This is a genomic window from Rhodococcus sp. RS1C4 (assembly GCF_002258225.1).
GTDB classification, from domain to species: Bacteria; Actinomycetota; Actinomycetes; order Mycobacteriales; family Mycobacteriaceae; genus Rhodococcoides; species Rhodococcoides fascians_E.
Genome location: NZ_NOXZ01000004.1, coordinates 115344 through 160930 on the forward strand (window position 1 = coordinate 115344; position 45587 = coordinate 160930).

Annotated in this window: 48 protein-coding genes and 1 pseudogene (1 of these 49 only partly in view); 20 read left to right on the plus strand and 29 right to left on the minus strand. The window is 64.9% G+C overall.

Annotation, left to right across the window (positions count from 1 at the left end; genetic code table 11):
• Together CH289_RS00795 and CH289_RS00800 are read left to right on the plus strand one after the other, a co-directional pair.
• A protein-coding gene (locus tag CH289_RS00795; RefSeq protein ID WP_094627579.1) for an APC family permease crosses the window boundary here: on the plus strand, positions 1-779 show its 3' portion. The gene continues 745 nt to the left of window position 1, outside the view; only the last 779 of its 1524 coding nucleotides appear in the window; its start codon lies beyond the left edge, outside the window; the stop codon is at positions 777-779.
• Entirely contained in the window at positions 779-1525 is a 747-nt protein-coding gene (locus CH289_RS00800; RefSeq protein ID WP_019663507.1) for an IclR family transcriptional regulator, read from the plus strand. The genes CH289_RS00795 and CH289_RS00800 overlap by 1 nt, the downstream gene beginning before the upstream one ends.
• On the opposite strand, the gene mftD (CH289_RS00805) is transcribed toward CH289_RS00800, so the two are convergent.
• From mftD (CH289_RS00805) to mftA, 5 genes are read right to left on the minus strand one after another with little or no spacing between them, the layout of a single operon-like run.
• Positions 1509-2666, minus strand: coding sequence for a pre-mycofactocin synthase MftD (gene mftD / locus CH289_RS00805; RefSeq protein WP_094627578.1), 1158 nt, complete (start codon positions 2664-2666; stop codon positions 1509-1511). The two genes, CH289_RS00800 and mftD (CH289_RS00805), sit on opposite strands and share 17 nt — an antisense overlap.
• A 6-nt stretch (positions 2667-2672) precedes the next feature.
• A complete protein-coding gene (gene mftD, locus CH289_RS00810; RefSeq protein ID WP_094627577.1) occupies positions 2673-3851 on the minus strand; it encodes a pre-mycofactocin synthase MftD in 1179 nt (392 codons plus the stop codon).
• A gap of 13 nt (positions 3852-3864) precedes the next feature.
• Positions 3865-5097 carry a mycofactocin radical SAM maturase gene (gene mftC, locus CH289_RS00815; RefSeq protein WP_026347504.1) on the minus strand — a complete coding sequence of 411 codons (1233 nt, stop codon included), beginning with the start codon at positions 5095-5097 and terminating at the stop codon, positions 3865-3867.
• Between the two features lie 56 nt (positions 5098-5153).
• Positions 5154-5444, minus strand: coding sequence for a mycofactocin biosynthesis chaperone MftB (gene mftB / locus CH289_RS00820; RefSeq protein ID WP_037181672.1), 291 nt, complete (start codon positions 5442-5444; stop codon positions 5154-5156).
• A gap of 1 nt (position 5445) precedes the next feature.
• Positions 5446-5559 carry a mycofactocin precursor MftA gene (gene mftA, locus CH289_RS00825; protein ID WP_019663502.1) on the minus strand — a complete coding sequence of 38 codons (114 nt, stop codon included), beginning with the start codon at positions 5557-5559 and terminating at the stop codon, positions 5446-5448.
• A gap of 115 nt (positions 5560-5674) precedes the next feature.
• On the opposite strand from mftA, the gene mftR reads away from it, so the two are divergent.
• Positions 5675-6304, plus strand: coding sequence for a mycofactocin system transcriptional regulator (gene mftR, locus CH289_RS00830; protein WP_019663501.1), 630 nt, complete (start codon positions 5675-5677; stop codon positions 6302-6304).
• Positions 6305-6316: 12 nt separating this feature from the next.
• Positions 6317-7150 (plus strand): mycofactocin oligosaccharide methyltransferase MftM, encoded by an 834-nt coding sequence (gene mftM, locus CH289_RS00835; protein WP_020111192.1) that lies wholly within the window; start codon positions 6317-6319, stop codon positions 7148-7150.
• Here mftM and CH289_RS00840 read toward each other — a convergent pair.
• From CH289_RS00840 to CH289_RS00855, 4 genes are all read right to left on the minus strand, one after another.
• The gene (locus CH289_RS00840) at positions 7143-7793 is read right to left on the minus strand and encodes a MadR family response regulator transcription factor (protein ID WP_026347503.1); all 651 of its coding nucleotides are present in this window, start codon (positions 7791-7793) and stop codon (positions 7143-7145) included. The genes mftM and CH289_RS00840 overlap by 8 nt on opposite strands.
• Positions 7794-7799: 6 nt before the next feature.
• Positions 7800-9137, minus strand: coding sequence for a MadS family sensor histidine kinase (locus CH289_RS00845; protein ID WP_019663498.1), 1338 nt, complete (start codon positions 9135-9137; stop codon positions 7800-7802).
• On the minus strand, positions 9134-10351 hold the full coding sequence (locus CH289_RS00850; RefSeq protein ID WP_019663497.1) for an iron-containing alcohol dehydrogenase: 1218 nt from the start codon (positions 10349-10351) through the stop codon (positions 9134-9136). Before CH289_RS00850 ends, CH289_RS00845 begins: the two co-directional genes overlap by 4 nt.
• A gap of 178 nt (positions 10352-10529) precedes the next feature.
• Positions 10530-11780, minus strand: coding sequence for an MFS transporter (locus tag CH289_RS00855; protein WP_094627576.1), 1251 nt, complete (start codon positions 11778-11780; stop codon positions 10530-10532).
• Between the two features lie 99 nt (positions 11781-11879).
• Between CH289_RS00855 and CH289_RS00860 the strand changes: the two genes are divergently transcribed.
• Complete coding sequence (locus CH289_RS00860) at positions 11880-12479, plus strand: TetR-like C-terminal domain-containing protein (RefSeq protein ID WP_094627575.1); 600 nt, start codon at positions 11880-11882, stop codon at positions 12477-12479.
• Here CH289_RS00860 and CH289_RS00865 read toward each other — a convergent pair.
• On the minus strand, positions 12411-13181 hold the full coding sequence (locus CH289_RS00865; protein ID WP_033189878.1) for a glutamate racemase: 771 nt from the start codon (positions 13179-13181) through the stop codon (positions 12411-12413). The two genes, CH289_RS00860 and CH289_RS00865, sit on opposite strands and share 69 nt — an antisense overlap.
• 5 nt (positions 13182-13186) lie before the next feature.
• Positions 13187-14359, minus strand: coding sequence for a cystathionine gamma-synthase (locus tag CH289_RS00870; protein WP_019663493.1), 1173 nt, complete (start codon positions 14357-14359; stop codon positions 13187-13189).
• 142 nt (positions 14360-14501) lie between these two features.
• On the opposite strand from CH289_RS00870, the gene CH289_RS00875 reads away from it, so the two are divergent.
• Entirely contained in the window at positions 14502-15674 is a 1173-nt protein-coding gene (locus CH289_RS00875) for an acyl-CoA dehydrogenase family protein (RefSeq protein WP_094727001.1), read from the plus strand.
• Positions 15675-15730: 56 nt separating this feature from the next.
• Here CH289_RS00875 and CH289_RS00880 read toward each other — a convergent pair whose 3' ends face one another.
• Entirely contained in the window at positions 15731-17116 is a 1386-nt protein-coding gene (locus CH289_RS00880; protein ID WP_094727003.1) for a cystathionine beta-synthase, read from the minus strand.
• A gap of 139 nt (positions 17117-17255) precedes the next feature.
• Between CH289_RS00880 and CH289_RS00885 the strand changes: the two genes are divergently transcribed.
• Positions 17256-18236 (plus strand): SGNH/GDSL hydrolase family protein, encoded by a 981-nt coding sequence (locus CH289_RS00885; protein WP_094627573.1) that lies wholly within the window; start codon positions 17256-17258, stop codon positions 18234-18236.
• Positions 18237-18266: 30 nt separating this feature from the next.
• A complete protein-coding gene (locus CH289_RS00890) occupies positions 18267-19487 on the plus strand; it encodes an acetyl-CoA C-acetyltransferase (RefSeq protein ID WP_033189876.1) in 1221 nt (406 codons plus the stop codon).
• A 76-nt stretch (positions 19488-19563) separates the two neighbouring features.
• Here the strand turns inward: CH289_RS00890 and CH289_RS00895 are convergent, their stop codons facing one another.
• Positions 19564-20409, minus strand: a complete 846-nt coding sequence (locus CH289_RS00895; protein ID WP_026347500.1) for a Bax inhibitor-1/YccA family protein — start codon at positions 20407-20409, stop codon at positions 19564-19566.
• A gap of 233 nt (positions 20410-20642) precedes the next feature.
• Here CH289_RS00895 and CH289_RS00900 point away from each other — a divergent pair, with 233 nt between their 5' ends.
• Complete coding sequence (locus CH289_RS00900; protein WP_026347499.1) at positions 20643-21065, plus strand: hypothetical protein; 423 nt, start codon at positions 20643-20645, stop codon at positions 21063-21065.
• Positions 21066-21074: 9 nt separating this feature from the next.
• On the opposite strand, the gene CH289_RS00905 is transcribed toward CH289_RS00900, so the two are convergent.
• The 3 genes from CH289_RS00905 to CH289_RS00915 all read right to left on the minus strand — a co-directional run bounded on the left by CH289_RS00905 (position 21075) and on the right by CH289_RS00915 (position 23793).
• Complete coding sequence (locus tag CH289_RS00905; protein ID WP_094727005.1) at positions 21075-22196, minus strand: class I SAM-dependent methyltransferase; 1122 nt, start codon at positions 22194-22196, stop codon at positions 21075-21077.
• Between the two features lie 242 nt (positions 22197-22438).
• On the minus strand, positions 22439-22963 hold the full coding sequence (locus CH289_RS00910; RefSeq protein WP_094727007.1) for a peroxiredoxin: 525 nt from the start codon (positions 22961-22963) through the stop codon (positions 22439-22441).
• 23 nt (positions 22964-22986) lie between these two features.
• The gene (locus CH289_RS00915; RefSeq protein WP_020111199.1) at positions 22987-23793 is read right to left on the minus strand and encodes a tyrosine-protein phosphatase; all 807 of its coding nucleotides are present in this window, start codon (positions 23791-23793) and stop codon (positions 22987-22989) included.
• Positions 23794-23881: 88 nt separating this feature from the next.
• On the opposite strand from CH289_RS00915, the gene CH289_RS00920 reads away from it, so the two are divergent.
• A complete protein-coding gene (locus tag CH289_RS00920; RefSeq protein WP_019663482.1) occupies positions 23882-24445 on the plus strand; it encodes an Lrp/AsnC family transcriptional regulator in 564 nt (187 codons plus the stop codon).
• Between the two features lie 40 nt (positions 24446-24485).
• On the opposite strand, the gene CH289_RS00925 is transcribed toward CH289_RS00920, so the two are convergent.
• Both CH289_RS00925 and CH289_RS00930 read right to left on the minus strand, forming a co-directional pair.
• Positions 24486-26171, minus strand: a complete 1686-nt coding sequence (locus CH289_RS00925) for a flavin monoamine oxidase family protein (protein WP_094727009.1) — start codon at positions 26169-26171, stop codon at positions 24486-24488.
• Entirely contained in the window at positions 26168-26983 is an 816-nt protein-coding gene (locus tag CH289_RS00930; protein ID WP_094727011.1) for a carbon-nitrogen hydrolase family protein, read from the minus strand. The genes CH289_RS00925 and CH289_RS00930 overlap by 4 nt, the downstream gene beginning before the upstream one ends.
• 107 nt (positions 26984-27090) lie before the next feature.
• On the opposite strand from CH289_RS00930, the gene speB reads away from it, so the two are divergent.
• The 6 genes from speB (at position 27091) to CH289_RS28125 (ending at position 31739) form a co-directional block, all read left to right on the plus strand.
• On the plus strand, positions 27091-28050 hold the full coding sequence (speB, locus tag CH289_RS00935; RefSeq protein WP_094727013.1) for an agmatinase: 960 nt from the start codon (positions 27091-27093) through the stop codon (positions 28048-28050).
• Between the two features lie 60 nt (positions 28051-28110).
• Entirely contained in the window at positions 28111-29295 is a 1185-nt protein-coding gene (locus CH289_RS00940; protein ID WP_019663478.1) for a PucR family transcriptional regulator, read from the plus strand.
• Positions 29296-29471: 176 nt separating this feature from the next.
• On the plus strand, positions 29472-29627 hold the full coding sequence (locus tag CH289_RS28120) for a hypothetical protein (RefSeq protein WP_019663477.1): 156 nt from the start codon (positions 29472-29474) through the stop codon (positions 29625-29627).
• Complete coding sequence (locus CH289_RS00945; protein ID WP_094627571.1) at positions 29624-30694, plus strand: TerC family protein; 1071 nt, start codon at positions 29624-29626, stop codon at positions 30692-30694. The genes CH289_RS28120 and CH289_RS00945 overlap by 4 nt, the downstream gene beginning before the upstream one ends.
• A 60-nt stretch (positions 30695-30754) precedes the next feature.
• Positions 30755-31303 (plus strand): Dps family protein, encoded by a 549-nt coding sequence (locus tag CH289_RS00950; protein ID WP_019663475.1) that lies wholly within the window; start codon positions 30755-30757, stop codon positions 31301-31303.
• Positions 31304-31583: 280 nt separating this feature from the next.
• Positions 31584-31739: a DUF6131 family protein gene (locus CH289_RS28125; protein ID WP_094653298.1), complete on the plus strand. Its 156-nt coding sequence runs from the start codon at positions 31584-31586 to the stop codon at positions 31737-31739.
• Between the two features lie 64 nt (positions 31740-31803).
• Here CH289_RS28125 and CH289_RS00960 read toward each other — a convergent pair whose 3' ends face one another.
• The 4 genes from CH289_RS00960 to CH289_RS00975 form a co-directional block, all read right to left on the minus strand.
• Positions 31804-32238 (minus strand): SRPBCC family protein, encoded by a 435-nt coding sequence (locus CH289_RS00960; RefSeq protein WP_026347496.1) that lies wholly within the window; start codon positions 32236-32238, stop codon positions 31804-31806.
• 77 nt (positions 32239-32315) lie between these two features.
• Positions 32316-33338, minus strand: a complete 1023-nt coding sequence (locus tag CH289_RS00965; RefSeq protein ID WP_094727015.1) for an LLM class flavin-dependent oxidoreductase — start codon at positions 33336-33338, stop codon at positions 32316-32318.
• A 10-nt stretch (positions 33339-33348) separates the two neighbouring features.
• Entirely contained in the window at positions 33349-34371 is a 1023-nt protein-coding gene (locus CH289_RS00970; protein ID WP_094727017.1) for a Gfo/Idh/MocA family protein, read from the minus strand.
• Between the two features lie 39 nt (positions 34372-34410).
• Positions 34411-35130 carry an SDR family oxidoreductase gene (locus CH289_RS00975; RefSeq protein ID WP_179276698.1) on the minus strand — a complete coding sequence of 240 codons (720 nt, stop codon included), beginning with the start codon at positions 35128-35130 and terminating at the stop codon, positions 34411-34413.
• 217 nt (positions 35131-35347) lie between these two features.
• On the opposite strand from CH289_RS00975, the gene CH289_RS00980 reads away from it, so the two are divergent.
• Positions 35348-35932, plus strand: coding sequence for a hypothetical protein (locus CH289_RS00980; protein WP_019663469.1), 585 nt, complete (start codon positions 35348-35350; stop codon positions 35930-35932).
• A gap of 10 nt (positions 35933-35942) precedes the next feature.
• Here CH289_RS00980 and CH289_RS00985 read toward each other — a convergent pair whose 3' ends face one another.
• Positions 35943-36695 carry an SIR2 family NAD-dependent protein deacylase gene (locus tag CH289_RS00985; protein WP_094727021.1) on the minus strand — a complete coding sequence of 251 codons (753 nt, stop codon included), beginning with the start codon at positions 36693-36695 and terminating at the stop codon, positions 35943-35945.
• Positions 36696-36716: 21 nt separating this feature from the next.
• A complete protein-coding gene (locus tag CH289_RS00990; protein WP_094727023.1) occupies positions 36717-37301 on the minus strand; it encodes a DinB family protein in 585 nt (194 codons plus the stop codon).
• Positions 37302-37558: 257 nt separating this feature from the next.
• Between CH289_RS00990 and CH289_RS00995 the strand changes: the two genes are divergently transcribed.
• Together CH289_RS00995 and CH289_RS01000 are read left to right on the plus strand one after the other, a co-directional pair.
• A complete protein-coding gene (locus tag CH289_RS00995; protein WP_094627563.1) occupies positions 37559-37888 on the plus strand; it encodes an STAS domain-containing protein in 330 nt (109 codons plus the stop codon).
• Between the two features lie 34 nt (positions 37889-37922).
• Complete coding sequence (locus CH289_RS01000) at positions 37923-38888, plus strand: DICT sensory domain-containing protein (RefSeq protein WP_244164871.1); 966 nt, start codon at positions 37923-37925, stop codon at positions 38886-38888.
• A 22-nt stretch (positions 38889-38910) separates the two neighbouring features.
• Here CH289_RS01000 and CH289_RS01005 read toward each other — a convergent pair whose 3' ends face one another.
• The 5 genes from CH289_RS01005 to CH289_RS01025 form a co-directional block, all read right to left on the minus strand.
• Positions 38911-40272 (minus strand): lipase family protein, encoded by a 1362-nt coding sequence (locus CH289_RS01005; protein ID WP_170947556.1) that lies wholly within the window; start codon positions 40270-40272, stop codon positions 38911-38913.
• A gap of 124 nt (positions 40273-40396) precedes the next feature.
• The gene (locus tag CH289_RS01010) at positions 40397-41029 is read right to left on the minus strand and encodes a TetR/AcrR family transcriptional regulator (RefSeq protein WP_020111212.1); all 633 of its coding nucleotides are present in this window, start codon (positions 41027-41029) and stop codon (positions 40397-40399) included.
• Between the two features lie 9 nt (positions 41030-41038).
• Entirely contained in the window at positions 41039-43363 is a 2325-nt protein-coding gene (locus CH289_RS01015; protein WP_094727025.1) for an FdhF/YdeP family oxidoreductase, read from the minus strand.
• Between the two features lie 29 nt (positions 43364-43392).
• Entirely contained in the window at positions 43393-44307 is a 915-nt protein-coding gene (locus CH289_RS01020; RefSeq protein WP_094727027.1) for a LysR family transcriptional regulator, read from the minus strand.
• A gap of 4 nt (positions 44308-44311) precedes the next feature.
• Complete coding sequence (locus tag CH289_RS01025; protein ID WP_019663460.1) at positions 44312-45313, minus strand: LacI family DNA-binding transcriptional regulator; 1002 nt, start codon at positions 45311-45313, stop codon at positions 44312-44314.
• A 154-nt stretch (positions 45314-45467) separates the two neighbouring features.
• On the opposite strand from CH289_RS01025, the pseudogene CH289_RS28565 reads away from it, so the two are divergent.
• Positions 45468-45587, plus strand: a pseudogene (locus CH289_RS28565) (Gfo/Idh/MocA family protein); the annotation flags it as partial.

Consider the following 45587-nt stretch of genomic DNA (forward strand, 5'->3'; position numbering starts at 1 on the left):
CCGTCCTTTTCACCCCGATCATCTGCGGTGCGCTGTTCACGTTCGCCGCGTGGGCTGTCTGGTCCGGCCGCGGCGGCGTGCTTGTCGGTGCCTACCAGCACGGGACGTCGACGGGTATCGACGCGTGGCTCGTCGTGGCATTGAATCTCGGCCTGAGTTTCTCGTGGTTGGCCTCGGCCATGGCATCGTCGAATGCGGCGTCGCGCCTGCTGTACACGATGGGCGTCGAGAACGTGGTCACGCGCCGAGTCGCCTGCGTGCACCGAGTGTTCCGAACCCCGCACGTTGCTCTCTGGATCGTCGTCGGACTCGTCGTCGGGCTCGGTTCGCTGCTCGCGATCGCCGCCGGCATCCCGATCTTCGACAACTTCCGGTTCCTGGACGACGTTCGCTTGCTCGCCCGTGCGGCCGTCATCGTCGGATACGCCGTCGCCTCCGTAGCTGCAGTGGCGTTCCTGCGACGCATCGGCGAGCTGACGACACCCGTCGTGTGCGCCGGAGTGCTGGCATGTGCCTCCGGCACGGCGATTCTCGCGAATCTTCTGTTCACGGTCGGTGTGCAGCAGAACATCACGCTGCTCGTCATGCTCGGTCTGCTCGGCGCGTCCGGACTGGCGTGGCGCGCGGTTCTCCACCACAGACGGCCCCGGTCGCTCGACGCCGTCGGCGTCTTCGACAGCGCGGAAAGTCACGACGTACTGCCCGGAGCGGTGACGTACGGTGAGAATTCGCGCGGAGCCGTTGCCCTGGTGAAATCTCCTGCGTCCGAATCGCGCTGATGGCTCTTCGCACCGCACGAACCCACGAGCTCGGAGGACACGAACCCCGCGCAGTCCAGAAGGCACTTGCGCTGCTCGAAGCCGTTGCCCGTCTCGGTTCGGGTGCGACGGCCAAGGAAATCGCCCACGCGACGTCGACGCCGCCGGCAACGGCGTACCGATTGCTCAACATCCTGGTGGCCGACGGCTTTCTCGTACGGATCGACGATCTGTCGGGCTTCGCTCTGGGTCGTCGAACGCGGGAGCTCGCCGGAGCCGCACCGTCGACGGAGGTGGACTATTCACAGGTGATCGACACGGTACGAGGTCGGACCCGCTTCGGGGTCTATCTGGCGACGTACGCCGGCGACCGCATCCGGCTTCTCGATCGGGACCCGGACCACGAGCTCACCGGCGAGACGGCCCTGACGACACACGTGCACGCGTCGGCGATCGGAAAATTGTTGTTGGCCAATCGGGCCGACGGAAACTCGTTGGCGGATCTGCGTAAGTTCACATCCCACACCATCGTCGACCTCGCGGACCTCGCGATCGAGCTCAGTCGAATCCGTGCCACCGACGTCGCCACGGAACGCGACGAGATCAAGATGGGCAGGTCCGCCGTGGCGGTGCCGGTCCGCGACGACACGGGTGGGGTCTCCGGGTGCATCGCCGTGATCGGCCGCACCGGACGGCTCGATCCGGAGGATCCCGAGCTGCTCGACCTCCTGAGATCCAGTGCGAGCCAGATCACCCTGTGCGGGTGACGATGTCCGACGGTGACAGGTCCTGCACCGAGGAACACCCGAGGCCGAGGACCGCGGAGTCGAGGCCTCCGCGCAGAATGTCGAGAACGTTCTCGACCCCAGGCTGACCTGCGGCCGCCAGCCCCCACAGGTACGCACGACCGATCAACACCGCGCGTGCACCGAAGGCGACGGCTTTCGCGACGTCGCTGCCCCGGCGGACCCCACCGTCGAGGGTGATCTCGACCCGCTCCCCCACAGCGTCGACGATGCTGGGCAGCAGGCGGATCGACGCAGGTGTTCCGTCGAGGTTGTTTCCGCCGTGGTTGGACACCGACAGCGCCGTGCAACCGATGTCGACGGCTCGCTCCGCGTCGTCGACGCGTGCGATTCCCTTGAGCATGAACGGTCCACCCCACTGCTCACGCAGCCACGCAATGTCCTCCCACGTCGGGAGCGGTGTCCTCGTCCACTCGCGGTACGCGCCGAAGAACGTCGGTGGAGCGCCGCCGGGAGGGGTCAGATTCGGAGCCGTCAGATCAGGGATCGCCCCCGAGCGCACCCACTGTCCCAGCCACCGAGGATGCAAGACGGCCTCCGGCGCGAACCGAGCCATGGTGCGTAGATCGACCCGCTCCGGAATGGCCGGGCTCCCCCAGTCCCTGCCCTCCGAGAACGACCAGTCCATCGTCAGTATCAGCCCGACCGCGCCCGCTGCACGCGCTCGTTCGACCAGGTGAGACAGGAAGTCCCTCGACCCCACCCAGTGCAGTTGGAAGAACGTCTGCGGGTTCGCCGCGACGACGTCCTCGATGGACTTGCTCGCGAACAACGACAACCCCATCGGAACACCCTGCGCGGCAGCAGCTCTGGCCACCGCGACTTCACCGTCCGGATGTACCGCCTGCACACCCGTCGGCGAGATCACGACCGGGAACGACATCGGCTGACCCATCAACGTCGTCGACAGATCGCGTGCATCGGACAATCCCGCGACTCGGGGTGCAAATCCCAATTCGGCGAATGCAGCCGTGTTGTCCGCGACCGTGATGCCCTCTTCGGAACCGGCCAGCAACGCCGAATACACGGATCGGGGAAGCCGCTTCTTCGCGCGCCGCTGAGCCTCCGCGACAGTCTCGAACCACTCCTTGTCGTTGGACACTCTCGGTCAGACGCCGAGCTTCCGGTCGAATCCGAGCGGCATCACGACATCCGACGGCGACAGGTCGTGCACCGACGAATGACCGAGACCGAGAACTGCCGAATCGACACCACCGCGCAGGATGTCGAGAACATTCTCCACACCGGCCTGACCGTTGGCGGCCAGACCCCACAGGTAACCTCGGCCGATCAACACAGCCTTGGCGCCGAGGGCGAGGGCCTTGACGACGTCGCTCCCCCTCCTGATTCCACCGTCGAGGGTGATCTCGATCTGGTCGCCGACGGCATCGGCGATTGCGGGCAACGCTCGGATCGGTGCCGGGGTTCCATCGAGGTTGTTTCCGCCGTGGTTCGACACGGAGATCGCGCTGACCCCCGCGTCCACGGCCTTCTTGGCGTCGTCGACGCGCATGACCCCCTTGAGCATGAACGGACCACCCCACTGCTCGCGCAGCCAGGCGACGTCCTCCCACGTCGGAAGTGGGGTACCCATCCATTCGCCGTAGGCACCGAAGAACGTCGGCGCCGCACCACCGTCGGGCGGGGTGAGATTCGGGGTGGTCAGATCGGGAATCTTCCCGGTCTTCGCGAACTCCCACAGCCACTTCGGGCGGGTGATGCCCTCCGGCGCGAACTGCCACATCGCCTTCAGATCCATCTTCTCCGGAATCGACGGGCTACCCCAGTCGCGACCGTTGGAGAACGACCAGTCGAGCGTCATGATCAGACCCACCGCGCCCGCTGCACGTGCACGTTCCATGCGCTGCAGCAGCACTTCGCGCGAACCGACCCAGTACATCTGGAAGAACGTCTGCGCGTTCGCCGCCGTGACTTCCTCCACGGACTTGCTCGCGAACGAGGACAGGCCGATCGGGATTCCTCGTGCCGCCGCCGCCCTGGCCACGGCGACCTCGCCGTCGGGGTGCACCGCCTGCACACCCGTCGGCGAGATCATGACCGGGAAGGAGAGTGGCTGCCCCATGACTGTCGTCGCCAGGTCACGCTTGTCCGACAGACCTGCCACGTGGGGCGCGAAACCGAGCTCGCCGAACGCCGCGGTGTTGTCGTCGACGGTGATACCCCGTTCCGAGCCCGCCACCAGGGCGGCGTACACGGACTTGGGTAGACGCTTCTTGGCACGCCGCTGCGCCTCGGCAACGGTTTCGAACCACGCACTCTTGGCCATGACTGATTTCTTCCTATTCCATTCCTGCGAGGGGATTCTCGTCGCAGATCTTTGCCGGGGGCCGCATCATCAATGTGAGCGGAACCGATTTGCGGGGTGTCTTACGTTCACCGGACCGAGAATGATCGACGCTGGACTTGGGGATCTCCCCCGCCGCAGCCAACGCGAGTTCGCCGTTACCGATGACGCATTCGGGATCCGGACCGTCCATGGGGAGGCCGGTGAAGAATTTCGCAGCCATGCAACCGCCGCGGCACGAGTCGAAGAACGAGCACTTGGTGCACGCCCCCGACGTTTGCGGCGACCGCAGTTCCTGGAACAACTCCGATGTCTGCCAGACGGATTGGAACCCGCCCATACCGTCTTTCGCATCACGGACGATGTTGCCGGCGAGGAACTGCTCGTGGATGGCGAAGGGGCAGGCGTAGACGTCTCCGATCGGGTCGATCAAGCAGACGACACGGCCGGCGCCGCACAGATTCAAACCGGGCAGTGCGTCACCGAACGCGGACAGGTGGAAGAAGGAGTCTCCGGTGAGCACACCTTCGCCGTTGGCGACGAGCCAGTTGTACAGCTCGCGCTGCTGTCCCGCCGTCGGATGCAGATCGTCCCACACGTCGGCTCCGCGTCCCGAGGGCCGAAGTCGCGTGATACGAAGTGTCGCACCGTACTTGTCGGCAAGCGCTTTGAAGTCGTCGAGCTGACTCACGTTGTGGCGAGTGACGACGACGGAGATCTTGGCGTCCTCGAACCCGGCTTCACGCAGGTTCTCCAGTGCACGGCAGGCCATGTCGAACGAACCGGGTCCGCGTACCGCATCGTTGACCTCGGCGGTGGCACCGTCGATCGAGATCTGTACGTCGACGTAGTCGGAGGCAGCCAGACGAGCAGCCACGTCCTTGTCGATCTTGACTCCGTTGGTCGAGAACTTCACACCGACCTGATGGGCCGTCGCATAGTCGACGAGCTCCCAGAAGTCGGATCGAACCGTCGGCTCACCACCACCGATGTTGACGTAGAACACCTGCATTTTCTGCAGCTCGTCGATGATCGATTTGCACTGTTCGGTGCTCAGTTCACGGGGATCTCGTCGACCCGAGGACGACAGGCAATGCACGCAGGAGAGGTTGCAGGCATAGGTCAGTTCCCAGGTCAGGCAGATCGGCGCGTCGAGGCCGAGTTCGAATTGGTCGACCAGCTTGCCCACCGCGGGTGGTGGTGCCGGTCTTTCGAGCATGGAGGTCATTTCGCTGTCCTCTTGGAGTTGAGGGGTGTCCGGCGCCCGAAGGGCTGGTTCGGGCGTCAGAGCTTGGTGATCATCTTCGAATCGGCCAGAGTGGCAAGCGCTCTGACGTACGGCGCGCAGGCCGACTGGTCGATTCCGGCTGCGGAGATCGCGGACCTCATGTCCGGATGCTGCGGGAAGGATTCGATGATCGCTACGATCGTGCGATTCTTCAGAAAGGAGAGCTTCCGTGTCCCGAAGTGGTAGAGCAGCGCCCCGAAGGATTCGGGGCGCAGCGCCACCTGCGGGTGAAGAGCCCACCGAGCGTCGAGGTCCACGGCTGGGAGTGCCTTCACGGGTGCCGACATGTCAGTAGACGCCGCACATGCCGTCGATGGACACTTCTTCCACCAGCGATTCTTCGATCAGGTCGGATTCGACCACGGCTGCGTTCGTCACATCGGTCTTCGGGTTCTGAGACATCGGTGTACCTCCATCGGCGAGACTTATCGGATGGGTCACAGTCATCGGTGACAGTGACTTGGTTCACCACCATAATGGCATCGAGTGCATAAAGACACCTATCGGAGAGAAAAAAGTGGTCAGTCGCAAGAAACCGTCCAGCCGGGTAGGTCGTCGCCCGTCCACGACGCGGGGGCAGATCAGCGATATCGCGATCGAACTGTTCGCCAAGAACGGTTTCGACACCACGAGCGTCGACGACATCGCCGACGCCGCGGGGATCGCCCGTCGTACGTTCTTCCGATATTTCGCATCCAAGAACGCGGTGCCGTGGGGTGATTTCGACGAGCAGTTGACGGCGTTACGCAGCCTGCTCGATTCGCTTCCCGACGACATTTCGCTCGCCGACGGCATTCGGTCGGCACTCCTGAAGTTCAATACTTTTCCCGACGACGAGACGCCCGTTCATCGCCAGCGAATGGAACTCATCCTCCGCAATCCAGCACTGCAGGGCTATTCGATGCTGATGTACGAGGGGTGGCGTGAGGTGATCGCCCAATACGTGGCGGCCCGAACCGATTCCGAGCCCACCGACCATTTTCCGCGAACCGTTGGCTGGATGGTCCTCGGTGTGGCAATCTCGGCGTACGAGCAGTGGTTGACGGACGACGAGTTGGACCTCGCTTCGTTGCTCTCCGATGGCGCTCGCACCCTGTACGGAGGTCTCGACGCCGATGCCGGCGCACCGAGCCCGCGCACCCCCTAGGAAAGATCCGACATGACCGAACTCGACGCTCTGGCCCCAGCCCACCAGAGGCGATGGACTCACGACAGCGTGACCGTCGAATACTCCGAGTCCCTCCCGCCTGGCGCAGTCGAGGTGCGGTGCTCCGCGCCACTGCGCGTCGAGCACGCGTTGACGTCCACGCACATCGGCGAGAGTCTGGTCCACCGCATCACGGATCTGACTCTGTCGCAGCGCGAGTTCGAACTCGTCATGGTGGGGCTGGTACTGACCACGGTGGCCGATCCACTGCAGGCGTGGACGACCTACTATCGAAACTCGCTCGACGACCTCCTCTCGGGTGCAGCCGAATTCGCGCCTGTTCATGCACGTGCCGAGACCCTTGTCACGGGGTCAGTTCTGGATCTCGGATCCTGCTTCGGCTTCTTCCCGCTCCGGCTCGCCCTCGACGGCGTCGACGTCACCGCCACGGACCTGTCCGCCGGGACGATGACTCTGCTGCGCACCGTCGCCCCGCACCTGGGCGCCACGCTCGACGTTCTCACCTGCGACGCGTCGGGGATTCCGGTAGCGCCGAACAGCGCGGACACCGTCACTGCGCTTCATCTGCTCGAGCACGTGGACGAGGAACTGGGCGGACGAATCGTCGCCGAGGCCATCCGAATCGCCCGCCGACGCGTCGTGATCGCGGTCCCGTTCGAGGCCGAGGCAACAGCCTGCCACGGACACGTCAGGACGTTCGACGCTGCCGCACTGACGGCGTTGGGGCTGAGCACAACCCTGCCCTACGAGGTGGACGAATTCCACGGCGGCTGGCTGGTTCTCGACACCACGCCCGCCGATGCACGGGTGGTGTCGATCAGATGAGACCTTGCTTGCTTGCCGCATAGACGGCTTCCGCCCGCCGGCTCACCCCGAGCTTGCGCATGATGTTGCTGACGTGGAACTTGACCGTCGTCGCGGAGATGAACAAACGGGTGCCGATGCTGTTGTTGGACAACCCTGTTGCCAGTAGGCGTAGCACTTCCAGTTCACGGTCGGTGAGACGCTCCACGGCAGATCCCTGACCGTTGAGCGATCGGATGACCGCTGACGCACTGCGCGAGTCGAAAGCACTCTCACCACGAGACACGGCCCGAATCGCTCGAACCAACTCGGTGGTGTCGACGTCCTTGACGACGTATCCCCGCGCCCCCGCGTGCACGGCCTCCACCACGAGTCGGTCGTCGAGGAACGTCGTCAACACCAACAAACCGATGGTCGGGTGCGCACCGGACAGCTGCGCACACAGAGCCAAGCCCTCGTAATCGGTACTCGCCGACAGCTTGAGGTCCATGAGCACGATGTCCGGTTTCACGCGTTCGACGACGGCGAGGCCTTCCGCTCGCGACGACGCTTCACCGACGACGGACAGGTCCGCTTCACGTTCGAGGACGGATCTGAGTCCGTCACGGAGGATGGCGTGATCGTCGACCAGCACGATTCTGACCACTGTCGTCGATACTGTCATGATTGCTCACTCTCCTCGAGAAGGAATGCGTACCGAGATGCGCACACCTCCGATTCGGGCCCGGCGGATTTCGAGAACACCGCCGTGCTCACGTGCTCGTGCTGCCATGTTCGCGAGTCCGCGGTGCCGGCCGTCGACATCGTTGTTCTCCGCCAGCCGCTGCATCAGGCGTAGATGCGCGGGGTCACCGGTGCCGTCGTCGGCGATCGAGAGCGAGACGCCACCCTCGCGGTAGGCGAGCCGGATGACGGCTCGGTGCGCGCCCGCGTGAACGGCAGTGTTGAACAACGCTTCTCCAGCGATCCGCAGCAGATCGTGTTCGCAGTCGCTGCCCAATTCCACCGGCGTTCCCTCCACGCGAAGCGAGACCTGTAGCTCGTCGGGCATATGCACCACCGACAGTTGTTCGAGCATCTCGGGCAGAGATGTGCGATCCGCGTCCTGCGCGTGATTGAGCGCGTAGATGGCCGACCGCAGCTGCTCGACGGCACGTCGGGTGAGATCCTTGGCCAGATCCAGTCTTTCGGCCCGCTCGCCGGCGGGGATGTCGCCGAGGCACACCTCGATCTGCATGCCCGCGGACAGCACTGCTTGGGTCACGCTGTCGTGCAACTCGCGTGCGATTCGGTGGCGTTCCTCGTCGAGTACCTGGTGACGATGCGCAGCGCCCAACTGCCGCTGGGTGGCTTCGAGTTCGGCGTTGCGGACAGCGAGATCCGCGGCGGTGCGGTGTGCTTCGGAGTAGGCACTCTCCGCACGTTCGAGCAGGACTCGCCTGCTCTGGTACAGAGCGGAGTTCTGCAGCGCCACAGCGGTTTGACTGGCCAGAATGCTGAGGACGGCGGAGTCGGTCGCGTCGAGCACTCGATGCGTCGAGGTCCACGCAGCGAACGCTCCGACCACACCGCCGTCCAGCGCGATCGGAACGAAGGCGTGGTGGGATTCGATCTGTGGCTCCCGTCCGTCGCCGATCCTCGCCAGCCGGATCGACTCCAGGCACTCCACGACGTCGTCCGGTAAGGGAGGACCGACGACGTTGTCGACCAGGAACGGCGTGGCGTCCGGCCCGAGGACCAGACGTCGGGGTCCGGCGTCCGGCAGTGCGCCGTCGGCGAGGGCGAAAACCACCCACTGTGCACTCAGATGCGCCCGCGCGGCTTCGGCGACCGCGCAGATCAGCGTCTCCGGCCCGTCGACCGTACGCACCAAGGCCCTGGAGATCAGTTCGAGTGCGTGTACGACGCGTTCGAGCCGCTCGGCGGCGCCCCGATACTGCGGATAGAACGTGCTCTTCCCCGACCGCAGCCCTGTCAGCAGCGACAGGTCCGGCTGCTGGGCGGTCACAGTGCGGTCCTGAACAACGCCGCCATCTCCTCGTGGGAGGCGTGGCGGGGATTGGTGGACATGCATGCGTCGCGCAGCGCGTTGGTGGCGAGGACCTCGATGTCGGCGTCGCTGACGCCGATCTCGGCGAGCCCCTTCGGAACTCCGACCTGGCGTGCCAGCTCTTCGACCCGTGCGGCGACGGCAAGCGCTGCTTCCTCGGCCGGTCCACGCCCCTCCGGCAGCCCGAGGCTGGTCGCGATTGCCACGTAGGGCAGCGGGTCGGCTGCGGCGTTGAATCGAATGACGTGAGGCAGCAACACACCGTTGATGACCCCGTGGGGCAGGTCGAGCAGTCCCCCGACCTGATGACTCATCGCGTGCGTGGCACCGAGAATTGCGTTGGTGAAGGCCAGGCCCGCCTCGAGGCTTGCCTGCGCCATGGAGGTTCGCGCCGTCATGTCGGTCGGTACGTCCATCGTCTGCGCAAGGTGCGAGGTCACCATCGTCACGGCACGAAGCGCGTGGTGATCGGTGAGCTGGTTGTGGCCGAGCGAGACGAACGCTTCGATCCCGTGAGTGAGCGCGTCGAGACCCGTTGCAGCGTTGAGCCATTCCGGCATCGTGGTGAGCAACCGAGGATCGATGACGGTGATGTCCGGGACGAGTGCGCGCCCGAGGATGGTGATCTTGGTCGAGCGGGTGGTGTCGGTGACGATGCAGAACTGCGACACGTCGGCCCCGGTCCCGGACGTCGTCGGCACCATCACGAGCGGCGGAATCGGCCGCGTCGCGCGGTCGACTCCCTCGTAGTCCAGTATCGAGCCGCCGTTGCCGGCCAGGACCGCGATGCCCTTGGCAGCGTCCATCACCGACCCCCCGCCGATGGCGACGATGACGTCGCAGCCCGATTCCTGATAGATCTCGTGGCCCGCCTCGATCTCGACATCCTTGGGGTTGGGGGTCAGCCCGCTCCACGACGTCGGGGACAGGCCCTGTGCTTCGAGGTGATGACCGAGCTGTGCGACCCAGCCTGTGTCGATGAGGCCCGCGTCGGTCACGACCAGCGGGCGCTGCGCCCCGAGGCGCAGAGCTGCGTGCGCAACTTCGCCGAGTGAATCCTGGCCGAACACTATCTCCGGCGCATGGAATTTGAGCACGCGTGGCGCCTCGACCGAACTGCGGTGCGAGTGCAGATCGTGCAGCGCCTGTCCGGTCTCGGCAGTCTCGATCATCGGGGCCCCTGTACGTTCCGGTAGCGGAGTATCCCCCTACCGTGTGATCAAGGTTACAGCTCCACGCCAGGCATCCCCACCAGCCGACGTCCAGGTGGGTGCCTGCCCGATCGGGTAGGTACGGTGCCGCGAACGCGGCCGCCGTCGCCACCGCGGCACCTGCTGATCGTGCTCGGTGTCACCCGACCGAGCTCGCGCTCCCACTGCGGGACGCGAGAACGAACCCGGTCGACGAGAGGACCGCGAGAACGATCACGAAAGCGCCGTAGACCAGCGTCGTCGGCTCGAGACCGAACGTGTGCACCGCGATCCCGCCGACGACGGCCGGAACACTGAAGGCCAGGTAGCTGAGGACGAAGGTCGTAGCGAAGACACTTCCGCGCTCGTCCGCTGGAACGAGGCCGCCGAGTGTGCGCATGGCGCCGAGGAACGTCGCTCCCCATCCGGCACCGGCGACGACGGACCCGACGAAGTACAGCGGGACCGTCTCTGTCGCAACGGAGACCAGCGAGGCGGCGACACCCAGCGCCAGCACGAGCGTTCCCACGATCATCACCGTGCGCGGCGGCAGAGTCCGCACCACGGCAGCGGACACCGCGCCGGAGAAGAACAGCGCGAATATCTCGACCCCGCCGACGATGTGGTTGTCGATGCCGAAGACGGTGCCGATGATCGACGGTCCCAGAGACAGGTGGAACCCGCCGAGTGACCACGTCGCTATCAGCGCGGGCACGATCATGAGGAACGGAACGCGCGCTCCGGTGGGGAACGCCGCTCTCGGCAGCAGCAGCCGAGCGAGGTGGCGTTTCGATTCGATGGTGCGAAGCGACGATGTCTCGGGAACGAAGACCACCGCCGCCGCGAGCAGAACCACCGCCGCGATCAACAGCGCGTAGACCAGGACGGTCGGAGCGGGCGCCAACTGTACGAGCAGCCCCGACCCCAGCGCACCGGTGGCAAGCCCCACCGACGGTGCGACGCTGTTGACCAGGGGCCCCGCCGTACTGTTCGGCTGCAGATCGATGACGGCCGCGCTCAGCGCACCGGTGGCGGTACCCGCGGCAAGGCCTTGCACCACTCTCGCGGCGATCAGACCGCCGACCCCGTCTGCGGCGATGAACAGCACGAGACTGATCGCCAGCAGTACCAGCGCGCCGATCAGGATCGGTTTCCGGCCGATGTGATCCGACAGACTTCCAACCGTGAGCAGAGCCAGGAGCAGCGCGAGGGCGTACACCGCGAACACGACGGTCAGCATCGTCGAGGAAAATTCCCACGACGCTTGGTACACGGGGTAGAGCGGTGACGGGGCGGCGGACGACGCCATGACGACCAGATAGGTGACGCCGACGGTCCAGAAGGCCAGCGACGCGGACATCCTCCGCGAGGATGCGACGGGAATCGTCGAATCGAGATCGGTGTTGACCATTCGTAGCCTCCGGGCGGGTCGCTAAAGCCAAGATCATTGCTTTTACTCACGATAGACCGAGGCGCCGCTTAAAGCCAATCGGTTTGCAATAATGGTGGAATGTCCGAAGTCGAGCCGTCCAGCGTCCGCCGCCCCGGGGGCAGGAGCGCCCGGATACGCACCCTCGTCCACCGGGCCGTGACCGATTTGATCGACGACGACGCCGAGCCGTTGACTGTGCCGCTCGTCGCCCAACGTGCCGGCGTCGCCGCGACCACCGTCTACCGTCGGTGGGGTGATATCGACACTCTCCGAACCGAAGTGGCTCTGGAGGTTCTCTCTGCGGATGCCGACGTACCGGACACCGGCGACCTCCGTCGTGATCTACACGTGTGGTGTGAGTTCCTCGTCACGGACATCACGCGGCCGGAGAAAACCGCGTTGCTTCGCTCCCTGATCGGGGCCATGCGCGACGCCGACAGGAGCCGTTGTCTCGACAAACGCGAAGACCAGATCGACACGATCCTGCGGCGTGCCACGGAGCGCGGAGACGACGCGCCGTCGCACCGCACCGTCATGGACCACGTCGTGGCCCCGCTCTACTTCAGAGTCGTGTTCGGATTCGGCGGAACAGACGCAGCCTTCGCGCGGTCACTGGTGAACGATGTGCTCGCCCGCCAGCAATCGGCCCTCTCGATGGGCGAGAGCACTGGCCGGTAGCGACCCTGCTCGTCCACTCATCGACACCGTGACCGTTCCGCTGCCGCCGGTCGACTTCCCGAGCTCGTCGATCCTCCGAAGTGCCTGCCGCGCAACAGCTTCCGCACTGTCGAACAACCGAGTTCCAGGGGGCAGAGCCGCGGCGATCTCGGCCGCCACCAACGGGTAGTGCGTACACCCCAGCACGACCACATCCACGTCGGCGGGCGTGCGGTCGGCGGCCTCGCGAATCGCTGCGGACACAGCGGAGGAATCTCCGCGGTCGATCGACTCCGCCAGCGAATGGCACGCAACGGCGGTGACCGTGCGGCCGGCCGCGAACTCCTCGATCAGTCGCGCTTGATACGCACTGGCCGTCGTCGCTGCCGTCGCCCACACCGCGAAGCGATCACTCTGTGCCGCAGCAGGTTTGATCGCCGGAACGGTGCCGATCACCGGAACGGATCCCACGTGCGCACGCAGGTCCGCCAACGCCGTCACGCTCGCGGTGTTGCACGGCAGTACCAGAGCCTCCGCGCCAGCCTCGATCCCACGATCCGCGGCCGCCAGCACACGCTCGATCACCACATCGTCCGGCTTCGGACCCCACGGCGCATTGTCGGGATCCATCAACAGGATCAGATCGAGCTCGGGACGCAGCTGCTTCAGCCACGCCGACGTCGGCAACAGGCCGAGCCCCGAGTCGATCAATCCGACGAGCATCCGATTCAGCCCAGTGCCTGCTCGACGTCGCCGACGAGATCGGCTGCGTCCTCGATGCCGACCGACAGACGAACCAAGTCGTCGGGGACCTCCAGCAACGACCCGGCTGTCGACGCGTGCGTCATGGCGCCCGGATGCTCGATCAGCGACTCGACACCTCCGAGCGATTCGGCAAGAGTGAAGATCTCGGTCCGTGCGCAGAAGTCGAGAGCGGCTTGCTTGCCACCGTTCAAGCGCACCGAGATCATGCCGCCGAAACGCCGCATCTGCTTCGCCGCAACCTCGTGCGACGGATGCGACGCCAAACCCGGGTAGATGACCTGGGAGATAGCGGAGTGGCCGCTCAGCAGCTCGACCAGCTTCTCCGCGTTGTCGCTGTGCCGTTCCATGCGCAGCGCCAAGGTCTTGATACCCCGAAGAGTCAGGAATGCATCGAACGGGCCGGGCACACCGCCTGCACCGTTCTGCAGGAACGCGAACGCCGCGTCGACCTCCTCGTCGTCGGTGACGAGAGCACCACCCACGACGTCGGAGTGCCCACCGATGTACTTGGTGGTCGAATGCAGTACGACATCGGCACCGAGCTGTAGCGGCTGTTGCAGGTACGGCGACGCGAACGTGTTGTCGACGACCAGCTTGGCGTTCTTCTCGTGGGCGACACCGGCAAGCGCCTCGATGTCACCGACGTTCAGAAGCGGGTTCGTCGGAGTCTCGACCCACACGAGCTTGGTGTTGGGGCGGATCGCGTCACGCACTGCGTCGACGTCGGACACCGCGGCCACCGAGTACTCGATCCCCCACTGAGTGAACACCTTGTCGATCAGCCTGAACGTGCCGCCGTAGGCATCGTTGGGAATGACGAGGTGATCACCGGGACGCAACGTCGCGCGGAGCAGCGCATCCGTCGCCGCCATGCCCGACGAGAACGCACGGCCGTACGTGCCCGACTCGATCGCGGCAAGATTCGCTTCGAGCGGCCGACGCGTCGGATTACCGGTGCGGGCGTACTCGAAGCCACTGCGCATACCGCCGACGCCGTCCTGAGCAAACGTCGAACTCGCGTAGATCGGGACATTGACCGCGCCGGTCAGCGAGTCCGGCTCGTAACCGGCATGAACCGCTTTGGTCGAAAACCCCTGCCACGAACTGCTGTCTGCCTTGCTGCGCTGCTCACTCATGACTTTCAGCCTAATAGGGTCATTACTGCAGGCTCCACTCCCGCCTGGTTGGGTCATTACTGCAGGCTCCACTCCCGCCTGATAGGCGAGAGTTCTCGGTAGCCTTCGGGAGACACTGCAAAGCGAAACGAGGCGTTTGACCGTGGCCGATTCACAGACCGTCGACGAGCTGTTCTCCATCGACTCCCTTCTGGATTCCGAGGAGAAGGATATCCGCGACACCGTTCGAAAGTTCGGCCGCGAACGTATCCGGCCCCACCTCGCGGACTGGTTCGAGGACGGCACCGTCCCCGCGAGAGAGCTGGCCAAGGAACTGGGCGCACTCGGACTGTTGGGGATGCATCTCGAGGGTTACGGGTGCGCGGGCACGTCTGCCACTGCCTACGGCCTCGCCTGCCTGGAGCTCGAGGCCATGGATTCCGGCATTCGTAGCCTTGTCTCCGTCCAGGGTTCGCTGGCGATGTTCGCGATCTGGAAGTACGGCTCCGAGGAGCAGAAGCAGCAGTGGCTGCCCGGTATGGCCGAGGGATCGCTCATCGGTTGCTTCGGGCTGACCGAGGCCGACCACGGATCCAACCCGGGCGGAATGCGGACGCGGGCCAGGAAGGACGGCAGCGACTGGGTCCTCAATGGCTCCAAGATGTGGATCACGAACGGCCCGGTCGCCGATGTCGCCGTCGTCTGGGCTCAGACCGACGAGAGAATACGAGGGTTCGTCGTCCCGACGGACACGCCGGGGTTCACGGCGAACACCGTCAAGAAGAAGCTCTCGCTTCGTGCGTCGATCACCGGCGAACTGGTGCTGGAGGACGTCCGGCTGCCCAGTGATGCCGTGCTCCCCGACGCTCATGGACTACGTGGCCCGCTCAGCTGTCTCAACGAAGCCCGCTTCGGCATCATCTTCGGCGCGATGGGTGCGGCACGTGACTGCATCGAGTCGGCCATCGAGTACTCGAAGACACGGGAGGTGTTCGACAAGCCACTCGGCGGTTACCAGCTGACGCAGGCCAAGCTCGCGAACATGGCACTCGAACTCGGCAAAGGTCAACTGCTCGCGCTGCACCTCGGCCGACTGAAGGACAAGGGCGAGCTGCGCGGCGAACAGGTGTCCGTCGGCAAGCTCAACAACGTGCGCGAAGCGATCGCGATCGCCCGCGAGTGCCGGACGATTCTCGGTGCCAACGGCATCACCCTGGAGTACCCGGTGCTTCGTCACGCCAACAACCTGGAGTCCGTCCTCACGTACGAGGGAACGTCCGAGGTACACCAGTTGGTGGTGGGGCAGGCACTCACCGGCACCAGCGCGGTTCGCTGATTCCGCTGTGAGTGGTTGTGTACGGCCCGCCATACACAACCACTCACGTAGGGGGGTCAGGCGCCCTTGGACAGGAACCCGAGCAGGTCGTGTCGGGTGATGACGCCGACGGGCTTGCCCTCCTCCACGACCATCAGGGCGTCGGTCTCCCCGAGAGCCTTGGTGGCGTCGGAGACGTTCTCGCCTGCACCGATGAGGGGGAACGGCTCGCTCATGTGCTTGGCGACCGGGTCCGCCAGTGACGCACGGCCCTCGAAGACCGCGCTCAGCAGTTCGCGCTCGGTGACGCTGCCCGCGACCTCGCCCGCCATTACGGGAGGCTCCGCGCCGACGACCGGCATCTGCGAGACGCCGTACTCGCGCAGGATCTCGATGGCGTCACGCACGGTTTCCGACGGGTGCGTGTGCACCAGGTCGGGAAGGGCGCCGGACTTGCCGCGGAGCACGTCGCCCACCGACGGCTCGTCGGTCTTGCCGTCCAGGCGCGAGCGAAGGAAGCCGTAGGACGACATCCAGTCGTCGTTGTAGATCTTCGCGAGGTAGCCACGACCGCCGTCGGGCAGCAACACGACGACGAGAGCGTCGGGGCCTTCACGCTCGGCGACACGCAGGGCACCGACGGCAGCCATACCGCACGATCCGCCGACCAGGAGCCCTTCTTCGCGTGCGAGGCGTCGCGTCATGTCGAAGGAGTCGGCGTCGGACACGGCGATGATCTCGTCGGGAATGGACGGGTCGTAGGCCGACGGCCAGAAGTCCTCACCGACGCCCTCGACGAGGTACGGACGGCCGGTGCCACCCGAGTAGACCGAGCCTTCGGGGTCGACGCCGATGACCTTGACCTTGCCGCCGGAGATCTCCTTGAGGTACTTGCCTGTTCCGGAGATGGTTCCACCCGTTCCGACGCCCGCGACGAAGTGGGTGATCTTGCCGTCGGTGTCGGCCCAGATCTCGGGTCCGGTGGTTTCGTAGTGGCTCTGCGGGCCTGCCGGGTTGGCGTACTGATTGGGCTTCCACGCACCGTCGATCTCGCGCACCAGGCGATCGGACACGCTGTAGTAGCTGTTGGGGTCCTCGGGAGCGACAGCCGTCGGGCAGACGACCACCTCGGCTCCATAGGCGCGCAGCACGTTGCGCTTGTCCTCGCCCACCTTGTCCGGGCACACGAAGACGCACTTGTAGCCACGCTGCTGCGCGACGAGGGCCAACCCGACCCCGGTGTTGCCCGAGGTCGGTTCCACGATGGTCCCGCCCGGCTTCAACTCGCCCGACGCCTCGGCAGCGTCGATCATCTTGATGGCGATGCGGTCCTTGCTGGACCCGCCCGGGTTGAGGTATTCGACCTTGGCCACAACCGACCCCGCGTTGTCGCCGACAACAGAGGAGAGCTTGACCAACGGGGTGTTGCCGATGAGTTCGGTGACGTGCTGAGCGATGCGCATGACTTCATCTTCCCAGATCGCGCTCGGAGCGGAGTCCTCGGAACGACTCGATCGGACCCGACGCGCTTCTCGGTACCCCCGAGACACCGCGAACGGATGCTTACGATGGACGTGTGGCGCAGACCGTGGGAAAGAGAACGTGTCGGTGAGTCGGTGGAAGGGCGCAGCCAAGGCGGGCGCCGCGACGGTGATTGCAGGCTCGTCAGCTGGGACAGCGTCGTGGGCTGCGTACAAGCATCTGATGGCCCAAGCGACGTCTGCTCGCGGGGTGATCGGACGCTCGACGGCAAAACCTCCGGAGGCCGACGGCGTCTACGGGCCCGGTGATCGCACGCCGGAACGGTGGCGAATCGGGAGTTCGGCAGATATTCATCTGATGATCTTCGGCGACTCGACTGCCGCGGGCGTCGGCTGCACTGTCGCCGACGAAGTACCAGGAGTCCTGGTTGCCCGTGGGCTCGCCGACGAAACCGAGAAGCGGGTCCGGCTGAGCACCAAAGCAATCGGCGGCGCGACGTCGAAAGGCCTGGAGGGCCAGGTCGACGCGATGTTCGTCGCCGGCCCGCCACCGGACGCCGCGGTCATTCTGATCGGCGCGAACGATGTCACCAAGAAGTTCTCCATCGCGGCGTCGGCCGCGCGACTGGGCAACGCAGTGGAACGCTTGACGGCGAAGGGCACGGTCGTCGTCGTGGGAACGTGCCCCGATCTCGGCGTCGTGACCGCGATACCCCAACCTCTGCGAACGGTCGTCCGAAACTGGGGTCTTCGGCTGGCACGCGCACAGTCCGACGCGACCCTGAAAGCAGGCGGGCACCCCGTGGCGTTGGCGGACTTGCTGTCTCCCGAGTTTCTCGCAGCCCCGGACACGATGTTCTCCGCGGACCGGTTCCATCCGTCGGCTGCCGGCTACGAACTCGCCGCTCGCCAGTTGCTTCCTGTCCTGGCTGCGGCGTTGGGCGAGTGGCACGGTGGTCCGCTCCCCGTGCTCCCCGACGTGTCCGCCGCGGCCGAATCCCGCCGTTTCGTGCCGCGCGCGGCGGCATCGTTGGAGAGTTTCCTACGTCGCCGACGAAGCGAAACGGAGGCGCACAACCAGCCCTACCCGCCGGTAACTTAGTATCCACGGTAATCAACCCTAGGAGAGTTCATGCCAGAAGCAGTGATCGTCAGTACCGCTCGTTCACCCATCGGCCGCGCGATGAAGGGCTCGCTGAAAGACATCCGTCCCGACGACCTCACCGTGCAGATGGTCGCCGCCGCGCTCGCGAAGGTTCCCGAGCTCGACCCGACCGACATCGACGACCTCCTTCTGGGATGTGGCCTTCCCGGAGGCATGCAGGGCAACAACCTCGCTCGCATCGTGGCAGTCCTGCTCGGCTACGACTCGCTTCCCGGCACCACCATCACCCGCTACTGTTCCTCCTCGCTGCAGACCACGCGCATGGCCTTGCACGCCATCAAGGCAGGCGAGGGCGACGTGTTCATCTCCGCAGGCGTCGAGAGCGTCTCCAACTTCATTCACGGCAGCTCCGACTCCCTGCCGCAGAGTCACAACCCGCTGTTCGCCGACGCCGAGGCACGCACCAAGAAGGCGCAGGAAGAGGGCGCGGACAGCTGGACCGATCCCCGCGAGAGCGGCGAGCTGCCCGACGCGTACATCGCCATGGGTCAGACCGCCGAGAACGTCTCGCTGTTGACCGGCATCAGCCGCGAGGATCAGGACCACTGGGCCGTCCGCAGCCAGAACCGGGCCGAGGAAGCTATCAACTCCGGCTTCTTCGAGCGCGAGATCACCCCGGTCACACTCCCGGACGGCACCGTCGTGTCCAAGGACGACGGCCCCCGTGCGGGCACGACCTACGAGAAGATCAGCGAGCTCAAGCCGGTCTTCCGCCCCAACGGAACAGTCACGGCAGGCAACGCGTGCCCGCTGAACGACGGAGCGGCCGCACTCGTCATCATGAGTGACACCAAGGCCAAGGCGCTCGGCCTGACGCCGCTGGCCCGCATCGTGTCCACCGGCGTCACCGGAACCTCCCCCGAGATCATGGGACTCGGACCGATCGAGGCCACCAAGCGGGCGCTGAAGATCGCGAATCTCTCCATCTCCGACATCGACCTGTTCGAGATCAACGAGGCGTTCGCGGTGCAGGTCCTCGGTTCGGCACGTGATCTCGGCATCGATCACGACAAGCTGAACATCTCCGGTGGCGCAATCGCCGTCGGTCACCCGTTCGGCATGACCGGCGCGCGCATCACCACGACCTTGCTGAACAACCTGAAGACACAGGACAAGACGTTCGGCGTGGAGACCATGTGCGTCGGCGGCGGCATGGGAATGGCCATGGTGCTCGAGCGTCTCAGCTGACGCATCCTTCGAGTCACCCGCAGGAACGCGAAAGGCCCCGCACTCACGAGGAGTGCGGGGCCTTTCGCGGTGACTACTAGTCGTTGTTGAAGTAGCTGAGCAGTCGCAGGATCTCGACGTACAGCCACACCAGCGTGATGGTCAGGCCGAGGGCCACACCCCAGGCAGCCTTTTCCGGCGCCTGCGCGCGGATGAGCTGGTCCGCCTGATCGAAGTCCAGCAGGAAGCTGAACGCGGCGATGCCGATGCAGACGAGGCTGAAGATGATGGCGATGGGTCCGCCGTCGCGGAGGCCGAGGCCGCCGTCCATGAAGAAGCTGGCGACGAGGTTACCGAGCGCCAGCACGACGACGCCGATGAGTGCACCGACGATCATGCGGGTCAGGCGCGGGGTGACGCGGATGGCACCGGTCTTGTAGACGACGAGCATTCCGAAGAACACACCGAACGTACCGAGCACGGCCTGCGAGATCAGCGTTCCGGCCGACGCACCCTGGATCGGGAACGTGAACAGGAACGACAGAGCACCGAGGAAGATGCCTTCGGCGACCGCGTAGGCAAGCACGACTGCCTTGCTGTCCATCTTGCGGCCGAACGTCGCGAACAGGACCAGGCCGAGACCGACCAGACCGCCACCGATGACGAAGGGAGCTGCGAGGCCGGGGTTACCGTCGACGAGGATGAACGAGACGATCGCAGTGAGCGCGAGCACACCGAGCGTGATGCCCGTCTTGGTCACGACGTCGTCGATCGTCATCGCCCGCGACGTGGGGCCTGTCTGGTAGGGATCGCCGTAGGCCTGCGGCTGACCGAACTGCTGAGCAGCCTGCGAGGCACCTGCCGTCGCAGAGCCGAACGTGGCGTATCCGCCGCCCTCTTGCTTGGGCAGGTTGCGGAACACCGGGTTGCTGGAGGTGCGCACCGTGTCGCGTCCTTTCTGAAGGGTGAATCCTTCTTCGAGTTCGAGCCCGTCGCGTCGCGCCGAGCCCGACAACCGGTAGTGAACCGGCAGCTGTACGTAAAACTCCCACATACGGACAAAAGTTCCCAGTCGGACCACACGACTTCCGACAATTCGGACTCTACCTTCCTTCGTGACGAACCGCGCAGACACCGGCAGTTTCCCGCGGCGCCTCGGCGGGCACTATGGATCACATGAGTATCGAAGACGGACCAGGCGACACTTTGGACCAGAGCGAAAGCCTCGACTCGGACGAGGTGCGCAACGACGACGGCGACGACATCGTCGATGCACCGGACCATTACAGCGAGGCCGACCGGTTCGGAACGACGCCGAACGAAGCGCTCGAAGGTGAGAGCCTGGACGAGAAGCTGAGCGAGGAAGAGCCCGACACCGCGCTCGAGGACGAGGAACGGTCGGTGGCGGAAACTCCGGACGACGAGCTGACCGAGGAGATCGTGGACCACGAGATCGTCGGTTCGGACGAGGACCCGGACATCGATTACGCGGACGGCCAGCGTCAGGCCGAGATCGTGGAGGGGACACTCGTCGAGGACCGGGGCCGCGATCGCGGCCAGATCGACGGCACGCCGGAAGACGGCGGCCCGGTCGAGTAGACGAGCTGGTCAGACGACCGACCGGGTGACGGTGAATTTTGCGTTCTTCCCCGCCACCGCGGTCGGTCCCACCGCGTCGGCCAGTGCACGCCGGTAGTTGAGGTGAGTGTTGTAGACGGTCCACATCTCGCCGTTCGGACGTAACACCCGCCCTGCTGCCTCGAACAACTTCTGGGCGCTGCCGGTGTGCAGGGACGCCCCTTCGTGGAACGGCGGGTTGCACACGATCAGATCGACGGAGGAGTCGGGGAACGTGGAGAGTGCGTCGTCCCGCACGACGTCGATGTCCAGACCGTTCGCCCTCGCGGTCGCAGTCGCCGACGCCACCGCCGCGGCGGATCTGTCGCTTGCGTGGACCCGAGCCTCGCTCCGCGCACGGGCCAGCAGGCAGGCGAGTATCCCGGTTCCGCAGCCGAGGTCGACGATCTGACGGGCACCGGGCAACATCCGGTCCGTGAATTCGGTCAGGAACCGGGTTCCGACGTCGAGCTTCGCCCCGGCGAACACCGCACCGTGCGCGACGACGGTGAGATCGAGGTCGTCGAGCACCGCGGTCACGGGATAACTTCGAGTCTCGGAAGGGACGGGTTTCGACGCCGTCAGGACGCGAGCTTTCTGTCTGCCCCGGCCCGCGGTGACCGTCTCGAAGGACGATCGGAGCACGGCGTTCATCGCCGGCGCCATGTGCTTGTCCCGGCCACCCGCGAGCACGACCACCCCCGGATCGGCGTGGGCGGCGATCGCCTCGGCGATCTCGGTCAGTTCTGCGAGGCTGCGCGGCAACTGCATCAGCACCAGGTCCGCGCCGCTGAGCAACGACTGGTCCAACGCGTGGTGAGTGCGCGCCCCGGACATGCCCGCCGAGGTCGCATTGCGATCGAGTGCGAGTTCGCCCGTGTACGAATCCTGGTGGACGCGAATGCCGGTCACGCCGTACTGCACCTGCAGTCCGAGCGTGAGCGCGCCGTAGCGATCACCGATCACCGTGATCCGTCGGGCGGCCACGTCCGAAACCGATTCGCCTACCGTGTCGAGCAGAAGCCGGTCCGCGGCGTCGACGGCAAAGAGGTTGACGGCCTCCGCGTCGGGGCGGCGACGGAGTCCGGACAGGACAGTTTCGAGATCGGGCACGACGCCCAGTCTCCCACCCCTCGACGTCGCTTTCCAAAAACGTTGGCGGTCAATATTTTTCTCGCGTGCTGCTCAGCGCGTCCAGGTGGCGTTTTCCCTCGAACGGGGGCATGCTTCATAAGATGGAACCGAATATCAAGATCGAGGCTCTTTTCAGCCACGCTGACAAGACTGCCGCCGAATCCACGTCCGAGAACAGCAAGCCCGCCGTGTACACGCCTCTGTTCAGCGGAGAAGCCGGGTCAGGCCAGATAGCGTAGGTAGTCCAACGCCTTGTCCGCGTGCACGTGAGCACGCTCGCTCGTCACCACCAGCCGCACCACCCTGTCGCGATCGATGACGAACGTCGTTCGCTTCACCGACAGAAGCTGACGGAGGATTCCACGCTTCGCAGCGTGAGACGAACGGTTGGAAATTTCCTGCTGGCGTCGGCGGCGCATGAGCCACCCGCCACGCCTGACTCCGAACTGGCCCGCCACCGAGGCGTCCGAGTCGGCGAGCAGCGGATAGTCGAAGGAACGCTGCAACGCGAAGTGCGACTGTTTGTCGGTGGTGTCGGTGCTGATCCCGACTCGTTGAGCCCCCAGGGCCTCGAACGACCGGCCCAGATCCCGGAAGTGGCAGGCCTCGGCCGTGCAGACCGGACTGGACGCCGCAGGATAGAAGAACAGCACCACCGGGCCCCTGGCCAGCAACTCACCGAGGGACCGCACATTCCCCTCGTGATCCGGTAGCCGAAAATCCGGCGCCGTTTGTCCAGTACGCATGCTGGACAGGGTACGTGTCCGATTCAGTCCGTCGGGACGAGCAGTGAAGATTTCAACCGTTCGACCTGGTCGACGCCTATTCCGAGCTCGCTCAGATATCCGTCGAACGATCCGTAGAGCTCGTCGACGACGCTCAGCCCGTGTCGGTAGTACTCCTCGGTGACACCGAGGACGGCGTTGGACAGAAACACCGAGCTGCCATCGCTCGTGCTCTCGCGGCCCTGCCCGTCACCGTCCGACCAGATGTCGGACAGGTGCGCGCGCAGCGGAGCGATTGCCGCATTGCTGGCCAGGTAGTCGGTCAGGATGTCCTGTTCGAGCACCCCCGCCGCGCGCAGGACCGTCGCTATCGTCCATCCGGCGCGATCCTTGCCCGCAGCGCAGTGCACGAGAACGCCACCACTGCCGTCCGAGACCGCGTCGACGACGCGACGGATGGCCACCTTCGCCCCGGCGAGCGAGGGAAACGACGTGTAGGCGCGCATCATGTACTGCAACTGCGCATCGGCGTCGACGACGTTGCCGAGCTCGTGCGGGGCGCGTTCACCCTTGTGGTTCTCGTACGGAGTGCTGTGCACCCGGACCGAGGACGGCACGCGATCACGACCGGCGCGGTCGATCTCGGACTGCCCACGAAGATCCACCACGTGGCGCACTCCGGTACGGACGAGCATGTTCTCGCCCTCGGAATCCAGCCGGCTCAGCTCGGAGGATCGAAACAACCGGCCTCGCCGAACCTCGCGACCGTCGGCCGTCCGAGCGCCCCCGACATCGCGGAAGTTCCACGCTCCAGACAGTCGGAACTGGTCGGTCGATTCGATACTGGCCATGAACGCACACTAGCCACGAGGCGATGATCCGCGATCTGCCGGGGCGCCTTCGCACGCACGGAACGGTCGTCGCCACTACCGTGAATCCATGACCGATTTCGACCGCACCGACGCCCGCCTTCTGCTCGCCCTGTGCGCGAAACCGCGTGCTACCGGCGTCGAACTCGCCGGAGATCTCGGTCTTTCTCGCAACACCGTGCAAGCTCGACTCACTCGGTGGGAGGACAAGGAGGCCCTGACGCCCATCGATCACCGAGTTCGGCCGCGCAGTCTCGGCTACGCCTTGCAGGCCTTCGTCACCACGAGGGTCGATCAGCATCGACTCGCAGAAGTCACCGATCATCTGGGAACCATTCCGGAGGTGCTCGAGGTGTTCGGACTCTCCGGTGCCTCCGACATGCACATCCGAATCGCGGCCGTCGACGCCGACGACCTCTACCGGGTGGCGGGTCTGATCCTGAAGATCCCGGGCGTGGAACGCACCAACATGTCGATCGCGATGAGCGAGCTAATCCCCTACCGGACCAAGCCGCTGCTCGAGCGGGCTTCCGGCCTCGAACCTACTGCGGGCGTACGCAGCCGGGACGCCGAGAGCCCGGACAGTCGGAATCGGCGCCGCCCCCGACGCGACGCCGACCGACCTCGACCGTAGCTCATCACGGGCACAGTCAGGTAGCGCCGAACGCGCAACCTCAGTGGTCACCGAGCCGAAGCGGGGCAAGCTGTTCGAAGACGTCGCCTGGTCCGGGATTGGTCGCGCGGGAAGATCCGCCGAGATGGTGCACGACGCCCCACACCGCGTTGAGGGCCGTTTGGATCGCGCCTTCCGCCCAGCCTGCCGTCCACGAGATGTCGTCGCCGGCGAGGAACAGTCCGCGATGGCGCTCGTCGAAGGAGTCCTGCACGAAATGACCGAACAAGCGCTCCTGGTATCGGTAGTGACCGGGGAGGTTCGCTTTGAACGCACCCAGGAAGTCGCGTTCGGTTTCCCACGACACGGTCACCGGTTCGCCGACGATGTGGGAGCGGAAGTCGACCCCCGGGTAGACCCCTTCCAACGATCTGAGCACGAGGTTCATTCGTTCGGTCGGGCCGAGCGCCAGTAGCTTGAGGGAGTCGTCGGACCAGGTGTAGGACAGGCAGATCAGACCGGGCTTTCCCTCTCCTTGATCGAGCAGGTACGTACCTCGGCTCATCCGGTCGGTCAGCGTCATGCTGACGACGTCGCGCCCGGTGTTCGGGTCCTTGTCCTTCCAGAACGGTCGGTCGACGAGCACGAACACCTTGGTCGACCCCATGTAGTGGGTGCGTTCGATCGCGGTCCAGTGGTCGATCGGTAGCAGGTCGTCGTCGCATTCGATGGTGGACAGCAACATCCAGCTCTGTGCGGTCACGATGGCAGCGGGATAGGTGCGCTCGCCGCCGTCCGCGTCACCGACGACTATTTCAGACCCCGTGCGGCGTAACCGCACCACGCGCGGTGAGGTGCTGCCGTTGTTGAGCGACTCCACCGACGTCCCGTCCGGCCAGTGATCGGACGTCGTCGACGCGCGCCACAGACCGACCGGAAGTTGTTGCGATCCACCGACGATGCCTCGGTGGTGATCGTCGGCAGCGGTGACCACGACTCTCAGTATCTCGAGAATGGAATTGGGGTAGTCGGTGTCCCAGCCACCTGTCCCGAAACCGACTTGCCCGAACACTTCTCGCAACTCGAAGGACCTGAAGTGTTCGGAGGACGCGAGGAATCCGTAGAACGTCTGGTCGTCGAAGCGCTGCACCAGCTCGTTCCACAAGGTCTTGATCTCACCGGTGTCGCGAGCGCGGATCGCCCGTTGCAGCGGAACGAGATCCGCGTGGTCCTCGAGCGTGCGCTGCCATGCCCGGGCCACCTCGCCGAAGACATCGGGCAGATCGTCGAGGCTTTGCGCGTAGTGACTGGTTCCCTTGAGGTCGATGACCGTACTCGGCGTAGCCTCGGCAAGTGGGTTGGGAAACGGCTCGGTCTGCAGTCCGAGCACGTCGAGGTAATGGAACAGCGTCGTGGACGACGGCGGGAATCTCATGGCGCCCATCTCGGCCACCACCCCGGGATGACCGTCGAACGGAATGGACCGCATGCGTCCACCGATTCGATCCGATTCGTAGACAACCGGTTTCAAACCCAACTTGGTGAGCTCGTACGCCGCCACCATTCCGGCCAGTCCCCCGCCGATGACAGCGACCTCGCTGCCGAGCGCCGAGGCGGGCACCTCGCCCAGCCCGTCCGCATGCGCGACGTAGTCGTCGTAGGCAAAGGGAAAGTCGGGACCGAACATCGTCAACGGACGCTCGTCCGAGTCGGCGGACGTACTGTCCGGCGTCACCGGCGTGGTCATGAAATTCCCTTTCTGGCATGTAGATACAGGTCCGGTCGACGGTCGGCAAGATGAGTGTTGATCGACCGGGACCGGGCGAGCATCTCCGTATCGATGTCGACCACCAGGGACTCCTCGCCGCGGCCCGCGCGAGCGAGTTCGCTCCCGTCGGGAGCGATGGCACACGTCAGGCCGCAGTACTGCAGCTCGCTTTCGCGGCCGCATCGGTTCACGTAGGCCAGGAACATCTGACTCTCGTACGCCCGCGCGGGGACGACGTGGGTGGCGACGACGTCGAACGGCGTCATGAGCCCCGTCGGCACGATCAGGAATTCGGTGCCGGAATCGGCATGTGCTCGAACGGCTTCCGGGAACTCGACGTCGTAGCAGATCAGCAGACCGCACCTCACTCCGTCCAGGTCGAACTGCGCGACGAGTCGATTACCGGGGACGAAGTGGCCGCGGTCCAGGTCCCCGAAGAGATGGGTCTTGCGGTAGCGCGCCACGAGCGAACCGTCGGCGCCGACCACCTGAACGGAGTTGTACACGACGGATCCGTCTCGTTCGGGATATCCGTAGACGACGGCCACGCCCGTCTCGGACGTGATGCGGGCGACGGCGTCGAAGATCGGGCCGTCGGCAGGTTCGGCCCGGGCCGCGACGAGCTCCCCGATGTCGTATCCGCTGATCGACATCTCGGGCGTGACGAGGATGTCGGCCCCTGCACGTGACGCACTGTCCGCTGCCCGGCCGACGGCGGCGAGGTTCGCTTCGACGTCACCCGAGAACTCGGGGCCTTGATAGAGCGAGGCACGCAGGGCGGTCTTACTCATGAATTCTCCTCCCCGAGGTGCTGTCGTCCTGCCCGAGAGCGTACGGAAGTCCGGCGTCCCCGGGAAACATCCGGTGGGACGATCCGAAGTCTGGCATCGTCAGCGTCATGAGCCCCGAACGACCACCTGTCGGTCCCATCGGTCCGGTCGACGCAACCGTGGTGCCCCGGTATGCCGAGCCGACGACGTTCGCGCGGTTACCGCGGCTCGACGAGGTGTCGCGTGCCGACGTCACGATTCTCGGTGTGCCGTTCGATTCCGGCGTCAGTTATCGGCCGGGGGCTCGGTTCGGTCCCGGTCACATCCGAGCATCCTCGAAGTTGCTTCGTCCCTACAACCCCGCGTTGAAGGTCTCCCCGTTCGCAGATCGTCAGGTCGCGGATTTCGGTGACATCGGGGTCAATCCGTTCGACATCCCCGAAGCCCTTGCCACCGTCGAGTCCGCGGTGACCGGACTGCGACAGGACGGTTCGTCGGTGCTGACGATCGGCGGTGACCACACGATCGCGCTGCCGATCCTGCGTTCGCTCGCGCGTGACCACGGTCCGTTGGCGGTGCTGCATTTCGACGCGCACCTCGACACATGGGACACGTATTTCGGGGCGCCGTTCACGCATGGGACCCCGTTCCGTCGGGCCAGCGAGGAAGGCTTGATCGACCTCGAGCGCTCACAGCACATCGGGATCCGAGGGCCGCTCTACAGCGAGCAGGATCTGGAGAACGACCGCATCCTCGGTTTCCAGGTCGTTCGGTCCGACGACTACGAAACCGACGGCGTCGCGAGCATCGTCGAACGCATGCGTGCTCGCCTGGACACCGGCCCGGTCTACGTGTCCGTGGACATCGACGTGCTCGATCCTGCACACGCGCCGGGGACGGGGACACCGGAGGCGGGCGGGCTCACGTCGCGCGAGTTGCTGAACACCCTGCGCGGACTGGTCGGAGTAGACGTGGTCGGTGCGGACATCGTCGAGGTGGCACCCGCATACGACCACGCCGAGATCACCGGAATCGCCGCTGCCCACGTCGCGTACGAGTTGTTGTCGGTCCTCGCGGCGAACGCGTGATCGGATCACCCGGACGGTCGGCGCGGGCTGCGTTGCCACCTCGACCAATACGATGACCAGGTGGCACACGATCGCGCGATCCCGACGAGCCAAGACCGACGACGCAGCGTCGCCGACCTCGCGGCCGAGGATGCCGGCGGGCTGTCCACGGAGTTGCTCGGGGATTTTCTGGAGGTCCTGACCTCTGCGGTGTCCGAGGGTCGCACGTTGTCGCGTCGACAGCTGCGGACTCTGCGCACCCACGGGGACACCGCGGCGCGGCAGGGCGTCGCCCTCCGGGCACTGCTCGATCTGTACCTGTCCTCCGCCTGGCGCCTGTGGCGGGAGCTTCCTGCGATCGTCGACGCCGACCGAGACCCACAGGCCGTCGTGACGGCCGGTGAGGTGATGCTGCACGCCGTCGACGATGCGGTCGCCGAGCTCGCCGAAGGGTTCCAACTCGCCAGGCGAGTGCTGGTGCGTGCGGAGGAGTCGGCCCGGCGTGAATTCGTCGACGATCTGCTGTCCGGTAGCGCGGACATCGCGGGAGTGATGGGCAGGGCGGAGACGTTCGGCCTGGATCTGACCGGGCCTCATGCGGTCGTGGTCGTCGCGGCCAGTACGCCGTTCACCGACGGTGGCCGGGTCATCACCGAGGTGGAACGCGCGGTGGAAGGAAGCAAAGCGGACTCGGAGGTTCTCGTCGCGAGCAAGGAAGGCCGCCTTGTCGTGGTGTTCGCTGCCCCGGATCACGCAGCGGTGGAGTACGTCGTCGACCGTGTTCGCGAGGCCACCGAGAGAGTCGATGTCTCGGGGACGTGGACCCGGCGGATCGGAGTGGGGCGGACGGGGCCCAGCGTGGCCGGTGTCGTGTCGTCGTATCGTGAAGCAGTCGATTCGCTCGACCTCGGCGCGAAGCTGGGCCTGGGCACTGTGGTGGTGGATGCACGTGACCTGCTGGTGTACCGGGTGCTGTTGGACGACAAGGCCGCGATCACGGATCTGGTGCACACGGTTCTGACTCCTTTGCTGACTGCACGTGGCGGCGCAGGCCCCTTGCTCGACACGTTGTTCACCTTCTTCGGAACAGGCGGAAATTCTGCCTCGACAGCCCGGGCGATGCATTTGTCCGTTCGCGCCGTGACCTACCGTCTGGCCCGAGTGGCCGAACTGACCGGCCACGACGTCGGCGATCCGGCCGAACGATTCACCCTGCAGACGGCCGTGTACGGCGCCAGATTGCTCGGGTGGCCGACGGAGAGCTGAGCTCCGGGTCACGTTTGAGCCGAGTCAGCGCCTCTTGTTGCCGGGATACGGCAACCCAAATCGGTCAAACATGTCCGCGTTCGGACGATGACTGCCGCAATCGATACAGGCACACTTGAGGAGTCGCGGTCGCAAGCGGCCGCCGAGAACCTTCTATCGACAAGGAGCACCGTTTCATGGCATCACTGATTCAGAAACTGCAGGTGTTCGCCCGTAGCCCTCAGGGTAAGAAGCTCATTGCGCAAGGGCGCGCTTTCGCCACCAAACCCGAGAACCAGGCCAAGTTGAAGAGCCTCGGATCTCGATTCACCAGTAAGGACACTCGCCGATGAACGTCCCCGTATGGGCGTGGGCGGCTTTCGCAGCCGTTGTCGTCATTCTGTTGGCCATCGACCTACTTGCCCACCGCGGCGCACACATCATCGGCTTCCGGGAAGCAGCCTGGTGGAGTGCGCTTTGGGTCGGCGTCGCTCTCATTTTCGGTGGCGTCGTGTTCGCCACTCTCGGTACCACGGCAGGCGTCGAATACACGACGGCCTGGTTGTTGGAGAAGAGTTTGTCGGTGGACAACCTCTTCGTCTTCGCGCTGATCTTCGGATACTTCAAGGTCCCCCGTGAGTACCAGCACCGCGTTCTGTTCTTCGGCGTCGTCGGCGCCCTCGTGTTCCGCGGAATCTTCCTCGCCGCAGGTGTCGCGATCGTCAGCAAGTTCACCGTCGTTCTGTTCGTCTTCGCCGCCATCCTGCTGTACAGCGCATGGAAGCTGATGAAGGACGAGGAGGACTCGTACGATCCGAGCCAGTCCATCGCAGTGAGGTTGCTGCGTAAGGTCATCCCGGTTCGCGACGAGTACGACGGCACGAAGTTCTTCGTCAAGGAAGCCGGCAAGCGCGTTGCCACCCCGCTGCTCGCCGTCGTCGTCGCCATCGAGGCAGCAGACCTCGTGTTCGCGGTCGACAGTGTGCCCGCTGTTCTCGCGGTCAGTGACGACCCGTTCATCGTGTACTCGTCCAACGCGTTCGCGATCCTCGGCCTGCGCGCCCTGTACTTCCTGCTCTCGGGTCTGCTCGAGAAGTTCCACTACCTGTCCAAGGGCCTCGCGATCATCCTCGGATTCATCGGCGTCAAGCTGGTTCTGCAGGCAAGCCACAAGGTGATCAGCACGTCGATCCCGGAGATCCCGTCCCTGGTGAGCCTGGTGGTCATCATCGTGGTCCTCGCAGGTTCGATCATCCTGAGTCTGAAGAATCCGCCGAAGGAGTCGGCAGATTCAGCAGATTCGATCGAGGCGGACGACCCGGCCGGCCCCGCCGGCAGCACGTCGGCGAGCCTGACCAAGGATCGGTCGACGGACCTGAAGACCGAGTCCGACCTCGGTGGAGGGTCGGAACCGAAGTAGTCTTCCCCACATACGTGCCCGGGGTGTTTCGACGCGAAGCACCCCGGGTACGTGCGTTTCATGACCAATTCGAATTCCTACACAGTTCCCGGATTGAGCACCGACCAGGGCGCGCGCGTCGCTGCACTGCTGCAGGACCGCCTCAACGCCTACAACGATCTCCATCTCACTCTCAAGCACATTCACTGGAATGTCGTGGGACCCAACTTCATCTCCGTGCACGAGATGCTCGACCCTCAGGTCGAAGCGGTTCGTGGGTTCGCCGACGACGTGGCGGAGCGTATTGCGACACTGGGTTCAGCTGCACTCGGAACGCCCGGCACCATCGTCAAGGAGCGTTCGTGGGACGACTACTCGATCGGCCGCGCAACGGCCATCGAGCACCTCGGAGCCCTCGACTTGGTGTACGTCGGCGTTATCGGTGACACTCGGAAGGCCATTGCGGAGATCGGCGAGATCGATCCCGTCACCGAGGATCTGCTGATCGGGCAGAGCGGCCAGCTTGAGCTCTTCCACTGGTTCGTTCGTGCGCACCTGGAGAACTCCGGCGGTCAGCTTTCCACCGCGGGCGCGTCGAGCGAGACCGAAGCGGCGTCGAACGCCGGCTGATATCCAGCTCACTTCACGCCACAACGCCCCGACTTCGGTCGGGGCGTTGTCGTTTCTGTCACCCGAAACCGGCACCGATCACAAAAACGGGCTATCCGGTCGGGTCGCGTCGCCACGTGAAATACGAACTCCGGAGACGGTCGCCTGTGAAATGTTCGAAACATCCGTCCCGCCCGCATATTCGGCAGGAGTTCGGGTACTCACCTCCTGTTCGACGATCAACGAACGAAGGTCGGCGGTTGTCGCACGAGCGGCACCGAACTCGAAAGAAGGTAAGACAGTGATCGTCCTGGGAATCATCCTCGCGCTGATCGGCATTTTCGCCAAGATCAGCATTCTGACCACGATCGGCATCATCCTTGTCGTCGTCGGAGCAGTCCTGACCATTCTCGGTGCCACCGGCCGCGCAGTCGGTGGGCGCAAGACCTTCTATTGATTCTCACTCCCACTCACACGTGCGGGGCCCGAACCGAATCGGTTCGGGCCCCGTTCGTCTGTCTTCACAGCCCTTCGAGGGTGCGTGTCATGGCGTCGACGGTCTTGTCGCCGATGCGTTCGAAGATCAGCTTGAACACCGGGTCCGACAGTTTCGCCAGTCCGTTGAACGTGATGGTTGCGACGTAGGTGATTCGAGTGGAGTCGTCGCCTGCGTCCTCGAACGCGATGTGGTCCACTGTCGTCGCCGTCTTGTTCCTACCTTCGAACTCGACGACGTCCTGCCTGTCCTCGACCAACCGGTACGTCAATTCGGTGCTGATTCCGGCGAGCTTGGATTCGTTGTGCCATTCGGTACCGACACCGATCGGTCCCGGTGTCGATCGGACACACCGTTGCGTGCCCGGGTCCCATGCTTCCGCGTGCGCGAAATCCCGAAGGTAGTCGACGACGACCTTGCGTGGGCGCCGGACGGTGAATGTGCGTTCCACGTGAACCATGGTGCTGTCCTCCAATGCCGAAAGCGTGACTTTCGGCTACCCACGCTTACGGCATCCCACACGCTGTGTCGGCAGGTTCAGCCGTGTGACGGTCGCCATCCCAGTTCGGGACCGAGAACCGTTGCCATGTCGGTCAGAATCTGCACGTAATCCGAGTGATCGAAGCTGAACGGTAGTGCGAACGCCACTTCGTCCACCTCGCGGAAGGCCGCGCTGTCGTACAACCGGTCGGCGATCTCACGCGAGGTTCCGACCAGGTCGGCTGCGAACATCATCCTCGCCGGCCCCTGCGGAGTTGCCGTGCGTGCCCGTCTGGACTCCGCGTACGCACGGTACTTCTTTACTTGGTCGGTGGACGCAGAATCGGTCGGGATGACCACGAGTCCTTGTGACACACGCGCCGCGTTCTTCTGCGGGTGATGCTCGCGGAACGTCGTGATGTGCGAGTGCTGGATCTCGTCGAAGTTCTCCGACTCCTCGGCTTTCACCACACTGCTGACGAGCAGGTTCATTCCTGTCTCGCCTGCCCACCGAGCAGACCGAAGACTCGCGCCCCCGTACCACATTCGGTCCCGCAGGCCAGGCGAATGGGGTTGAACACGGTCGGAGAACTGCTCGATCCCGACCGTGCCACTCCAGTTCGACGCGGGCTGACCGGAAACCAGCGACAGAAGGCGGTTCACTCTGGTGCAGCTGAAATCCTCGACGTCGGCGGTGTCCGGATACAACGCGTTCTTCACTCGGTCGAATTGCATGGGTGGTCCGACACTGACACCCGGGTTGATACGACCGCCGGAGAGCACGTCGACCGTCGCAAGGTCCTCGGCGAGTCGAAGCGGGTTCTCCCACCCGAGTGGAGTCACCGCCGTCCCCAGCTCGATTCTGCTGGTGCGCTGCGACGCCGCAGCCATGATCGCGATCGGGGACGAGATCCCGTACTGCAGGTGGCGGTGACGCAGCCACGCACTGTCGAATCCCAGTTGCTCGCCGAGTTCGATGATCTGCAGTGTCGATTCGTGGCCGAGAGCGGGGTTGTGCTCGTCGAACAATCCGATCGTCAGAAATCCGAGTTTTCGCAGTTCGACCGAGCGTGCAGGCATGAGAAAAAGCCTACAACCGGATGACCTCACCTGTTTCCGCGGCGCGGCGTGCAGCGTCGAGCACTTCGAGAGTGTGGATGAGCTCGGACGCAGGGACCGGTTGCGGGCCCTCGCCGCGCACAGCGGCGGCGAAGTCGCGGTAGTAGTTCTTGTAACTCCCCTGCGCGGACGGAACCTTCTCTGCACCCGCGTCCGTATGCAGTGTGCCCCAGCGCTCTTCGAGCTCGTAGCCGAACGTGTCCGGCTCGTCCGCCGGGCGACGACCGGCGAACACGGCCTGCGCCTGGACGTCGGTTCCGTCGGAGTAGTAACTGCCGTCCGTTCCGTACACCCGAAGCTGGCGCGCCTGAAAGTGGTTGACCTTGGTGGCGGACAGGGTCGAGTGAACACCGCTCTCGTGGTCGAGATCGACGACGAACGCACTGTCGGTTCGATCGTCGCCCTCACCGGCCCAATCCATGCGCGCGTACACACTGGTGGCGCGACCGAACAACCACAGCGCCTGATCGGCCAGGTGGGCTCCGAGGTCTCGCAGCAGTCCACCGGTCGGTCCGAGTTCGAGCGTGGCGGGTTCGTCGAGATCGAACCTCGACTCCACTCGCCAGATCCGGCCGAGCTTGCCGCTGTCGATCACGCCGCGCAGAGTCTGGATGTCTGCGTCCCACCGCCTGTTCTGGAAAACACTGAGAAGTACTCCGGCGTCGGCCGCGGCATCCACGAGGTCCTGTCCGCCCCGGGGGTCGGGCGCAAAAGGTTTGTCGGCGATGACGTGCACACCGCGCGCGACGGCCTCGAGAACCAGCTCCCGACGCGTCTCGGGTGGGGTCGTGATGGTGACGGCGTCCACGCCCGCATCGATCAGTTCGGTCAGGCTGCCGTACACCGGTGTGCCCGGCGCATCGAGTTCGACCTGAGCTGCACGTTCAGGAGAACGCGTGACGATGCCGACGAGTTCGACCCCTTCTGCCGCTTGTACGAACGGCACGTGAAAGTAGCGTCCCCCGACGCCGTATCCGACAACTCCCAGACGCATGAGATCTCCTTTTGTTAGGACAACCGCACACATTACGCGTCAGCGAAGTGCGTAACCACCGTCGGGATACAACGTGGAGCCGGTCGTGTACCCACTGGAGAGGAGGTAGACGACGGCATCGGCAACCTCGGATTCCACCCCGACCCGCCCCAGTGTGGTCGCGGACGCGAACTGTTCGAACGCGGGGATGCGGACGTCGTCGGGTCTGCTCCGCCACAGATGTCCGTCGATCGTTCCCGGCGACACCGAGTTCACTCGAATGGGCGCGAGCTCTACCGCCAATCCACGACCGAGGCCTTCGATCGCAGCATTGGCCGCGACGTACGCAGGAGCCGCTCCCGGTGGCCTGACACTGGCAGCACCGGCCATCAACACTATCGATGCGTCGCTGGTCAGCGTGTTCACCGCGGCTTTGACCACGCGGTACTGACCCCAGAATTTGGATTCGAACGCCGACGCCGCGTCCGCTTCCGACAGCTCGCGAAGCGAACCCGTCACATAGGTCGCGGCAGTGGTGAACAGACCGTGCACCGAGTCGAGCTCGGCGAAGAAGTCCTCCACCGATGCGGGAGACGACGTGTCGACCACTTGCCACGTCGCGCGTACGCCCAGTGCGTCCGAAGCCTTCTCGAGGGTCGACGATGTACGGCCGCCGAGGACGACCGATCCGCCTGCCCCGACGACTTTCTCGCCCACCGCATAGCCGATTCCGGTTGCGCCACCGATCAACACGACCGTTCTACCCGTCAGGTCACTCACGTCGCCATCTCTCCTCGTGCTCTTCGACTGCACCGAACCTGTTTTCGATACAGCACGATCGGAGGTCTAACAGAGCAGGCGATCGAAGGGGAGGGCTGAACTCGAGTTGATTTTTATGTCTGGGCCTTGCGACGGTTGTTCCAGGCGATATCCACTCTGCGGTCCCAAAGTATGTGTTTCAATCGACTCGCGGTATCGATCGGAGGGGTGGAACACGATGACCAGTGCGCTGACATCGTCCGAGGTGCACTACGAGTGGGCCGTCGACGCGATGGAATCACTCGCCGTCAAGGGCATCGTCAAGGTCGTGATCGCGTTCGCGACACTTGCCATGGCAGTTGTTGTCACGCTGGAAATGGTGTTCGGCTACGGCGCAACGACACCCATCCCCTCCGCAGTCCAGTGGATATCGATGATGACGGCCTATGCGATGGGGCTGTTCTGGCTGTTCGGCCCGTGGCCAACCCTGAACCAGGCATTCGCGTTCGTCACGATCGCCAACATCGCCATCTTCTCCGCGACGATCGTTGCCGACTTTCCGCCGGAGATCACCCTCGGAAAGACAGCGTTCTTCATCGAGATCGGGATGTTCGTCGGATTCTTCTTCGAGAAGTGGATGCTCGCCGCGCACATTCTGTTGTGCGTTGCCGCCACCACCTTCATCGCCGTGTACGTCGTTGCCTACAAGGACGTGGCGGTCTTGATGTCCTTTGTCGTCTGGTCTCCCGTGGTGGTCTCCATCGGCGGCTTCGTACTTCTACTGCACTTCGCAGCACGATCGATGCGGCTCGAATTCGAGTGAGCCCACCAGCTCAGTCGAGCGCCGCGACCAACGCAGGCAGGCCGAGTGCCGCCGTCGTGCGTAGGCGGTGGTCGGCCATGTCGGAAATCTCGGTTTCCACCGGATTGATCTCGACGACGACGGCACCCGTGCTGCGAGCCATCGCTGGCAGGCCGGCGAACGGAAACACGACACCGGACGTGCCTACGACAAGCACGAGGTCCGCGTGTTCCACCGCGGAGACCGCTGCCGTCCACTGATCCTGAGGGAGCGGTTCTCCGAACCAGACCGCCCCCGGCCTCACCGGCCCGCCGCAGAACGGGCACTCGGGAGGTACGACGCGTTCGATCTCCTCGTCGACCACGTCCGCTTCCGGCTGCGAGTGCACTCCGCACTCCGAGCACCGGGGATCGAACAGACTTCCGTGTACGTGAGCGATCACGTGCGAGCCCGCTCGCTCGTGCAGGTCGTCCACGTTCTGCGTGGCAATGTCGAGATGTGTGCGTTGTTGCCACGCAGCCAGGGCCAGGTGCCCCGCATTGGGCGCGGACCGCCGGACCAGTTCGGCCCGCCAGCGGTACCACCCCCACACGAGGTCGCTGTCACGCGCCCAGCCCTCGGGGCTGGCGAGATCGGCGGGATCGAACTGCGACCACAGGCCGGTGTGGGCGTCACGGAACGTCGCGATTCCCGACTCCGCCGACATTCCTGCGCCCGTCAGAACAGCGACACGGGTTGCCGTGCGCGCGAGGTCGATCACTGCACCGGGAAGCTCCGCGTTCACGCGAGCCAGTCTCGCACGAGATCAGGGCTGGAACCGACGTGCGTGCTCCTCGACGCGTGCGCGGTGATCGGCCCAGAACGCAGTTTCGTCCGACGGCATGTTCTCGTTGCCGAGCGTGAGGCCGACCGATCCGTCGATCAACTCTCGAAGGATGTCGGCGTGCCCTGCATGTCGGTCCATGTCCGCGATGACGTGTACGACGATGCGGTGCAAGGTGACGGTGGCCCGTTCACGAGGCCAATGCGGGACCACGCCGGTGGCGTCGAGCGGAAGCTCGGCGATGGTGCGGTCCGAGTGTTCCCAGATCTGTCGGTACAGCCCGACGATGTACTCCGTGGATTCGTCGGCTTTGGCCCACAGGTCTGCGTGCGGGTCCTCGCCCTCCTCTGCCCACGGCACCGCTTCGTGGAAGGGCCGGTCGAACGTCCAGCCGAAGTATCCGAGTTCGACGACGGTGAGATGCTTGATCAGACCGAGCAGGTTGGTGCCGGTGGGTGTCATCGGACGACGCATGTCGTACTCGGACAAGCCGTCCAGTTTCCAAAGGAGTGCAGTGCGTCCTGCCTGCAGGTACCTCTGCAGATCTTCCTTGGCCGATTCCGTCATGCTTCACAGCCTCGCAGACCCGTCCGACACGTGCAGCTCGTCGCGTTTCATTACCGTTTCGAGACCCGCAGACCCGAAACGGACACTACGGCCTCCGTCGAATCTCGTTGGGGGACAAGATATCGCAAGGAGATTCGAGGCGTCTCGTTATGCAATCGTTATGTTTGTTACGAATTCGTTATTGGTCGTGCATCCCTACGGATACCTTGTTCCGTCACGATGATTGCAGCGAACAACTATCGACTCGGGAGGAACAGATGACGCACGTTCTGCTCGACCAGGAGACCGAGGTACAGAGCTCGGCGTCGGCATCGACACTGGTCGTGTCCGGTGACATCGATCTGATCACTGCACCGTCCTTCGCTCGTCGTCTGAGCGAGGCCCTCGAGCAGAATCCACACGTCGAGCTGGACATGTCCGGTGTCACGTTCTTCAGCAGCGCAGGCGTCGACGTGCTCGCGTCGGTCGACACGGCTGGGGGCCGGACGCTGACGATCACCTCCTGCCCCCTCGCGGTCGGGCGAACGCTGGACGTGCTCGGATGGCCGTCTCATCTTCGTCTCCCCGCGAGCGCATCACACGCGTGATCCTTTCGCCCCACACGAGAACAGCAGGTACACGGTGAGCTCCCCTCGGTTCGCTCCTGGTGACGTGATCCCGGTCGAGCTCGACCCGGGGCGCACCACCTCTCGCTCGACGGGGGTTCTCGCCGACGCAGTCGTGATCGACCACGTCGCGTTCTCGCGCAATCCGGCATCGGTTCTCAGCACCGTCGAATCGGCGCGTGCGCAAGCGCGGCCGGTCGCGCTCGACGGTGTCGGCACGGGACCGGAGTCACTTGCCCTGCTTCCGCTGATCGAGCCGGATGTCATCATCCTCGCGCCCGAGATGACCGGTAGCGCGACCGACGTCGCCGCGGCCAGAGCACTGCACGTCCTTGCTGCCCAGGCCGAGCGCACCGGAGCTGTCGTGGTGGCACGGGGCGTGGATTCCGATCGAGACCGGGACAGAGCACTGGCGCTCGGAGCCACGTTCGGCCTGGGCGATCTCTTCCGTGCCGACGGTGGCGACGTGCGCCCGGACGCGGTGACACCACCTACGTGGAACACCCCGTCCAGCGATCACACGTCCGCGTTCGTCATCGCGTCGACCGACCAGACGACGACGGTCAGCACGAAGAAACTGCTCGTGCAGATGAGCATGCACATCGAGGCACAGGCTTCCGACGCAGGTCCGGACACATTGGTGCTGGGGACATTTCAGCATTCCCGGCACTTCACTGCGCGCACGAGGCGCAGATGGCGCACCCTCGCGGGCCGGACCGCGTACACCGGCGTCTACGGCATCGGCCTCGGAGAGCTGGCAGTGCCCGGCATCGTCGGGTCGTCTCTCGACGCCTCGGACGACCTGGTCGACGAATGGAATGTCGTGGTGCTCGGGCAGTTCTTCTGCTGCGTACTGTCGGCCCGGGACCTGCACCGAGGCGAGGACGATCCGGACCGCGAGTTCGAGTACGCCATCACGCACGACCGGGCGACGGTCGTGCGGTGCGCTCGGACCGTGTTGTCACGGTCCGAGCCCCGCTGACTCTCGTGGTTCGGCCGACCGGTCAGGATCCGATCGGTTGACCGAAGAGGCCGGCAACCAGATCGCCGACGACGTCCTGCCACACCGGCCAGGTCCGCGAGTCCAGAGCCATCGAGCCGACGTCGGTGGTGCGGCAGCCCGGCTCGGCCGGCACTCCGGCAAACCGGTCGCGGAGCCACAGCAGCGCACTCGGCGCAGCAACCACTTCGAGGGTGAGGTGTTCGCTGAAGTGGTCACGCGTGTAGGTGACGCTCGCGTTCGGGTCGGCGCAGTACGTGTCGACGAGCGTGTTCACCGGCCCGACGGGTACCAGCCAGTCCGGGTTGGATTGGTACATGTACATGGGGAATCGGGGGACGGACTTGCCCATCTGCAGCTTGGCGAGCGCGCTCTGCGCTACCGGCTCGCGAAGCGGATCGCCGGGAGTGTCGAACAGCCCCTTGAGGTTCACGAACGGTGCGATGGCCGAGTTCCATCCGATGCACAGGTTCTGCTTCGCGCCGAACATCGCTTTGCCCAAGGGGTTGAGCTTCTGGTCGATGAACTGCGCGAGCTCGGGATCCTCACGGGAGACTCCGATGATGCCGGATGCCACGATTCCTGCACCGAGCGCGTTGTTCGAGTTGTCTACGAGCGCACCCACATCGGCCACGATTCCGCCTTCGGCGGCCCCGACGATGTTCAGGTCGGGGGCGTAGCTTTCGTGCAGCTCGGCGGCATGACCTGTCGCGATGGATCCGCCGGAGTACCCCATCATTCCGACCTTCGTCGCGCGCCCGTCCAGCCCGAGCGGGTCGAAGTTCTCGGCGGCACGGATTCCGTCGAGGGTGATCCGCCCGGCGAGTGGGCCGGCCGCGAAGGCCGAGTTCGGCCCTTGGTGGTCGGGCACCACGACGGCCCAGCCCTGGGCCAGGGCGGCCTGGATCTCGAGGAACTGTGCTCCTCCGGTGATCGCTCCGGTCAGCGGCCAGGGAATGGAGCCTTGCTGCAGCACGTACGACGACGCACAGTAGGCACCCAGTGAGTCCTCGGCGATCTGGAAGGACAGCAGTGGCCTGCCCGGAACGTATCCACGGGGCTTGAGCACGGTGGCCACCGCCGGGATCGCTTCGTCGCGACTGTCGTTGGACCGGTACGACAGTTGCCAGGCGTCGACGTTGACCGGGAGGACACCGAGGTTTGCCACGTTCACCGGCCGAGACGCAATGATCTGGCCGGGATCGGCAGCGGAGACGATCGACTGCTCCGGCGAGTAGAACCCCGTATCGAATTCCGGAATCGCCGGGAACGCCGGCTGCGCTACAACTGGCGGCGCGGTGGCGGTCACCGCGACGGCGACGCTTGCAGCCGCAACCACACCGAGAACCACTCTTCGAACGGACATTCAGCCTCCCCGAAAAACAAGTTAGATGCATTTGTCTAACTTGGACTCCGTGGAGAGTAGATCAGAAGTGATGTGGATTACAACCACCTGATCCCGTGGCCGCTCGCGGGCTCGGCTCTTGCCCTCAGTGCAGGAGCAGCGAGTCGAGGAACCCGACCATGATGTTCGTGAGGTCCTCGACATCGGGTCGCGGATCCGCCGTGCTCCATTGCTGCACGAGCGCGATGAGGGCCCCGATGAACGCCGTCGACGCCATCTCGTAACCGCCCGGCGGCACGTAATCCTCACCCACCGCCGACCGGACGGTCAGCGCGAAGAACTCGCGCCACACCGCGCGCTCGGCCAACCGATGCTCGTCCATGCGACGACTGACGCCGACACTGTCCACGAACGAGATACGGGCCCTGCGTGGATCTTTGCCGATCGACTCGACGTACGCCCCCATCGCCGCCGTAGCCAGCTCGTGCGTGTCGGAGGTCGTACACCGCGCGACCGCCTGCGTCGTTGCTGCCTTGGCGTCCGCCTGGATCGAGTCGTACAGCGCGATGAGCGCGTCCTCTCGGCTCGCGAACTCGTCGTAGAACTGCCTGCGCGCCAACCCGGCCGAACGACACAGGTCCGCAACGGAACTGGCTGTGTATCCCTTCTCGGAGAACACGTCGAGCGCGGCGGCGAGAAACTGCGACCGTCTCCGGGAACGACGATCCTCGACGGCGATGCCGCCATAGGTTCGATTGTCGCCGTCCGCGGTGCTCACCGGACGAGTTTAGCCGTGACGGCGGCGTTCCAACCGGACGACGACGGCCTTGGACACCGGAGTGTTGGATTTGCGCGCGACGTGGTCGAGAGGAATCAACGGGTTGGTCTCCGGGTAGTACGCTGCCGCGTTTCCGCGAGGCGTGGAGTAGGCGACGATTCTGAACCGGTCGGCACGACGCTCGGCGACGGTGCCGTCGGGAAGTTGCCACTCGGAGACGAGGTCCACCACCTCCCCGTCGACGAATCCCATCGACGCGATGTCGTCGGGATGGACGAACACCACCCTTCTGCCACCTTTGACGCCGCGATAGCGATCGTCGAGGCCGTAGATGGTGGTGTTGTACTGGTCGTGGCTCCGCATGGTCTGCAGCATCAGCCGCCCCTCGGGGACCGGCAACCACGTCAACTCGTTGACCGCGAAGTTGGCCTTGCCGGTGGAGGTGTGGAAGGTACGACTGTCGCGGGGAGGATGCGGAAGCCCGAACCCTTCCTTCTGCCGGACCTTGCGATTGAAGTCCTCGAACCCGGGGACGACCCGGGAAATGGAGTCCCGAATCCTGTCGTAGTCGTCACGGAAGCTCCCCCACGGCACCGAATGCCCCGGCCCGAAAAGCTTGTCGGCGATTCCGCACACAATGGACACCTCGGATCGCATGAATGCGCTCGACGGCCGAAGGCCACCGCGCGAGGCATGCACCATCGACATCGAGTCCTCGACGGTCACGAACTGCTTGCCCGACGCCTGCACGTCGCGGTCGGTCCGTCCGAGCGACGGCAGGATCAGAGCGCTTCGTCCGTGGACCAGATGGCTGCGGTTCAGCTTGGTCGAGACCTGAACGGTCAGGGAGCAGTTGCGGAGCGCCGCTTCGGTGACGGCGGTGTCCGGTGTCGCCGAGACGAAGTTGCCGCCCATGCCCATGAAGAAGGTGCCGCGGCCGTCGCGCATCGCTCGGATCGAGTCGACGGCGTCGAGTCCATGGTCGCGGGGAGAGTGGATGCCGAACTCGTCGTCGAGTGCAGCGAGAAACGACTCGGGCATCTTTTCCCAGATGCCCATGGTGCGATCACCCTGGACGTTCGAATGTCCACGCACGGGGCAGACACCGGCCCCTGGCTTTCCGATCATCCCCCGCAGCAACAGCAGGTTCACTGCTTCCTCGATGGTCGCGACGCCGTGGGTCTGCTGCGTCAGCCCCATCGCCCAGCAGACGATCGTCTTCTCCGAGTGGACGAGAGCCTCCGCGGTGTCGCGGATCTCGCGCATCGACAGCCCGGTGGCCTCCAGCACGACGTCCATGTCCACACCGCGGATATGGTCGATCCAGTCGTCGAGTCCCGCCGTGTAGGTCTCGACGAAGGCCCGGTCGATCACGGTGCCCGGCGCCTCGTCGTCTGCGTCGACGAGCATCTTTCCCAGGCCCTGAAACAGCGCCATGTCCCCGCCCAGCCGGATCTGCAGGTACTCGTCGGCGATGGCGACGCCGTCCCCGACGACACCGCCGACCTTCTGCGGATCCTTGAACCGCCTCAGCCCGGCCTCGACCAACGGATTGATCGCGATGACCCTCGCTCCGTTGCTTTTTGCCTTCTCCAGGGTGGACAGCATGCGGGGATGGTTCGTGCCGGGATTCTGGCCTGCGATGAGGATGAGGTCGGCGTTCTCGATGTCCGGAACCGACACCGAGCCTTTGCCGATTCCGATCGACGCGCTGAGCGCACTCCCCGAGGATTCGTGGCACATGTTGGAGCAGTCCGGCATGTTGTTGGTACCGAAGGACCTGATCAGTAGCTGGTACAGGAAGGCAGCCTCGTTCGACGTGCGTCCGGAGGTGTAGAAGATCGCCTGTTCCGGGGTGGCAAGTTGCCTGAGCTCGTCGGCGATCATGCGCTCGGCGCTGTCCCAGTCGATCTCCTCGTAGTGGGTCGCTCCCGGCCGCAGCACCATCGGGTGCGTGATGCGACCTTGCTGGCCGAGCCAGTACTCGGTCCGCCCGAGCAGGTCGTCGATCGATTGCGTCGCGAAGAAGTCCGGTCCGACCGTTCTCCTGGTCGCTTCTTCGGCGACCGCTTTCGCGCCGTTCTCGCAGAACTCGGCGTGCTTGCGGTGTCCGGGAGTCTCCGGCCATGCGCACCCCGGGCAATCGAAACCCTTGCGCTGATTGAGTTTTGCCAGCGAATACGCGGTGCGGCCGGGGCCCATCTGCTCGACGCCTCGCTGCAGGGACACGAGCACGGCCGGAACGCCCGCTGCGTAGGACTTGGCTTCGGTGACGACGATGGACTTCTCGTCGTACTCGTACTCGTGGGCTGACACTCTACGACGGTGCACCATCGCGACCGCACACGTCCAAGACGTGGCTCCTACCGAGCGATAGGCGACGCCGATGAAGCCCGGTCGAGCTCGCGAGCGGTGTTCTCCAACGCCCGTATCAAGCTGGATCCCTGACTGTCCCTGGCCGTCACCAGTCCGATGACCGGCGCGTCCAGCGCGCTCGTCAACGGGGTACACCGAAGCCCCGGTGGTTCTCCGAACACCTGACGCCACACGCGCGGAACGACGGACGCCCACTGCCCGGTCTTCACGTGCGCGTACAGCGAGGCGATGGAGTCGGTCTCGATCTGCGACGTACTGGCGGCACCGTCGTAGGCGAAGAACTCGTCGAGGATTCTGCGTCCACGCATCATCGACGGCAGCGTGCACATCGGAAACTGTGCGGCGTCGCGCCAGGTGACACCGTCCTCCCGAAACGGACCGAAGTCGGCCGCGGTCAACAGGTCGTAGTACTCGCGGTAGAGGGGAAAGGTCCGGTACCGTTCGTGGACATCGTCGTCCAGGTAGGTGATACCCCCGTCGAGCTCGAAACGGTCGATGCGGCCGGTGATCTCGTCGGACGGGAGATCCTCCGACAGTGAGACGGTCACCAACGGATGGTGCAGACACAGTGGTCCGGTCAGGTCGGCCACTGTCGCCGACGCCGTGGGCACCACGCCCAGACGTACCGCGCCGGTGACGCCGGACCGCAGAGTTGCCGCTTCCTCCTGAAGGGACTTCTGGTCGGCGACGATACGGCGCGCCCACCGGACGATCTGTTCACCCTCGGGGGTGAGTCCCTCGAACTTGTGGCCCCGGACGATCAGCGGAAGGTCGAGCTCGACTTCGAGCTTCCGGATCGCTTCGGACAGCGCCGGTTGCGAGACGTGGCATGCCTGAGCCGCGCGTGTGAAGTGACGTTCACGCGACAGCGCCACGAGGTATTCGAGTTGCCGGAAGAGCACGCCGTCACCCCCGTTCGGCGGGACCGGTCGTCCCTCGGACCACCAGGCGCGGCCGGAGAACGCTCGACGACACCTCGGTGCGGTCGTCGTCGAGGCGTGAGGTTGCTGCGCTGATCGCGCGGCGCGCCTGCTCCTTGGGTTCCTGACTGACGGTGGTCAGGTCGATGTGGGCCATTCTCGCCAGCGTGCTGTCGTCGTACCCGGTCACCGAGATGTCGCCGGGAACGGAGACTCCTCGTCTCTGCAGCGCGTCGAGCAGGCCGACTGCACTGCGGTCGTTGGCAGCGACGATCGCGGTGGGAGGCTCGATGTCTCCGTCGAGGAACGCGTCGACGGCGGCGGGCGCGTAGTTCTCGGTGAAGTCGCCCTCGACAACGGCCATATGTTCGTCCAGCCCGTGACGGTGCATCGCGCGGCGGTAGCCGGCCTGGCGGTCCTTGCCGATCGACCCGTACCCACTGAAATGCGCAATTCTGCTGTGCCCCAGCGACACCAGGTGATCGACGACGTCGCTCATTCCCCGCGAGTCCCCCGCCCGCACGGCGTCGACTCCGCCGATTCGTCGACCCACCGCGACGATCGGCACCCGCCCTGCCCACGCTCTGAGGTCGACATCCGACGCGGCGGGCCCGAGCAGAACCACTGCCTCACAGCGGAAGTCGAGTAGTGTCTCCATGACAGCGGCTTCGGCATGCGTCGGCGTGACGGCACCGAGCACCACCTCGTACCCGACCTTGTCCGCCTCGGCCACCATGTGCTCGACCATCTCCGCGTGGAACGCATTCCTGATGTCGGTCATGACGCCGATGAGGTGTGTGCGCCGGAGGGACAGCAGAGCTGCGGTTCGATTCGGTCGGTAGTCCATCTCCTCCGCAACGGCGAGGACCCGGGCCTTCGTCTCCGCGCTGGGACCCGGAACTCCACGAAAGATCATGGACACCAGGGCCTTGGACACCCCTACCTTGTCGGCGATGTCCTGCATGGTCACCGATCTTCCGGCGTTCATGTCTTCTCGTCTCCGTTCCCGCCCGTGAGAGCGTGTCGAACTGCGGCAACGCCGTCCTTGACATCCGCGCGATCGGTGACCCATAGTATCCCTACTAGACCGGTCAAATAGACCGAACTAATCCCGCGACACTCCGAAAGAAAGCAGCACGTTCATGACAGAGAACTCGCTCGGCGTAGCCGTCATCGGTGGCGGTATGGCCGGACGCGCCCATGCCGCCGGGTACCGGATGGCGTCGACGCTGTTCGGCACCGACCGCCCGGATGTACGTTTG

What these genes read in the sequence shown, in the direction of transcription:
- CH289_RS00960 (WP_026347496.1), bottom strand. Translation starts at nt 32,238, where the DNA reads ATGGTTCACGTGGAACGCACATTCACCGTCCGGCGCCCACGCAAGGTC.
- CH289_RS00840 (WP_026347503.1), bottom strand. Translation starts at nt 7,793, where the DNA reads ATGACAGTATCGACGACAGTGGTCAGAATCGTGCTGGTCGACGATCAC.
- CH289_RS00855 (WP_094627576.1), bottom strand. Translation starts at nt 11,780, where the DNA reads ATGGTCAACACCGATCTCGATTCGACGATTCCCGTCGCATCCTCGCGG.
- mftB (WP_037181672.1), bottom strand. Translation starts at nt 5,444, where the DNA reads ATGTCGGCACCCGTGAAGGCACTCCCAGCCGTGGACCTCGACGCTCGG.
- CH289_RS00930 (WP_094727011.1), bottom strand. Translation starts at nt 26,983, where the DNA reads ATGAGTAAGACCGCCCTGCGTGCCTCGCTCTATCAAGGCCCCGAGTTC.
- CH289_RS00965 (WP_094727015.1), bottom strand. Translation starts at nt 33,338, where the DNA reads ATGCCTGCACGCTCGGTCGAACTGCGAAAACTCGGATTTCTGACGATC.
- CH289_RS00920 (WP_019663482.1), top strand. Translation starts at nt 23,882, where the DNA reads ATGACCGATTTCGACCGCACCGACGCCCGCCTTCTGCTCGCCCTGTGC.
- CH289_RS00970 (WP_094727017.1), bottom strand. Translation starts at nt 34,371, where the DNA reads ATGCGTCTGGGAGTTGTCGGATACGGCGTCGGGGGACGCTACTTTCAC.
- CH289_RS00925 (WP_094727009.1), bottom strand. Translation starts at nt 26,171, where the DNA reads ATGACCACGCCGGTGACGCCGGACAGTACGTCCGCCGACTCGGACGAG.
- CH289_RS00860 (WP_094627575.1), top strand. Translation starts at nt 11,880, where the DNA reads ATGTCCGAAGTCGAGCCGTCCAGCGTCCGCCGCCCCGGGGGCAGGAGC.
- CH289_RS01015 (WP_094727025.1), bottom strand. Translation starts at nt 43,363, where the DNA reads ATGGTGCACCGTCGTAGAGTGTCAGCCCACGAGTACGAGTACGACGAG.
- CH289_RS00900 (WP_026347499.1), top strand. Translation starts at nt 20,643, where the DNA reads ATGAGTATCGAAGACGGACCAGGCGACACTTTGGACCAGAGCGAAAGC.
- CH289_RS01005 (WP_170947556.1), bottom strand. Translation starts at nt 40,272, where the DNA reads ATGTCCGTTCGAAGAGTGGTTCTCGGTGTGGTTGCGGCTGCAAGCGTC.
- CH289_RS00990 (WP_094727023.1), bottom strand. Translation starts at nt 37,301, where the DNA reads ATGACGGAATCGGCCAAGGAAGATCTGCAGAGGTACCTGCAGGCAGGA.
- CH289_RS00880 (WP_094727003.1), bottom strand. Translation starts at nt 17,116, where the DNA reads ATGCGCATCGCTCAGCACGTCACCGAACTCATCGGCAACACCCCGTTG.
- mftC (WP_026347504.1), bottom strand. Translation starts at nt 5,097, where the DNA reads ATGACCTCCATGCTCGAAAGACCGGCACCACCACCCGCGGTGGGCAAG.
- CH289_RS00870 (WP_019663493.1), bottom strand. Translation starts at nt 14,359, where the DNA reads ATGAGTGAGCAGCGCAGCAAGGCAGACAGCAGTTCGTGGCAGGGGTTT.
- CH289_RS00950 (WP_019663475.1), top strand. Translation starts at nt 30,755, where the DNA reads ATGACCAATTCGAATTCCTACACAGTTCCCGGATTGAGCACCGACCAG.
- CH289_RS00915 (WP_020111199.1), bottom strand. Translation starts at nt 23,793, where the DNA reads ATGGCCAGTATCGAATCGACCGACCAGTTCCGACTGTCTGGAGCGTGG.
- CH289_RS00945 (WP_094627571.1), top strand. Translation starts at nt 29,624, where the DNA reads ATGAACGTCCCCGTATGGGCGTGGGCGGCTTTCGCAGCCGTTGTCGTC.
- CH289_RS28120 (WP_019663477.1), top strand. Translation starts at nt 29,472, where the DNA reads ATGGCATCACTGATTCAGAAACTGCAGGTGTTCGCCCGTAGCCCTCAG.
- CH289_RS00850 (WP_019663497.1), bottom strand. Translation starts at nt 10,351, where the DNA reads ATGATCGAGACTGCCGAGACCGGACAGGCGCTGCACGATCTGCACTCG.
- CH289_RS00865 (WP_033189878.1), bottom strand. Translation starts at nt 13,181, where the DNA reads ATGCTCGTCGGATTGATCGACTCGGGGCTCGGCCTGTTGCCGACGTCG.
- mftD (WP_094627577.1), bottom strand. Translation starts at nt 3,851, where the DNA reads ATGGCCAAGAGTGCGTGGTTCGAAACCGTTGCCGAGGCGCAGCGGCGT.
- CH289_RS01025 (WP_019663460.1), bottom strand. Translation starts at nt 45,313, where the DNA reads ATGAACGCCGGAAGATCGGTGACCATGCAGGACATCGCCGACAAGGTA.
- speB (WP_094727013.1), top strand. Translation starts at nt 27,091, where the DNA reads ATGAGCCCCGAACGACCACCTGTCGGTCCCATCGGTCCGGTCGACGCA.
- CH289_RS00910 (WP_094727007.1), bottom strand. Translation starts at nt 22,963, where the DNA reads ATGCGTACTGGACAAACGGCGCCGGATTTTCGGCTACCGGATCACGAG.
- CH289_RS00890 (WP_033189876.1), top strand. Translation starts at nt 18,267, where the DNA reads ATGCCAGAAGCAGTGATCGTCAGTACCGCTCGTTCACCCATCGGCCGC.
- CH289_RS00980 (WP_019663469.1), top strand. Translation starts at nt 35,348, where the DNA reads ATGACCAGTGCGCTGACATCGTCCGAGGTGCACTACGAGTGGGCCGTC.
- CH289_RS00995 (WP_094627563.1), top strand. Translation starts at nt 37,559, where the DNA reads ATGACGCACGTTCTGCTCGACCAGGAGACCGAGGTACAGAGCTCGGCG.
- CH289_RS00800 (WP_019663507.1), top strand. Translation starts at nt 779, where the DNA reads ATGGCTCTTCGCACCGCACGAACCCACGAGCTCGGAGGACACGAACCC.
- mftA (WP_019663502.1), bottom strand. Translation starts at nt 5,559, where the DNA reads ATGTCTCAGAACCCGAAGACCGATGTGACGAACGCAGCCGTGGTCGAA.
- mftM (WP_020111192.1), top strand. Translation starts at nt 6,317, where the DNA reads ATGACCGAACTCGACGCTCTGGCCCCAGCCCACCAGAGGCGATGGACT.